The 55,921-nt window shown below is 63.3% G+C and carries 55 protein-coding genes and 1 riboswitch (1 of these 56 cut by a window edge); of the genes, 34 read left to right on the top strand and 21 right to left on the bottom strand.

Going from position 1 to position 55,921, the window contains the following annotated elements:
• Positions 1-796: glycine cleavage system aminomethyltransferase GcvT (locus AB7D48_RS11870; protein ID WP_427979309.1), on the bottom strand; the 796-nt coding region annotated here is incomplete at its 3' end.
• A gap of 161 nt (positions 797-957) precedes the next feature.
• Positions 958-1,053: riboswitch (glycine riboswitch) on the bottom strand.
• A gap of 86 nt (positions 1,054-1,139) precedes the next feature.
• Here AB7D48_RS11870 and AB7D48_RS11875 point away from each other — a divergent pair.
• The 5 genes from AB7D48_RS11875 (at position 1,140) to AB7D48_RS11895 (ending at position 4,879) form a co-directional block, all read left to right on the top strand.
• Positions 1,140-1,925, top strand: coding sequence for an ABC transporter ATP-binding protein (locus AB7D48_RS11875; RefSeq protein WP_427979312.1), 786 nt, complete (start codon positions 1,140-1,142; stop codon positions 1,923-1,925).
• A gap of 90 nt (positions 1,926-2,015) precedes the next feature.
• On the top strand, positions 2,016-2,411 hold the full coding sequence (locus AB7D48_RS11880; protein ID WP_427979316.1) for a response regulator: 396 nt from the start codon (positions 2,016-2,018) through the stop codon (positions 2,409-2,411).
• 108 nt (positions 2,412-2,519) lie between these two features.
• A complete protein-coding gene (locus AB7D48_RS11885) occupies positions 2,520-3,416 on the top strand; it encodes a DnaJ C-terminal domain-containing protein (RefSeq protein WP_427979319.1) in 897 nt (298 codons plus the stop codon).
• Entirely contained in the window at positions 3,413-3,730 is a 318-nt protein-coding gene (locus tag AB7D48_RS11890) for a chaperone modulator CbpM (protein WP_427979322.1), read from the top strand. The genes AB7D48_RS11885 and AB7D48_RS11890 overlap by 4 nt, the downstream gene beginning before the upstream one ends.
• Positions 3,731-3,904: 174 nt before the next feature.
• Positions 3,905-4,879, top strand: coding sequence for a GNAT family N-acetyltransferase (locus tag AB7D48_RS11895; RefSeq protein ID WP_427979325.1), 975 nt, complete (start codon positions 3,905-3,907; stop codon positions 4,877-4,879).
• Positions 4,880-5,010: 131 nt separating this feature from the next.
• Here AB7D48_RS11895 and metH read toward each other — a convergent pair whose 3' ends face one another.
• Positions 5,011-8,496 carry a methionine synthase gene (metH, locus tag AB7D48_RS11900; protein ID WP_427979328.1) on the bottom strand — a complete coding sequence of 1,162 codons (3,486 nt, stop codon included), beginning with the start codon at positions 8,494-8,496 and terminating at the stop codon, positions 5,011-5,013.
• 38 nt (positions 8,497-8,534) lie between these two features.
• Between metH and AB7D48_RS11905 the strand changes: the two genes are divergently transcribed.
• The 5 genes from AB7D48_RS11905 to AB7D48_RS11925 all read left to right on the top strand — a co-directional run bounded on the left by AB7D48_RS11905 (position 8,535) and on the right by AB7D48_RS11925 (position 13,039).
• Positions 8,535-8,864: a hypothetical protein gene (locus AB7D48_RS11905; protein WP_427979330.1), complete on the top strand. Its 330-nt coding sequence runs from the start codon at positions 8,535-8,537 to the stop codon at positions 8,862-8,864.
• Between the two features lie 103 nt (positions 8,865-8,967).
• Positions 8,968-10,359: a dihydrolipoyl dehydrogenase gene (gene lpdA / locus AB7D48_RS11910; protein WP_427979333.1), complete on the top strand. Its 1,392-nt coding sequence runs from the start codon at positions 8,968-8,970 to the stop codon at positions 10,357-10,359.
• Complete coding sequence (locus AB7D48_RS11915; protein WP_427979335.1) at positions 10,359-11,072, top strand: pyridoxine 5'-phosphate synthase; 714 nt, start codon at positions 10,359-10,361, stop codon at positions 11,070-11,072. Before lpdA ends, AB7D48_RS11915 begins: the two co-directional genes overlap by 1 nt.
• A 417-nt stretch (positions 11,073-11,489) precedes the next feature.
• Positions 11,490-11,987, top strand: coding sequence for a MarR family winged helix-turn-helix transcriptional regulator (locus AB7D48_RS11920; RefSeq protein ID WP_427979338.1), 498 nt, complete (start codon positions 11,490-11,492; stop codon positions 11,985-11,987).
• Positions 11,988-12,118: 131 nt separating this feature from the next.
• Entirely contained in the window at positions 12,119-13,039 is a 921-nt protein-coding gene (locus AB7D48_RS11925; protein WP_427979341.1) for a formate/nitrite transporter family protein, read from the top strand.
• Here the strand turns inward: AB7D48_RS11925 and AB7D48_RS11930 are convergent.
• The 6 genes from AB7D48_RS11930 to argC form a co-directional block, all read right to left on the bottom strand.
• Positions 12,987-13,814, bottom strand: coding sequence for an EipB family protein (locus AB7D48_RS11930; RefSeq protein WP_427979344.1), 828 nt, complete (start codon positions 13,812-13,814; stop codon positions 12,987-12,989). The two genes, AB7D48_RS11925 and AB7D48_RS11930, sit on opposite strands and share 53 nt — an antisense overlap.
• A gap of 31 nt (positions 13,815-13,845) precedes the next feature.
• Positions 13,846-16,026, bottom strand: a complete 2,181-nt coding sequence (gene uvrB / locus AB7D48_RS11935) for an excinuclease ABC subunit UvrB (protein WP_427979347.1) — start codon at positions 16,024-16,026, stop codon at positions 13,846-13,848.
• Positions 16,027-16,207: 181 nt separating this feature from the next.
• A complete protein-coding gene (locus AB7D48_RS11940; RefSeq protein ID WP_427979349.1) occupies positions 16,208-16,654 on the bottom strand; it encodes a phasin family protein in 447 nt (148 codons plus the stop codon).
• Positions 16,655-16,759: 105 nt separating this feature from the next.
• Positions 16,760-17,377 carry a TetR family transcriptional regulator gene (locus AB7D48_RS11945; protein WP_427979352.1) on the bottom strand — a complete coding sequence of 206 codons (618 nt, stop codon included), beginning with the start codon at positions 17,375-17,377 and terminating at the stop codon, positions 16,760-16,762.
• A 41-nt stretch (positions 17,378-17,418) separates the two neighbouring features.
• On the bottom strand, positions 17,419-17,973 hold the full coding sequence (locus AB7D48_RS11950; RefSeq protein ID WP_427979354.1) for a gamma carbonic anhydrase family protein: 555 nt from the start codon (positions 17,971-17,973) through the stop codon (positions 17,419-17,421).
• Entirely contained in the window at positions 17,970-18,878 is a 909-nt protein-coding gene (gene argC / locus AB7D48_RS11955; RefSeq protein ID WP_427979357.1) for an N-acetyl-gamma-glutamyl-phosphate reductase, read from the bottom strand. Before argC ends, AB7D48_RS11950 begins: the two co-directional genes overlap by 4 nt.
• A 67-nt stretch (positions 18,879-18,945) precedes the next feature.
• On the opposite strand from argC, the gene secB reads away from it, so the two are divergent.
• Positions 18,946-19,449 carry a protein-export chaperone SecB gene (gene secB, locus AB7D48_RS11960; protein WP_427979359.1) on the top strand — a complete coding sequence of 168 codons (504 nt, stop codon included), beginning with the start codon at positions 18,946-18,948 and terminating at the stop codon, positions 19,447-19,449.
• Between the two features lie 51 nt (positions 19,450-19,500).
• On the opposite strand, the gene AB7D48_RS11965 is transcribed toward secB, so the two are convergent.
• A complete protein-coding gene (locus AB7D48_RS11965) occupies positions 19,501-20,085 on the bottom strand; it encodes a TlpA family protein disulfide reductase (RefSeq protein WP_427979361.1) in 585 nt (194 codons plus the stop codon).
• Between the two features lie 13 nt (positions 20,086-20,098).
• On the opposite strand from AB7D48_RS11965, the gene argH reads away from it, so the two are divergent.
• From argH to lysA, 3 genes are read left to right on the top strand one after another with little or no spacing between them, the layout of a single operon-like run.
• A complete protein-coding gene (gene argH, locus AB7D48_RS11970) occupies positions 20,099-21,511 on the top strand; it encodes an argininosuccinate lyase (RefSeq protein WP_427979481.1) in 1,413 nt (470 codons plus the stop codon).
• Positions 21,508-21,633 (top strand): lipoprotein, encoded by a 126-nt coding sequence (locus tag AB7D48_RS11975; protein WP_427979363.1) that lies wholly within the window; start codon positions 21,508-21,510, stop codon positions 21,631-21,633. The genes argH and AB7D48_RS11975 overlap by 4 nt, the downstream gene beginning before the upstream one ends.
• Entirely contained in the window at positions 21,633-22,952 is a 1,320-nt protein-coding gene (lysA, locus tag AB7D48_RS11980; RefSeq protein WP_427979365.1) for a diaminopimelate decarboxylase, read from the top strand. The genes AB7D48_RS11975 and lysA overlap by 1 nt, the downstream gene beginning before the upstream one ends.
• Here the strand turns inward: lysA and AB7D48_RS11985 are convergent, their stop codons facing one another.
• The gene (locus AB7D48_RS11985) at positions 22,953-23,159 is read right to left on the bottom strand and encodes a hypothetical protein (protein WP_427979367.1); all 207 of its coding nucleotides are present in this window, start codon (positions 23,157-23,159) and stop codon (positions 22,953-22,955) included.
• A gap of 107 nt (positions 23,160-23,266) precedes the next feature.
• Between AB7D48_RS11985 and AB7D48_RS11990 the strand changes: the two genes are divergently transcribed.
• A complete protein-coding gene (locus tag AB7D48_RS11990) occupies positions 23,267-24,154 on the top strand; it encodes a LysR substrate-binding domain-containing protein (RefSeq protein ID WP_427979369.1) in 888 nt (295 codons plus the stop codon).
• 72 nt (positions 24,155-24,226) lie between these two features.
• On the opposite strand, the gene rnd is transcribed toward AB7D48_RS11990, so the two are convergent.
• Positions 24,227-25,390 carry a ribonuclease D gene (gene rnd, locus AB7D48_RS11995; RefSeq protein WP_427979371.1) on the bottom strand — a complete coding sequence of 388 codons (1,164 nt, stop codon included), beginning with the start codon at positions 25,388-25,390 and terminating at the stop codon, positions 24,227-24,229.
• 70 nt (positions 25,391-25,460) lie between these two features.
• Here rnd and aspS point away from each other — a divergent pair, with 70 nt between their 5' ends.
• The 4 genes from aspS to phoB all read left to right on the top strand — a co-directional run bounded on the left by aspS (position 25,461) and on the right by phoB (position 29,782).
• A complete protein-coding gene (gene aspS, locus AB7D48_RS12000; RefSeq protein WP_427979484.1) occupies positions 25,461-27,248 on the top strand; it encodes an aspartate--tRNA ligase in 1,788 nt (595 codons plus the stop codon).
• Between the two features lie 221 nt (positions 27,249-27,469).
• Positions 27,470-28,273: a phosphate ABC transporter ATP-binding protein PstB gene (gene pstB / locus AB7D48_RS12005; RefSeq protein ID WP_427979487.1), complete on the top strand. Its 804-nt coding sequence runs from the start codon at positions 27,470-27,472 to the stop codon at positions 28,271-28,273.
• A 79-nt stretch (positions 28,274-28,352) separates the two neighbouring features.
• A complete protein-coding gene (gene phoU, locus AB7D48_RS12010; protein ID WP_427979374.1) occupies positions 28,353-29,072 on the top strand; it encodes a phosphate signaling complex protein PhoU in 720 nt (239 codons plus the stop codon).
• A 2-nt stretch (positions 29,073-29,074) separates the two neighbouring features.
• A complete protein-coding gene (gene phoB, locus AB7D48_RS12015) occupies positions 29,075-29,782 on the top strand; it encodes a phosphate regulon transcriptional regulator PhoB (RefSeq protein WP_427979377.1) in 708 nt (235 codons plus the stop codon).
• 2 nt (positions 29,783-29,784) lie between these two features.
• Here phoB and AB7D48_RS12020 read toward each other — a convergent pair whose 3' ends face one another.
• Positions 29,785-30,159, bottom strand: a complete 375-nt coding sequence (locus AB7D48_RS12020; protein WP_427979379.1) for a response regulator transcription factor — start codon at positions 30,157-30,159, stop codon at positions 29,785-29,787.
• Positions 30,160-30,389: 230 nt separating this feature from the next.
• Here AB7D48_RS12020 and AB7D48_RS12025 point away from each other — a divergent pair, with 230 nt between their 5' ends.
• Positions 30,390-31,361, top strand: a complete 972-nt coding sequence (locus AB7D48_RS12025) for a sulfotransferase (RefSeq protein ID WP_427979382.1) — start codon at positions 30,390-30,392, stop codon at positions 31,359-31,361.
• 55 nt (positions 31,362-31,416) lie between these two features.
• Here the strand turns inward: AB7D48_RS12025 and AB7D48_RS12030 are convergent, their stop codons facing one another.
• On the bottom strand, positions 31,417-32,523 hold the full coding sequence (locus AB7D48_RS12030) for an NAD(P)/FAD-dependent oxidoreductase (protein WP_427979384.1): 1,107 nt from the start codon (positions 32,521-32,523) through the stop codon (positions 31,417-31,419).
• Positions 32,520-33,281: an alpha/beta fold hydrolase gene (locus AB7D48_RS12035; protein WP_427979386.1), complete on the bottom strand. Its 762-nt coding sequence runs from the start codon at positions 33,279-33,281 to the stop codon at positions 32,520-32,522. Before AB7D48_RS12035 ends, AB7D48_RS12030 begins: the two co-directional genes overlap by 4 nt.
• A 69-nt stretch (positions 33,282-33,350) precedes the next feature.
• Here AB7D48_RS12035 and AB7D48_RS12040 point away from each other — a divergent pair, with 69 nt between their 5' ends.
• From AB7D48_RS12040 to AB7D48_RS12055, 4 genes are all read left to right on the top strand, one after another.
• A complete protein-coding gene (locus AB7D48_RS12040; protein ID WP_427979388.1) occupies positions 33,351-34,652 on the top strand; it encodes an O-antigen ligase family protein in 1,302 nt (433 codons plus the stop codon).
• Entirely contained in the window at positions 34,559-35,542 is a 984-nt protein-coding gene (locus tag AB7D48_RS12045; RefSeq protein ID WP_427979391.1) for a YncE family protein, read from the top strand. The genes AB7D48_RS12040 and AB7D48_RS12045 overlap by 94 nt, the downstream gene beginning before the upstream one ends.
• Positions 35,543-35,658: 116 nt before the next feature.
• The gene (locus AB7D48_RS12050) at positions 35,659-36,621 is read left to right on the top strand and encodes a sterol desaturase family protein (protein ID WP_427979394.1); all 963 of its coding nucleotides are present in this window, start codon (positions 35,659-35,661) and stop codon (positions 36,619-36,621) included.
• Positions 36,622-36,633: 12 nt separating this feature from the next.
• Positions 36,634-37,860, top strand: a complete 1,227-nt coding sequence (locus AB7D48_RS12055; protein WP_427979396.1) for an argininosuccinate synthase — start codon at positions 36,634-36,636, stop codon at positions 37,858-37,860.
• A 32-nt stretch (positions 37,861-37,892) separates the two neighbouring features.
• Here the strand turns inward: AB7D48_RS12055 and AB7D48_RS12060 are convergent, their stop codons facing one another.
• The gene (locus tag AB7D48_RS12060) at positions 37,893-38,321 is read right to left on the bottom strand and encodes a GFA family protein (RefSeq protein WP_427979398.1); all 429 of its coding nucleotides are present in this window, start codon (positions 38,319-38,321) and stop codon (positions 37,893-37,895) included.
• 349 nt (positions 38,322-38,670) lie between these two features.
• Here AB7D48_RS12060 and recA point away from each other — a divergent pair, with 349 nt between their 5' ends.
• On the top strand, positions 38,671-39,720 hold the full coding sequence (gene recA / locus AB7D48_RS12065) for a recombinase RecA (RefSeq protein WP_427979490.1): 1,050 nt from the start codon (positions 38,671-38,673) through the stop codon (positions 39,718-39,720).
• A 151-nt stretch (positions 39,721-39,871) separates the two neighbouring features.
• A complete protein-coding gene (gene alaS, locus AB7D48_RS12070) occupies positions 39,872-42,502 on the top strand; it encodes an alanine--tRNA ligase (RefSeq protein ID WP_427979401.1) in 2,631 nt (876 codons plus the stop codon).
• Positions 42,503-42,541: 39 nt separating this feature from the next.
• Here the strand turns inward: alaS and AB7D48_RS12075 are convergent, their stop codons facing one another.
• The 4 genes from AB7D48_RS12075 to fusA form a co-directional block, all read right to left on the bottom strand.
• On the bottom strand, positions 42,542-43,486 hold the full coding sequence (locus tag AB7D48_RS12075) for a glycosyltransferase (protein ID WP_427979403.1): 945 nt from the start codon (positions 43,484-43,486) through the stop codon (positions 42,542-42,544).
• Between the two features lie 64 nt (positions 43,487-43,550).
• Positions 43,551-44,942: a DUF2142 domain-containing protein gene (locus AB7D48_RS12080; RefSeq protein ID WP_427979406.1), complete on the bottom strand. Its 1,392-nt coding sequence runs from the start codon at positions 44,940-44,942 to the stop codon at positions 43,551-43,553.
• 101 nt (positions 44,943-45,043) lie between these two features.
• Positions 45,044-46,312, bottom strand: coding sequence for a hypothetical protein (locus tag AB7D48_RS12085; RefSeq protein WP_427979408.1), 1,269 nt, complete (start codon positions 46,310-46,312; stop codon positions 45,044-45,046).
• Positions 46,313-46,484: 172 nt separating this feature from the next.
• The gene (fusA, locus tag AB7D48_RS12090; protein ID WP_427979410.1) at positions 46,485-48,566 is read right to left on the bottom strand and encodes an elongation factor G; all 2,082 of its coding nucleotides are present in this window, start codon (positions 48,564-48,566) and stop codon (positions 46,485-46,487) included.
• Between the two features lie 217 nt (positions 48,567-48,783).
• On the opposite strand from fusA, the gene AB7D48_RS12095 reads away from it, so the two are divergent.
• Together AB7D48_RS12095 and AB7D48_RS12100 are read left to right on the top strand one after the other, a co-directional pair.
• Positions 48,784-49,119, top strand: coding sequence for a cupin domain-containing protein (locus AB7D48_RS12095; RefSeq protein ID WP_427979413.1), 336 nt, complete (start codon positions 48,784-48,786; stop codon positions 49,117-49,119).
• 106 nt (positions 49,120-49,225) lie between these two features.
• Entirely contained in the window at positions 49,226-49,552 is a 327-nt protein-coding gene (locus tag AB7D48_RS12100) for a hypothetical protein (protein ID WP_427979415.1), read from the top strand.
• A 25-nt stretch (positions 49,553-49,577) separates the two neighbouring features.
• Here AB7D48_RS12100 and AB7D48_RS12105 read toward each other — a convergent pair whose 3' ends face one another.
• Complete coding sequence (locus tag AB7D48_RS12105) at positions 49,578-50,345, bottom strand: competence/damage-inducible protein A (protein WP_427979417.1); 768 nt, start codon at positions 50,343-50,345, stop codon at positions 49,578-49,580.
• Complete coding sequence (mutT, locus tag AB7D48_RS12110; RefSeq protein ID WP_427979419.1) at positions 50,342-51,361, bottom strand: 8-oxo-dGTP diphosphatase MutT; 1,020 nt, start codon at positions 51,359-51,361, stop codon at positions 50,342-50,344. The genes AB7D48_RS12105 and mutT overlap by 4 nt, the downstream gene beginning before the upstream one ends.
• A gap of 60 nt (positions 51,362-51,421) precedes the next feature.
• Between mutT and AB7D48_RS12115 the strand changes: the two genes are divergently transcribed.
• The 6 genes from AB7D48_RS12115 to AB7D48_RS12140 all read left to right on the top strand — a co-directional run.
• Positions 51,422-52,684: a glutamate-5-semialdehyde dehydrogenase gene (locus AB7D48_RS12115; RefSeq protein WP_427979421.1), complete on the top strand. Its 1,263-nt coding sequence runs from the start codon at positions 51,422-51,424 to the stop codon at positions 52,682-52,684.
• Positions 52,685-52,713: 29 nt separating this feature from the next.
• Positions 52,714-53,292 (top strand): nicotinate-nucleotide adenylyltransferase, encoded by a 579-nt coding sequence (locus tag AB7D48_RS12120; protein WP_427979493.1) that lies wholly within the window; start codon positions 52,714-52,716, stop codon positions 53,290-53,292.
• Between the two features lie 95 nt (positions 53,293-53,387).
• Positions 53,388-53,804 carry a ribosome silencing factor gene (rsfS, locus tag AB7D48_RS12125; protein ID WP_427979423.1) on the top strand — a complete coding sequence of 139 codons (417 nt, stop codon included), beginning with the start codon at positions 53,388-53,390 and terminating at the stop codon, positions 53,802-53,804.
• A 2-nt stretch (positions 53,805-53,806) separates the two neighbouring features.
• Complete coding sequence (locus AB7D48_RS12130; RefSeq protein WP_427979425.1) at positions 53,807-54,265, top strand: 23S rRNA (pseudouridine(1915)-N(3))-methyltransferase RlmH; 459 nt, start codon at positions 53,807-53,809, stop codon at positions 54,263-54,265.
• A gap of 75 nt (positions 54,266-54,340) precedes the next feature.
• Complete coding sequence (gpmI, locus tag AB7D48_RS12135) at positions 54,341-55,855, top strand: 2,3-bisphosphoglycerate-independent phosphoglycerate mutase (protein WP_427979427.1); 1,515 nt, start codon at positions 54,341-54,343, stop codon at positions 55,853-55,855.
• A 34-nt stretch (positions 55,856-55,889) separates the two neighbouring features.
• Positions 55,890-55,921: the beginning of a murein hydrolase activator EnvC family protein gene (locus tag AB7D48_RS12140; RefSeq protein ID WP_427979430.1), read on the top strand. The gene runs 1,105 nt beyond the window's last position; only the first 32 of its 1,137 coding nucleotides appear in the window; its start codon is at positions 55,890-55,892; the stop codon falls past the right edge of the window.

Consider the following 55,921-nt stretch of genomic DNA (forward strand, 5'->3'; position numbering starts at 1 on the left):
GGCCCACCCGCCGTTGCGCCGGACCCACCGCCAGCGCCACGGTCACCGCCTTGGCGCCCCGGAAATGCCCCCCGGCCAGGCGTTTCCTGGACAGCGCGAAACCCAGCCCGGCGGCGACGGGATTGGTGGTTTCGTCGATATCGTTGCCATAGAGGCAGAGGCCCGCTTCCAGCCGCAATGAATCACGCGCCCCCAGCCCCGCCGGAACAGCCCCCCGGGCCAACAGCGCCTCGGCCAGCGCGGTTCCATCGAACCCTTCGCAACCGATCTCGAATCCATCCTCTCCGGTATAGCCGGAGCGGGTGACGATGCAGCCGATCCCGCCGATCGTCACCGCCGCGGCATCCATGAATTTCAGGGCGGCGGCCTCGGGCAGGATATCCACGGCCCTCGGCCCCTGCAGGGCCAGCAGCGCCCTGTCGAAGCGCGTGGTGACGACCACGCCATGGCCGCGCATATGCGCCACATCGGCTTCCTTGCGGCTGGCATTCAGCACCAGTTGAATCTGTGGGCCGAGATTGGCCACCATGAGGTCATCCAGAATGCCGCCTGCCTCATTCAAGAGCAGCGTATAACGCTGGCGGCCGGGTTTCAGCCCGGCGATGTCGCCTGGCACCAGCCGGGAAAAAGCCTCGATTTCGGCGATTTCCGCCTGCCCCATATGCGATACGTCGAACAAGGCCGCGCCGTCGCGGCAGGCATGATGCTCGGCCATGATGCCCTGATATTGCAACGGCATCTCATAGCCCGCGAATTCCACCATCCGCGCGCCGAGCCGGCGGTGCAGAGCGTCCAAAGGTGACTTGGCCAAAATATCCCCCAATCGTCAGTCGGCCCGGCCGATTTTGCCGGAAAAGCTGACCCCCCTCTGTCCTGTGACCTGAGAGATTCGGGTTTTCGCAAACCCTTGACCCCGTCGGTGCGGCGGGCATGCCCGCCGGCTTTCCAGAGTGTCCCGGACGATCCGCAGCCCTTTTGCCTGAGCGGTTCCGGGGGCCGGTTGCGCCTTCGGCGGCGGGATCATGCGACCCCGCTCTCTCCTGCGTCCGAGTAAGGACATTTCCCTTTTGCCCGAGGGCACGTAATTTGCAAAGCTGATTCTCACGTTGATACAGAAAAACCGAACCGAGGCTTGTCTCATGTCTGAAAATGCCCAGCCATCCCCCGCTCTCGCGGTTGATAACATTCATAAATCCTTTGGATCGCTGGAAGTCCTCAAAGGGGTCTCTCTGTCCGCCCAGGACCAGGATGTGATCGCGATTCTCGGCTCCTCCGGGTCGGGCAAGAGCACGTTCCTGCGCTGCATCAACATGCTGGAAATGCCCGACCGGGGCACGGTCTCGATCAAGGGGGAAACGATCGAGATGAAGGAGGGCAAGCAGGGCCGCGCCTGCGCGAGTCCGAAACAGCTTGAGCGGCTGCGCGCGCGGCTCTCCATGGTGTTCCAGCAATTCAATCTCTGGGGTCACATGACCGTATTGCAGAACGTGATCGAAGCGCCCGTGCACGTGCTGAAGCTCGACAAAAAATCCGCCGTGGCCCGCGCCGAGGCGATGCTGGAGAAGGTCGGCCTGTCCAGCAAGCTGGATGCTTACCCCGCCCAGCTTTCCGGCGGGCAGCAGCAGCGCGTGGCCATCGCCCGGGCCTTGGCGATGGAGCCGGAAGTGCTGCTGTTCGACGAACCGACCTCCGCCCTGGACCCCGAGCTGGTGGGCGAGGTGCTGAAAGTGATGCGCGACTTAGCCAAGGAGGGCCGCACCATGCTGGTGGTGACCCATGAGATGGGGTTTGCCCGGGAGGTGGCGAGCCGGGTGATGTTTCTGCACAAGGGCCAGACCGAGGAAGAAGGCGCGCCTCACGAAATGTTTACCAACCCGCGAACGGCCAGATTTAAACAGTTTCTGTCCAGCACATTGAAACACTGACAGGAGCCATTGCGACGGATGAAACGGGTCCTTAATTGAACCAGAGACAGATCGTCTCATCCGAAACAACCAACTTTCAATTGACCGCCCATGTCCGTGGATACTTTTCTTCATCACCCTCCCGCCTTGGCGCATGTCCTCCTGGTTGAAGACGAGGAGAGTATCCGCGCCATGCTGGCCGAGGAATTCTCCAGCCACGGCCTGATCGTCACCGAAGCCGCCGATGCCGACGAAGCCTGGAACATTCTTGAGGCCGGCGCTGGGGTCGATCTGGTTTTCTCCGACATCAGAATGCCCGGTTCCATGAACGGCACGGAACTCATGCGCCGGGTGCGGCGCAATTTTCCGCATATCAAGCGCGTGCTGACCTCCGGCAATCCCGGCCCTGACAACATGCCGGAGCTGGGACGGTTCCTGCAAAAACCCTACCGGCTGGAGACCGCCGCGCGCATGGCGCTGGACGTGCTGGGCCTGCCCTGCGCCTGAACGGCGCACGGGATGGCTGACCCGCGCCAGACGCAAAACACGTTATGAAATCAACGCGGAACCGCCTATCTTGGTGCAAGATTAAAATGCGACGAATCAGGGACGAGCATGGCAGACGACCCGTATACGGTACTAGGCGTGAAAAAAGAGGCGAGCGCGGCTGACATCCGTTCCGCCTACCGCAAGCTGGCGAAGAAACATCACCCGGACCTCAACCCCGGCAACAAACAGGCGGAAGAGACGTTCAAGGCCGTCTCCGCCGCCTATGAGCTGCTGAACGACGAGGAAAAACGAGCGAAATACGACCGGGGCGAGATCGACGCCTCCGGTACCGAGCGCCCGCAAGCCCAAGGCTGGCGGCAATATGCCGAAGCCGGGCCGGGCGAGCGTTACGCTTATTCCAGCGGCGGCATGGGCGGGGCGGATTTCGAGGATCTGTTCACCAATATCTTCAACCAGCGCCCGCGCGGCCCGGCCAAGGGGCATGACCATCATTACAGCCTGGAGGTCGCATTCCTGGAAGCGGTGAGCGGTGTCACGCGCCGCATCACCCTGCCGGATGGCGGCACGCTGGATGTGAAAATTCCCCCCGGCACGGAGGAAGGGGATGTGCTGCGCCTGCGCGGCAAGGGAGAAGCCGGGGCCAATAAGGGCCCGGCCGGCGACGCGCTGATCGAGGTCCATATCGCGCCCCACAAATTCTACCATCGCATCGGCCGGAACATCCATATGGACGTTCCGGTGTCGTTGAAGGAAGCCATATTGGGGGCCAAGGTGACCATCCCCACCCCAGCCGGCGATGTGGCCATGACCGTGCGGCCAGGCACGGAATCCGGCACCGAGATGCGGCTGCGCGGGCGCGGCGTGCCAGCCCATGGCAAGCATGCCGCGGGGGACCTGCATGTGAAGCTGCATGTGGTGGTCGGCCCCACGGACGAACAGCTGAAGAATTTCCTGCAAGGCTGGGAGCAGCCGGGCTTCAACCCGCGAGAGGGGCTGAAATGATCACATTCGAATCCCTGCATATCGCCGGGCTGGACGAAACCGAGCTGGGAAGCTGGATCGAGGCATCCTGGGTGCGCGCGCGCGGCCCCAAGGGAGCCTGGCGGTTCGAAGAGGTGGACGTGGCGCGGATCAGGCTGATCCACACGCTGCGGCACGATCTGGACATTGGCGAGCCGGCCATGCCGGTGGTGCTGTCGCTGCTGGACCAGCTTTACGAGCTGCGCCGCAACGCCGCCCGCCTGAACGAGGCCATGGCCGCCCTGCCCCCCGCCGCGCGGGCGGCATTGCTGGAAAAACTAGACCAACAGGCTTGATTTTCATTTTCAAACCAAACAGAAGACAATCGGGCCTTTCCACATGCGTCATGGCGGCGGCCTGACGACCAAAGCGTTTTAAAAGAACCAAAAAACCCGGCATGACCTGGATTGATTCATGCCACCAGCAACACTCATGGGATTGGCCCGCAGGCTAATTTTCAGGACAGCTTCATGACCGCGATGACGATCACAGCCCCCGAGGAAGCGTCCTGCTCTTCCGGAACTGATTTTTCACCGACGATTTTTCACGAACCCTGGTGGCTGCGCCTTGCCTCCGGGGAGGCATACAGCGAAGTCACCGTGGAATCGGGCGGGCGGCTGGCGGGCCGGCTGCCGTTCATCTCGCGCCGCCGTTTTGGCCTCCTAAAAACCATTCATATGCCCAGCCTCACCCATTATCTGGGCCCCGCCCTGGCTCCTGAATATGAGCGTCCAGGGGCCGTGAAATCCTTCAAGAGCATCGAGATCCATATGCAATTGCTCACGCAATTGCCCAAGGCCATGCATATCTGGTTTCGCCTGCATCCCGCTATCGCCACCACCCTGGCCTTCGACCGGGCGGGGTTCTCCAACCTCGCTCAATGGACCGTGGAAATCCCGCCCGCCGCCCCCACGGAGTTGTGGAAACGGATGCGCGATAAAACCCGCAACGCGATCCGCCGCGCGAGCGAGGTGATGCAAGCCGAGACCCTGAACGATAGCGCCTTCTTTTTCGATTTTTACAATGATTGCCTGCGCGATACCGGGCGGCAAAACAGCTACGACAAGGAATGCCTCAAACGATTAATTCCAGAAGCATTGTCGCGCGGCCGGGGACGGGTTCTGGCGGCGAGGGAGGCTGACGGCACACCGCAAGCGGCGATCTTCACGGTATGGGACGCGCGGCGGGAATATTATTTCATGTCCGCCCGGCGGCCGAAGGCGCATTTTGGCGCGGTCAGCCTGCTGCTCTGGAGCGCCTTGCAGGAAGCCGCCGCGCAAGGGCGCGTCTTCGACATGGACGGCATCCATGTGGTCGATGGCCAATGCCCAAATCTGCTGCTGCTGTCTGGTTTCGGCGGCAACTTCTCCCCGCGCTACTGCGTCTCACGCACCAATGCCGCGCTAAGCCTTCTGCAAACGGCCCGCCATCTCGTCCGGCGCTGAGAACGCCCCAGCGCCGGGAGCGTCCCAGCCGTTAACCCGGTGTTATCAGTACCGCGCGTCCCGCCCCTGAAATCTCATGGGCGAGGCTCGGCCTTATCCGGTCCGGTGAAGCCCTCCGGCCGGGCACCGCCTTAGACCGAGAAATATTTCGCATGGCTGTTCAATACCACGATGGCGCTCGTGGATTGTTCAGGATGCAACTGATGCTCGTCGGATAGTGAAATCCCGATCCGTTCCGCGCCCAGGAGTTTCAGGATCTGGGCCTGATCTTCCAATTTCGGACAGGCCGGATAGCCAAAGGAATAACGGCTGCCGCGATAACCCTGCCCCAGCATCTTCTCCATGTCCCGGTCATCCTCGGCGGCAAAGCCGAGTTCGGCGCGGATGCGCTTATGGGTGTATTCCGCCAGCGCCTCGGCCATCTCCACCGACACACCGTGCAGATAGAGATAATCCTGGTAACGGTTGCCCTCGAACCATTCACGCGCCACCTCGGAGGCCTTCTGGCCCATGGTGACGACCTGCAGGCCGATCACGCCGCGCCCATCCTCCATATCGGGGAAGAAATCCGCGATGCATTCGCCATCCTGCCTGGGCTGGCGCGGCAAGGTGAAACGGGCAACCTCGCTGGTGCCGTCCTCCTCGAACAGGACCAGGTCATTCCCCTGCCCCGCCGCTTTCCAATACCCATAAACCGCCCGCGGATGCAGGATAGCCTCCGCCTCGCAGAGATCGAGAATCCGCTTCATCACCGGGCGCAGCTCCTGGCGTGCCCAGCCCATGAAATCCTCCAGGCTCTTGCCCTGCTTGCGAAACCCCCATTGGAACTGGAAGAGCGAACGTTCATTCAGGAAGGGCACCACCGCCTTCGGCGCGGCCTCGATCGTTTTCGCGCCCCAGAAGGGCGGCACGAACACGGGCTGGTCCGCGTTCAGGCGGCGGCGGCGGGCTTGCACTTCCTTCACATCCACGGGCGCGAAGGCCTTCTCATCGGCTTGCCCCAGCTTGCGCTTGGTATTGCGCGCCTTCCCCACGCGCTTGGCCTGGACAGCGGCAAGGTAATCGTCGAAATCATTGCCCGTTACCTTGTCCATCAGGTGCAGACCGTCGAACGCATCGCGCGCATAGGCGACGCGGCCGGAGGCATAGGAGGCGGTGCAATCCTCCTCCACATAATTGCGCGTCAGCGCCGCGCCACCGAGCAGCACGGGAATATCCACCCCCTGCCGGGACAGCTCTTCCAGATTTTCCCGCATCACCACGGTGGATTTCACCAGCAGGCCGGACATGCCGATGGCATGCGCCTTATGCTCCTTGGCCGCGTTCATCATTTCCGCCAACGGCACCTTGATGCCGAGATTGACGACCTTGTAGCCGTTATTGGTGAGAATGATGTCGACGAGATTCTTGCCGATGTCGTGCACATCGCCCTTCACGGTGGCGAGCACGATGATCCCGCGCTCCTCGCCTTCCACACGCTCCATCATCGGCTCCAGATAAGCCACGGCGGCCTTCATGGTCTCGGCGGATTGCAGCACGAAAGGAAGCTGCATCTTGCCCGCACCGAACAGCTCGCCGACCACCTTCATGCCATCCAGCAGAATATTGTTGATGATCGCAAGCGGCTCGTGGGTTTGCAGCGCCTCGTCCAGATCCACTTCCAGCCCCTTGCGGTCGCCATCCACGATACGGTCCTTCAGCCGCCCTTCCGGTGTTTCGGCGCGCTTCTTGGCGGTGGCGTCGGCCGCCTTGCGCCCGGCGAAAATCTCCAGCAGCTTCTGCAACGGATCGTAGCCTTCGGCGCGGCGGTCGAAGATCAGATCCTCGCACACCTTCACCTCCGCCGGGTCGATCATGTGCAGCGGCCGGATTTTCGACACATGCACGATGGCGCCGGTCATGCCCGCCTTCACCGCATGGTCCAGGAACACCGAGTTCAGCACCGCGCGCGCGGCGGGGTTGAGGCCAAAGGAAATGTTGGACAAGCCCAGGATGATCTGAATATCCGGGAATTTATCCCGGATCATCTTGATGCCCTCCAGCGTCCATAGACCGAGCTTGCGGTCATCCTCATTGCCGGTGGCGATGGTGAAGGTCAGCGGATCGATCAGCAGATCCGATTGCGGCAGACCGTATTTGGTGCAGGCGAACTCCACCAGCCGCTCGGCGATGCGCAGCTTGTCAGCCGGTTCCTTGGCCATGCCCACCTCGTCGATGGTGAGCGCGATGACGGCGGCGCCGAATTTTTTGGCCAGCTTCAGCCGGTCGTGGGCGTGGCCCTCGCCATCCTCGAAATTGATCGAGTTGATGATCGGCTTGCCGCCATGCAGCTTCAGCGCCGCCTCGATCACCGGCGTCTCGGTGGAATCGATCACCAAGGGCGCATTCACCGATGAAGTGAAACGGGCGACGACCTCGCTCATCTCGGCTATTTCATTGCGGCCGACGAAGGCGGTGCAGATATCGAGCGCGTTGGAGGCCTCGGCCACCTGCTCGCGCCCCATCGCCACGCAGCCATCCCAATCGCCCGTTTCCTGCAACACGCGCCATTTCTTGGAACCGTTGGCGTTGCAGCGCTCGCCGATGGAGAAATAGCTGTTCTCCTGGCGCAAGGGCGTGGCGCCATAGAGGCTGGCCACGGACGGCACCCAGAAGAAATTGCGGGCCACCGGGGCCGGGCGCGGATTGCCCAGCTTCTTCAGCATGCCATCCAACGCCTGGATATGCGGGATGGAGGTGCCGCAGCAACCGCCGATGAGGTTCACGCCATCCTCGACCACGAAACGTTCCACCCAGCTTGCCATCTCCGCCCCGCCCAGCGGGTAATGGGTGGCGCCGTCCACCAGCTCCGGCAGACCGGCATTGGGCTGCACGGAAATCTTGCCCGGCCAATTCTGGGAGAGATAGCGTATATGCTCGGCCATTTCCTGCGGGCCGGTGGCGCAGTTCAGCCCCATCAGCGGCACGTCCAGCGCGTTGATCACGGCGGCGGCGGCGGCGATGTCCGGCCCCACCAGCAGCGTGCCGGTGGTTTCCACCGTCACCTGCACGAAAATGGGCGTGTCCGTGCCCGCCTGGGCGATGGCGCGCTTGGCGCCGTTCACGGCGGCCTTGATCTGCAACGTGTCCTGGCAGGTTTCGATCAGGATGGCATCCACCCCGCCCGCCAGCAGCCCCTGGGATTGCAGGAACAGCGCCTCTTCCAGCGGATCATAGGCGATGTTGCCAAGGCTTGGCAGCTTGGTGCCCGGCCCGATGGAGCCGATCACCCAGCGCGGACGGCCATCGGCGAAGCTCTCCGCGGCCTCGCGCGCCAGTTCCCCGGCGATCTTATTGATCTCGAAGGCGCGCTCCGTGAGGTCGAACTCGCCCAGCGTGATGGGGGATCCGCCGAAGCTGTTGGTCTGTACCATGTCGGATCCAGCCTCGTAATAGCCACGATGGATCTCACGCACGAGGTCAGGCCGGGAAAGATTGAGCACTTCCGTGCAATTCTCCTTGTCCCAGAAATCTGTCTCGACATCGAGGGTCAAGGCCTGGACGCGCGAGCCCATGCCGCCATCGCAGAGCAGAACATTACGGGAAAGAGCCTCAAGCAGGTGCGGACGTTTTGACATACTTGCCAGATACACCTGACCTTCCCTATCTCCAATGCATGAAAGAAGACCGGCGTATTCCTGTTTATATTGGCATCGCGCCCGGCCCGGACGACGCGGTGCTGGTGGAGGAGGAGCAGGACATGCCCGCAACGGGCCATGCCGTGCGGTTTGCCGTGCCTAAGCGTGGGCACCAGCCCGGATGTTTCTGCTGCACGGCGCGCGGCCCGGCGGCCAATGCCTTTTCCTCTCTCTACCGGGACAGAGCCTTGGGGGCGGCACCTTATTTCACCCGGGTCATCGTGTTGGCCTCCCTGGCCGGTCAGGCGGACATAAAGGCCGCCTTGGACCAGGACGCGGTGACGAAAGCCCGCTTTCGCCTCGGCTAAACCCCCGAAAATGCTAGGCTGCCCCGCCCCAGGCGAATTGTCTGGCACGGCGAGTAGGTTTAAGAGCCAAGCGCAGTCTTTTATTACCCTTGGGAGAGGAAGTATGGCCGAAACTTTCGACGTTATCGTGATCGGGGCTGGGCCCGGCGGTTATGTCTGCGCCATTCGCGCGGCTCAGCTCGGCTTCAAGGTCGCCTGCGTCGAGAAACGTGCAACTCTGGGCGGCACCTGCCTGAATATTGGCTGCATCCCCTCCAAGGCATTGCTGCAATCCTCCGAGAATTTCGAGGAAGCCGCCCACGGCTTCAAGGAGCATGGCATCAATATCGGCGAGATCAAGCTGGATCTGGCAAAGATGCAGGCCCGCAAGGGCGAGGTGGTGGCCGCCAACACCAAGGGCATCGAGTTTCTGTTCAAGAAGAACAAGGTCACCTGGATCAAGGGTGCCGCCAAATTCACCGGCGCCCATGAGGTCGAGGTGGAGGGCAAGGCCTATACCGCCAAGCATATCGTCATCGCCACCGGCTCCGATTCCGTGCCGCTGAAGGGTGTCGAAGTGGATGAAAAGCGCATCGTCACCTCCACTGGCGCGCTGGAGCTGGACAAGGTGCCGGGCCACATGGTCGTGATTGGCGGCGGCGTGATCGGGCTGGAGCTGGGCTCCGTCTGGCGGCGGCTGGGAGCCGAGGTCACCGTGATCGAGTTCCTGGACAAAATCACCCCCACCATGGACGGCGAAATTTCCAAGAGCTTCCAGCAGATCCTCACCAAGCAGGGCTTCAAGTTCAAGCTGGGCCACAAGGTGACCTCCGCCAAGGCCGACAGCAAGGGCGTGACCTTGACCGTGGAGCCCGCCAAGGGCGGCGCGGCCGAAACCGTGAAGGCCGACGTGGTGCTGCTGGCCATCGGCCGCTACGCTTATACCGAGGGGCTGAGCTTGGCCGCCGCCGGGGTCGAGACCGATGAGCGCGGCCGCGTGAAGATCGACAATCACTTCCAGACCAACGTGCCGGGCGTTTATGCCATCGGCGATGTGGTGGCGGGCGCGATGCTGGCCCACAAGGCCGAGGAAGAGGGTGTCGCGCTGGCCGAGATCCTGGCCGGACAGGCGGGCCATGTGAATTACGGCGCCATTCCGAGCGTGGTTTACACCTGGCCGGAAGTGGCCGCCGTGGGGCAGACCGAGGAAGAGCTGAAAGCCGCCGGCGTGACCTATAAGGTCGGCAAATTTCCCTTCATGGCCAATGGCCGCGCCCGCGCCATGGGCGCCACGGATGGTTTCGTGAAGCTTCTCTCCGAGAAGGAGACGGACCGGCTTCTCGGCGCGCATATCATCGGGCCGGATGCGGGCGGGCTGATCGCCGAATGCACCATGGCGCTGGAGTTTGGCGCCTCCGCCGAGGATGTGGCGCGCACCTGCCATGCCCATCCGACGCTGAGCGAGGTGGTGAAGGAAGCCGCCCTGGCCGCGGACGGCCGGCCGATCCACATCTGATGATCCGCTTAGGGGTCAATATCGACCATGTCGCCACGCTCAGAAATGCGCGCGGCGGCAACCATCCGGATCCATTGACCGTGGCGAAGGCGCTGGTCGGCTCGGGCATGGATGGCATCACGATCCATCTGCGTGAGGACCGGCGCCATATCCGCGACGCCGACGCCGAGGCGGTCTGCGCCTGGGCGGGCAAGCCGGTGAATTTCGAAATGGCGGCGACGGCGGAAATGGTTGCCATCGCCGCGCGGTTGAAGCCGCGTGGTTGCTGCGTGGTGCCCGAGCGCCGCGCCGAGATCACCACCGAGGGCGGGCTGGATGTGGCGAACCACCGCGACCAATTGCGCCCCGCCGTGGCCCGGCTGAAGGATGCGGGCATCCGCGTCTCGCTGTTCGTGGACCCGGCACCCGAGCAGGTGGAAGCCGCGGCTGAAATCGGCGCGCAGGTGGTCGAGCTTCACACCGGCGCCTATGCGAATGGCCGCCTGGGCGAGATGGAACGCTTATGCGCCGCGGCGGAGCTAACCGCGCGGCTAGGGTTGGAATGCCATGCCGGGCATGGGCTGACCTTTGCCAATGTGTCCCCCGTCGCGGCGCTGCCGCAAGTGACGGAGCTGAATATTGGCCATTATCTGATCGGCGAGGCCATTCTCACCGGCTTGCCCGCCGCCATCGCCGAAATGAAACGGCTGATGATCGAAGCGCGGATGCGCTGAGACCAGAACACCGGCCCTGAAACCAGAACGTTGAAAAACCGCCCCGCCCCGCGCGCGGCGGTTTTTTCTTGGTGGTATTTTTCTTGGTGGTATTCTTGCTTGCAAGCGCCACGGCAAAAAACGCCATGCTCAAATAAGATCACCTTGCCCAAGGGAAGCTCTCCCCGGAAAGCCCCGCTTTATATTGTATAAATATTGTACCGGGGCTGGGAATTTCAGCCGGAATATCCTCCCCGCCGCACCGGTCGGTTCATCTCATTTGGAGCGGGAAGAATCTGTTTTGTTGTAACAGCCACAACAGGTTGATCAAAAACATGTTACACACCCCAGGTAGTTGTTTTTTTTATATGGATCATGCTAACTGACCTACCTTAACAAGATATTATATCTTTTTTTATACACAGGGATGGCGAAGCCATGGATATCGGTGTTGGCGGTAAGAGCCCAATATTGGCAGCCTCGGCGCACAGCCCCGGTTTCCTGATCCGCCGGATTAATCAGATTCATCTGGCCTTGTTTGCCGAGGAAGCCGCCGGGTTCGACATCACCCCCGTGCAATTGAGCGTGCTGGCCGCCATCTCGAAGCAAGGCGGGCGCGACCAATCCTCCATCGCGGAAGAAATCGGCGCGGACCGCGCGACATTGGCGAGCGTCGCGGCGCGGCTGGAGACTGCGGGATTGATCCGGCGCACCATCGGACGAGCGGACCAACGGCAAAAGCTGCTGCATCTGACCGCCAAGGGCAAAAACATGCTCGCCAGGATGCAGAAACCATTGGCCTGCGCCAATGAGCGCACCATGGCTCCCCTTGACGAGGCCGAGCGCGAACTCTTCCTGAAATTGCTTTCAGCCTTGGTCGATGGCGGCAACGGCCATGCGCGCGCCAAGCTGCGCCTGTTGCCCGGCAAGGACTGAGAAACACCCCGCCCCAAACATCCCGACCCAAACATCCCGACCCAGGCGCCCGTCGGGAATTTAATCTGCCTTTAAGCCTCCCGGAAGAGCCGCCTCCCCATCTCTGCGATTTGGAGTAAGCGGAGCGGCTCATGGCTGAAGAGACTGGTTTCCAACATCTGGACGACGACGACCAAAGACTGGCGGAACGCCATTCCGTGCCGCGGGCATTCGTCATTCATGAAATCATCCGGGAGGAAGGCGAGCAGGAGCTGGAGCGTACAAGCACCGCCCTGGCCCTGTCCGGCCTCGCCGCCGGGCTGTCGATGGGATTTTCCTTTCTGACCGAGGCCTTGCTGACCGCCGGGCTGCCCCATACGCCCTGGCAACACACATTGGCGAGCCTGGGTTATGCCGTGGGCTTCATCATCGTGGTTCTGGCCAGGCAGCAGCTTTTCACGGAAAGCACCCTCACCGCCATCCTGCCGCTGATCACGCGCAGGGACCGGAAAACCCTGCTCGGCACATTGCGGCTATGGGGGGTGGTTCTGGCGGCGAATATCGCGGGAACATGGATTTTCGCGGCCCTCATGCATGCGCCGGGCCTGTTTCCCCCCACGGTGGGACCGGCCTTGCAGGAAATCGCCGACAAGGCGATTCCCGTGAATTTCGGCGGCACCTTCGTGCGGGCTTTTTTCGCGGGCTGGCTGATCGCCCTGATGGTCTGGATTTTGCCGAGCGCGGCGAACTCCCGCCCCTTCATCGTGACCGTCATCACCTATGTCGTGGCGCTGGCGCAGCTTTCCCACATCATCGCCGGTTCGGCCGAGGCCGCCTATGCCGTGCTCTCGGGGTCGGCCACGGTCGCCGACTATGCGGGAGGGTTTTTCCTGCCCACCCTCCTGGGCAACATGGCTGGCGGAATCGTGATGGTCTCGGTGCTCAATCACGGCTCCATCGCACCGGAGATCCTGGAAAGGTTGAGCGGCGCCACCCGGGCGGGGCGGCGCGCCACGTTGCTCAGGGCGCCTTCGCAGCCGGGCAAGCCGAAGGCGGCACGTCCAGGGAAGTGAGCTTGCCCGTCATCACGAAATCCCCGAAATCCAACACGAGCCCGGTGGCCACGCCATTCTCGTAATAGCGCATCGAGGTTCTAAAATCCGGCGTCTCATCGTCATTCTTGCGTTCGAAAAAGGCGATATCCACATCCGTGCTGGCATATTTGTCGAGAGCGGGCCATTTCGTCTTTTCCGGACCATGATGGCCCAGCACGGTGACGAAAGTCGCCTGAGCGCCGTCGGCGGATGTACCGTCGAACAGCAAGGGCGCGATGAATTTATTCCCGGCCCGACCCGCGGCCAGCAGCGCCTCGGTATGCTGCATGGGGAAAAGCGTGCCCGGCGGCATCTTCAGTTCGGTATTTGCCGGTGTGGTGTATTTGATCACGCCCCGGTCATCCGGCCCCGTATGGGTTGCGATGCCCGCATCGTCGATCTTCTGCTTGCCGTCGTTATCGCGCTCACGCAGGGTGAAGCTCAGCGTCTTGCCGTCCTTGCTCTCCCAGGTGATGTAGTCGCTGACGGATTTGGTCAGCGACCCATCCACGTTGCGGATGATCAGGGTCATATGCTGTGTCGTGGCCCAGCCGGTGCAGCCATCCACCACGTTGAAGCTCATCTGCCCGGTGGCACCGGTGATGTCGTGCGTGCGCAGCTTGGACAGGGAAAGCGTATAGACCGCATGCTGGCCGGTAAGCTGGCTGGCGAGAGCGGGGGCGGAGCCATTGGCGGCCATGGCGGGCAAGGGGGCTAGCACCGCCAGCAAGGCGAATACGGAAACAAGCTTCATGACGCGCACTATGCCCGGCCCTGCCGCGCCGTCAAACCTTACGCCCGCGCCCCTTGCCCCGGCGCCGCGCGGGGTCGTAGCCTCCGCCTCCGGGGCCAAGCGGCACCGGGCCTTTCGGCTTGGCCTGGCTACGATTCGGCACGGGCGGCGGTTCCAACCCCAGTTCCAACGCTTCCAGCCGCTTGATCTCGTCGCGCAGCCGGGCGGCTTCCTCGAACTCCAGATCCGCCGCCGCCGCGCGCATGCGGGTTTCCAGCGTGGCGATGCTGGAGGCGAGATCCCTGCCAACGAACTCATCCACCTTCGCATCCTTCAGCGGCGCCACGGTGACATAATCCTGCTCGAACACGGAATGGATCACCTCACCGATATGCTTGCGCACGGATTGCGGGGTGATGCCATGCGCCTCATTCCAGGCCATCTGCTTGGCGCGGCGGCGCTCGGTTTCACCGATGGCCTGTTGCAGGCTTCTGGTCATGGTATCCGCATAGAGGACCACCCGGCCATCCACATTGCGCGCGGCGCGGCCAATGGTCTGAATGAGGGAGGTGACCGAGCGTAAAAACCCTTCCTTATCCGCATCCAGAATGGCGACGAGCATGCATTCGGGAATATCCAGCCCCTCGCGCAGCAGATTGATGCCAACGAGAACATCGTAAGCGCCAAGCCGCAGATCGCGGATGATTTCGATGCGCTCCAGCGTATCGATGTCCGAATGCAGATAGCGCACGCGCACACCTTGTTCGGTGAGATATTCCGTGAGGTCTTCGGCCATGCGCTTGGTGAGCGTCGTCACCAGCACGCGTCCGCCGCGCTTCGTCACCTGCTTAATTTCGCCCAGCAGATCGTCCACCTGATGCTCGACCGGGCGGATTTCCGTGACTGGATCGATCAGCCCGGTGGGACGGATCACCTGCTCGGCGAACACGCCCCCGGTGCGTTCCAGCTCCCACGGGCCAGGCGTGGCGGAGACAAAAATGCTTTGCGGGCGGAAGCTCTCCCATTCCTCGAACTTCAACGGCCGGTTATCCACGCAGCTTGGCAGGCGGAAACCATATTCGGAGAGGGTGGCCTTGCGCGCGTAGTCGCCTTTGAACATGCCGCCGATCTGCGGAACCGTGACATGGCTTTCATCCACGAAGAGCAGGGCGTTCTCAGGCAGATATTCAAACAAGGTCGGCGGCGGCTCGCCGGCGTTACGGCCAGAGAGATAACGGGAGTAATTTTCGATCCCCTTGCAGGCGCCGGTGGTCTCCATCATCTCGATGTCGAAGGTGGTGCGCTGTTGCAACCGCTCGGCCTCCAGCAGCTTGCCGTTGGCGGTGAAATCCGCGAGCTGGTCGCGCAACTCGACTTTGATCTTACCGATGGCTTGCGTCAGCGTCGGGCGTGGCGTGACGTAATGGGAATTGGCATAGACGGAAATATCGTTCAGCACCGCGCTCTGCTCGCCGGTCAACGGATCGAATTCTGAAATTTTCTCGATCTCATCGCCAAACAATGTCACGCGCCAGGCGCGGTCCTCGTACTGGGAGGGGAAAATATCCACCGTCTCGCCGCGCACGCGGAAGCTGCCACGGGCAAAGGCCATGTCATTGCGGCGATATTGCAGATCCACCAGCGCCTTCACCAACGCGTCACGCTCGATCCGCCCGCCGGTTTCCAGCCGCACCACCATCTTGGAATAGGTCTCGACCGAACCGATACCGTAAATGCAGGAAACGGAGGCGACGATGATCACATCGCCCCGCTCCAGCAGCGCCTGGGTGGCGGCATGGCGCATGCGGTCGATGGTCTCGTTGATCGCGCTGTCTTTCTCGATATAGGTGTCCGAGCGCGGCACATAGGCTTCGGGCTGGTAGTAATCATAGTAGGAAACGAAATATTCCACCGCATTGTCGGGAAAGAAGCTCTTCATCTCCGCATAAAGCTGAGCCGCCAGCGTCTTGTTGGGGGCGAGTACCAGCGCCGGGCGCTGCGCGGCCTCGATCACCTTGGCCATGGTGAAGGTCTTGCCCGAACCGGTGACACCCAGCAGCACCTGGTCGCGCTCCTGCGCGCCCAAACCATCCACAAGCTGGGCAATGGCGGTGGGCTGGTCTCCGTTTGGCTGATAGTCGGAAACCACGCGCAAGGGTTTGAGCAACGGGCGCGGGGCCTGTTTCTCGGGAATGAAGGTAAGCGGCATCGGGCGGAGCGTGGCGCTGGACATGTCCGCAATATGGCCCCGCCGGGGACCGGCGAAAAGACTTTGGAGGCAAGACGGGCCCTGCCGGGCCCGTTATTTATAACAGTTCGACTGCGCCAAAAATCTTGCGAGGCTCAAAACGGCTTTCGTGAAAAATTTCCGCCGGCCCCGCCCTTTCTGGCCAAAGGAGGCTCCAAGACGGCCCTTATTTCTTGTCGAGCAGCCCCTTCATCTCGGTCATCGCTTCCGAGAAGCGGGTATTCAGCTTGCTCATCGCCTCGGCATTGGATTTCTGGATCAAATCGCCCAGTTCCTTGGTGTTGGCCACGGCGTTTTCATAGGCTTTCCTCAACAGCTCGGCCTGTTTGGCGGCGCGGCTGGAAGGGGTCTGGTTAGTGGAGAAATCCTTCAACGTTTCCGTCAGGCCGGACATGGTTTCCTGCAGAATTTCCATATGCCGCCGCGCGACGGCCTGCGCGCCTTCCAGCGCCACGCGGTTGGCCTCGGTCAAGGCCTCCAGATTGCGCTTATGCGCGGCCAGCACGGCTTCCACATCCGGCATGGCGGGCAGTTTCATGTCACCCAGCAATTTCTTCATGTCGAAGTCGGGAATGAAGGATTGCGGCCCGGTCTTTTCCGTTTTCTCAACCATGGTTCGTCTCCTGTTAGGACAAAGCGAAATTCAAAATATCCGCGAACGGAGAATTCTTTCTGTTTTTATTCCGGCCAGCAATGAGTTTTATCAAGCCGGGGCGAATTATGCCGGCGGCGCCTCCTCCTGCAGCGGGGGTTCCGGCTCGGCCGGCGCCGGGCCGGCCCGGCCAAAACGGGATACAAGGCGCTCCGCCCTCGCCAAGGCGCCATCCACCGCGGCCATGGTGGCGGTAAGGTCCGCGCTTTCATCCTCGGCCCAGGCGCGCAGCCCATAGAGCCAGACCGCGAGCAGGCCGCGCTTCTTCACGGCCCCGGCCAAGCCGGTGGCATCCACCCCCGCCCCTTCCAGCAACCAGCCCATGGAAGCGATGTTCATTTCCGCCAGCGCCACGGCCAAGGGCGGGCAAGCCGGCAAATGCCGCATCAGGGCCAGCACCCCCGCCCGGCGGGACTGTAGATAATCAAACCGGCGGAGCAATATGTCGAACATCCTGTCCCGCGTGGGACCATCCTGCGCGGCGCCGGTCAGGGCGAAATAATCCGCCTGCCGGCCAAATTGTTTCAGTATCGTCCCCGTACATGGGAACAGCTTGCGCGCCATCGTCAGATCCAGCCCGGCATGACGGGCCGCTGCCGCCGGAGAGACCCGGGACCATCCGCTCTGTGCCCCCAGGGCAAAGGCGGCATCGACAAGGGCGGTGGTGAATTCCTGCTCGGTCATTCGAGAAACTTAGTCTTGCCCCACCGGCTTTTCCAGAAAAATTAAGTAATTGGACGCAACGTTTTCACATATCGCGCGGTGAGGCCCAGATAATGCGGCACGGTTTCGTCCCACCTCGCGCGCTCGCCATCGCTCATCACCCGCACCAGCCGCGCTGGGGATCCAGCCCATAATTCCTGGCGGCCGATGCGCTTGCCCGGCCCCAGCAGACCACGCGCGCCAAGCAGCCCGCCCTCTTCCACCACCGCGCCATCCATCACCGTGGCGCCCATGCCGATGAAGGCCCGGTTTTCCAGCTTGCAGGCATGGACGATGGCGCAATGGCCAATGGTCACATCCTCGCCGATAATGGCCGGGTGATCGTCATGATCCACATGCACGACCGTGCCATCCTGCACGTTGGAACGCGCGCCGACGATCACCGGGTTGGTATCGCCGCGCAACACGCAATTGAACCAGATATTGGCGCCGGGGCCAATCCGCACATCGCCGATCAGCACCGCCGTGGGAGCCACCCAGGCGGAGGGATCGATCCGCGGTTGCAGGTTGCCCAGCGCGTAAAGCAGCCCGCCGGGGCGTTGCGCCTCGCCGTTCATGCCGCCAGCCCCAGCATCAGATTGATGTTCTGCACGGCGGCCCCGGAAGCCCCCTTGCCGAGATTATCCAACCGCGAGATCAGCACAACCTGCCCCGCCGCCTCATTGGCGCAGACGAAGATTTCAAGACGGTCGGTGTTGTTCAGCGCCCGCGGATCCAGATTGGCGCCCCAGATGCCACGCTGCACGGAGATCGTCTCCGCCCCGGCATAATAATCCGCATAGGCCTCGGCCAGATGCGCGGCGCTGCCCGCCTTGGCGAGCTGCTCTAGATGCAGCGGAACGCATACGAGCATGCCTTGCGCGAAATGCCCGACGGAGGGCACGAAGATAGGCGCGCGATCCAGCCCGGCATAACGCACGACCTCCGGCAGATGCTTGTGCTTCAACCCCAGCGCGTACAGTTCGAAGGCCGGGCCGCCGCTCGCCTCATGCGCCGCGATCATGGATTTGCCACCGCCGGAATAGCCGGAAATGGCATTGACGGAGAGCGGCGTTTCCGCCGCCAGCAGCCCCAGCGCGGTGAGCGGGCGCAAAAGCGCGATGGCGCCGGTGGCATAGCAGCCAGGATTGGCGACGCGGGCGGCGGCGGCGATCTTTTCCGCCTGGCCGGGCAGCGCCTCGGCGAAGCCATAAACCCAGCCTTCCGCCACGCGATGAGCGGTGCTGGCGTCCAGAATCCGGGCACCTTGCGGAGCGATGCTCACGGCCTCGCGCGCCGCGTCGTCAGGCAGGCAGAGCACGGTGAGATCCGCGCGGCTCATCGCCTCGGCACGGGCCTCCCGGTCCTTTCGGTGGGACTCGGGCAAGGTGACAAGGGTGAAGGCCCCCGCGGCTTCCAGCCTCTGGGCAATGCCAAGTCCGGTGGTTCCGGCCTGACCGTCGATGAAGATGCGCGAACTCATGAGCCCACTCTTATCATGCCGGAACCATCATGCTAGGCCACCCGCAGCCTAAACAGGGAAACCAGACATGTCCGAACAAGCCGGCCTGCCGCCGCAACCGCTGATCCTGAACATCCAATACACCAAGGATCTTTCCTTCGAGGTGCCGGGCGCGCCGGCGATCTTCACGCAGCTTCGCGCGCAGCCGCATGTCAATCTGAATCTCGACGTGCAGGTGCAACGCCTGCAGGAAAACGAAACCGTGTTCGAAGTGACGCTGGCCATCCGCGCCGAGGGCACCACCGAGCCCCCGAAATCCGCCGGCGGCACGCAGGAGAAGCCACCCGTGGTGTTCATCGCCGATCTCGCTTATTCGGGCGTGTTCACGCTGAACGGTATCCCCGACAATCAGCAGGAGCCGATTTTGCTCGTGGAATGCCCGCGCCTGCTCTTCCCCTTCGCCCGCAACATTCTGGCGGATGTCACCCGCGATGGCGGCTTTCCTCCCGTGCTGCTGGGGCCGATCGATTTCGTGGGCCTCTGGCAGCAGCGCCGCGCCGCCGCCGCCAATACCCCTGTCGCCAATGCCTGAGCCCCAGCCGGGCCGGATACATGAAAGGGGCCTTGCGGCCCCTTTCGCATTTCAGGTCTGGGTGAAGCCATCCGGGTTGGGCGCGCCACCCTTGGCCAGGTTTTCCAGATAGCCGAGCACGGATTTCGTGTTCCAGTCCGCCGCACCATCCAGCCGCGCCACCACCTTGCCCGCCGGGTTCACCACCAAGGTCACGGGAATTCCATCCGTGTGCAGCATGTCGAGATCATCCCCGTCCGGATCGACGAGGACGGGCAAATTCTTGATCCCCTGCAACGTGAAATAGGCCCGCACCGCCTTGACGCCGTCCACATCGACGGAAACAGGCAGAACCAGCCCTCCGAATTTGGCCAGCTTGGGCACCATGGCGGAAAATGTCGGTAATTCCTCCTTGCAGGGGCCACACCAAGTGGCCCAGAAATTCACCAGCAGCACATGACCCTTGAAGTGACCAAGGGTGAGAGCCTTGCCGTTTGCATCCTGGAAGCGGAAAGGCGGCGGCTCGCTGGGCGAAAAGCTGTTCCAGCCGGTGGAGGCATCCGGCAGGTTGCTGAACTGGGTTTGCGCCTCGGCGCGATTGCTCATGGCGGCGCCCAAGGCTAAGGCAGGGGCGGCGGCGATGAGCGACCGCCGCATGAGCGAAGGGCGTATGGGTTTGACGGACAAAGACAACACTCCGGTAAAGAGCCAATTACAATGGGGCGGACGGTTTGGCGCCGGTCCCGCCGAGGTGATGCAGGCCATTAATGCCTCGATCAGCTTCGATGCCAAGCTTTGGCGGCAAGACATCGCGGGCAGCCAGGCGCATGCGGCCATGCTGGCCAGGCAAGGCATCATCACCCATGAGGACCAGGCCGCCATCAAGGCGGGCCTGGAGGCGATCGCGGCCGAGATCGAGGCCGGGAATTTTCATTTTTCCGAGGCCCTGGAAGACATCCATACCAATATCGAGGTCCGCCTGACAGAGCGCATCGGCGAGGCGGCCCGCCGGTTGCACACGGCGCGCAGCCGCAACGACCAAGTGGCGACGGATTTCCGGCTCTGGGTTCGCGATGCCATGGACGGCATTCTGGCGCAGATCCGTGGCTTAATGAAGGCGTTGGCCGAACGCGCCGCCGAGCACGAAAACACGGTGATGCCTGGCTTTACCCATCTCCAGACCGCCCAGCCTGTTACCTTTGGTCACCATTTACTGGCTTATGTCGAAATGCTCTCGCGCGATGCCAGCCGCCTGCGCGATGCCCGGGCACGGCTGAATGAATGCCCGCTGGGCGCGGCGGCGCTGGCTGGAACCTCCTTTCCCATCGACCGCTTCGCCACCGCCGCCGCCCTGGGCTTCGACCGGCCAACCGCCAACTCGCTGGATTCGGTCTCCGACCGCGATTTCGCGCTGGAATTCCTTTCGGCCCTGTCGATCTGCGCGATGCATCTCTCCCGCTTCTCGGAAGAAATCATCATCTGGTGCTCCTCGCCCTACAAGCTCATCGAATTGTCGGATGCCTTCACCACCGGCTCCTCCATCATGCCGCAAAAGCGCAACCCGGATGCCGCCGAACTGGCCAAGGCCAAGACCGGGCGCGTTTTCGGCGCGCTGACCAGCCTGCTGACCGTGATGAAGGGCCTGCCCATGGCCTATGCGAAAGACATGCAGGAAGACAAGGAACCGGTGTTCGACGCCGTGGCCGCGATCTCGCTCAGCCTCGCCGCCATGGAGGGCATGGTACGCGACATGAAGGCCAGCAAGACCCGCATGGAAACCTTGGCCGGTTCCGGCTTTTCCACCGCGACCGATCTGGCGGACTGGCTGGTGCGGGTGCTGAAAATGCCCTTCCGCGATGCTCATCACACCACCGGACAATTGGTGCGCCTGGCCGAGGACAAGGCTTGCGACCTTCCGGCCCTCACGCTGGCGGACATGCGGAGCGTGGAGCCGCGCATCACCGCCGATATTTTCGACGTGCTGACGGTGCGGGCCTCCGTTGCCTCCCGCACCTCCTATGGCGGCACCGCGCCCAGCAATGTGGCGCGGCAGGCCGCGCTCTGGCTGGAGAAACTGGCATGAGGATCGTTCTCGCCCTGCTGTGCCTCGCCGCCTTGGCCGGTTGTGGCCGGCGCGGCGCGCCCGTGCCCCCCGGCCCGGCGCAGGACATCACCTACCCTCACACCTATCCGAGTCCGCAATAATGGCCGATATGAACTTCACCGGCCCCGAGCCGGACCTGAATGAATTGCTGGCCGCGCGCCCGCAACTGGGGCTGCATGCCCAGGACGGGCTGTGCCTGGAAAACGTGCCGCTGAACGCGATCGCGGATCAATACGGCACCCCGGTCTGGGTTTATGGCGCGCAGACGATGCGTGCCCGCTTCGCCGCGCTGCGAGACGCCTTCGCGGCCGAGACCGTGCCCATGCATATTCATTATGCGGTCAAGGCCAACGACCATCTGGCCATCCTGAATCTGTTCCATGAACAAGGGGCCGGGGCGGATGTGGTTTCCATCGGCGAGTTCCTGCGGGCCACCAAGGCGGGCATCGCGGCGCGGGACATCGTCTATTCCGGCGTTGGCAAATCCGAAGCCGAGCTGGAAACCGCGCTGAGCGCCGGTATCGGGCAGATCAACGCCGAAAGCGCCGAGGAGGTGGACATGATCTCCGCCATCGCCGCGCGCCTGGGCGTGGTGGCGAATATCGCGCTGCGGATGAACCCGGATGTGGATGCCGGCACACACGCCAAGATCACCACCGGCCTGGCGGAAAACAAGTTCGGCATCGCCGCGGCGGATATTCCAGCCCTTTATGCCCGCGCGTCCGGGCTGCCGGGCGTGCGGGTGGCGGGCATCGCCATGCATATCGGCAGCCAGATTCTCTCCACCGAACCTTACCGTCACGCTTACGGCAAAGGGGCGGAGATGGTCCGCGCCCTGCGCGAGGCCGGGCAGAGCGTCGAGGTGCTGGATCTCGGTGGCGGACTTGGCATCGGTTACCAGGATGGACCCGGCCTCTCCCCCGCCGCCTTCGCCGCCATGGTGCGGCAGGCGACGAACGGGCTGGGCGTCAAGCTGATGATGGAACCGGGGCGCTATCTGGTCGGCCCGGCGGGGCTGTTGCTGGCCTCGGTGATTTTACGCAAGCAGACCGGCAAGCGCTTCCTGGTGCTGGACGCGGCGATGAACGACCTGATGCGCCCAGCCATGTACGAGGCCTGGCACGGCATCCTGCCGGTGGACGCCGCCGCCTTCCAGGGCATGGCGACACCGGCCGATGTCGTCGGCCCAATCTGCGAAAGCGCCGATCAATTCGCCAAGGATCGCATCCTGCCGGATCTGAGGCCGGGGGCGCGCGTGGCGCTGCTGGATGCCGGCGCTTACGGCGCGGTGATGAGCAGCGCTTATAATGCCCGCCCGCGCGCCGCCGCCGTGCTGGTGGACCATGGCGGGTTCGAGCTGATCACCCGGCGCCAGGAGCCCGAGGCGCTATGGGACGGAGAAATCGTGCCGGGCGCCTGATCACGCCCCCTCATGGCACGGTTGCATGAGCAAGGAGCCGTTCAGGCGCGACGGCAAGGGCTTGGGTTTGGCCTTGCGCGCGGCCTGGGCGGGGCTTTCCTCCACCCGTAGTTCTTCTTGTTGCGGCCGCTCACGCAGATCCTGCTCCGGTGAGCCGCCATGACCGCCGAACATCCTCAGCAGCACACTGCCCAACGCCCTCGACATTTTAAAATCTCCTCTTCAATGCTTGGTTGATGGGGTGTAGGTAGCGCCGGATAGGCATGCGCCTCAAACGAGTATATTGTCCGCCTCAGATGACTTGAGGTTATGTGATGAAGCGCGGACGCCTGCCCCTCACCGCCTTGCGCAGTTTCGAAGCCGCGGGCCGCCACCAGAGCTTTACCCTGGCGGCGCAGGAGCTCTTCGTCTCCCAGGCCGCGATCTCCCGGCAGATCAGGGAGTTGGAGGAAATGCTGGGGCATGATCTCTTCCTGCGCCGCCACCGCCAGGTGGTTCTGACGGAGCGCGGCCAGGCCCTGCTGGGCCTGCTGACGGATAGTTTCGACAATATGTCCCGTGTTCTGGAGGAGATCCGCGCCGCGCCGCCGGACAAGCCGGTGCAGATCAGCGTCGAACCCTCCTTCGCCGCCTGCTGGCTGGTGCCCCGGCTGAACCGCTTCCGCGAAACCTACCCGGACATCGAGGTCATGATCGTCTCCGAGGCACGGATGATCGAATTCCGCGCGGGGGAAGCGGAGATCGGCATACGCTGGAGCGGCACCGCGCGTTCCTGGCCACGCATGCAGGCGAGGCTGCTGACGAAGGCGGTGATGTCTCCGGTGCTGTCGCCTGAGCTGCTGGCGCCCGACGCGGCGGCGCTCACCCCGGAGGGGCTATTGGAACATACGCTGCTGCACGAGGAAAAACGCAGCTACTGGCAGCAATGGTTCGTGGCGGCGGGGCTGCCGGATGTGCCGCCGCAGCCGGGGCCGCTCTTTGCCGGCACATCCCTGGCGCTGGATGCCGCCGCGCGCGGGCACGGCGTGGCGCTGGGTGACAATGTGCTGGTGGAGGACATGCTGCGCACGGGCGAACTGGTGCAGCCTTTTGAGACCGCCATTTCCTGCGGCGCCTATTGGCTGGTGGCGCCGCATTTCGAACGCCTGAGCCCCGCCGCCCTTGTGTTCTCGAACTGGTTGCAGGCGGAGTTCGCTTGCTAAATCATTCTCCGGCTCAATAACAGGCCGGGGCGGGCCGCGCGGCGCAGAATTCACCGAAGGCGGCGCGCCGGCTCACAATTCGACAATCTTGATCCGCTTGCCCTGGGTGGACAGCGCGATCTGCCCGCGAATCAACCGCAAGGCCGTTTCTCCGAACATTTCCCGCCGCCAGCCTTCCAGCACGGGGTTGGGCGCGGTTTCATCCAGGGCCAGGGCTTCGATATCGTCTCCACCCGCCACCAGCCGGGGAGCGACATTGTTTTTCTCCGCCGCCGCCGCCAGCAGCACCTTCAGCAGCGAGACCAGCGCCGGGGAGGCTTTCGGCGCGTCGCGCTGGCGTTCGGGCCGGGGCAGGCTGGCCTCGGGCAGGGCCTTGGCCTCGGCGATGGCGGCCAGCAGGGAGCTCCCCGATTTGCCGTTGGCGAACCCGGCGGAAACGCCCCGCGCCTTGGCCAGCGCCTCGGCATTGTCCGGCGCCAAGGACGCGATTTCCGGGATCTGCTCATCCTTCAAGAGCCGCCCGCGCGGAATGTTGACGCGCTGCGCCTCACGCTCCCGCCAGGCGGCGATGGCCTTGGCCAGGCCAAGCTGGCGGCGGTTGTTGGAACGGATCTTCAACCGCTCCCAGGCGCGCTCGGGGTCGACCCGGTAGGTCTCGGGTCGGGTGAGCAGGGCCATTTCCTCCTTCACCCATTCCAGCCGCCCGTCCTTCGCCAGCTTGGCCTGCAATTTTTCGTACACAACACGCAGATGCGTGACATCGGCGGCGGCATAATTGATCTGGGATTTGGAAAGCGGCCTGGCCGACCAGTCCGAAAAACGGTGCGCCTTGTCGATATGCCCGCCGGTGAGGGCCGCCACCAGGGAATCATACCCCACCTGGTCGCCGAACCCGGCCACCATGGCGGCCACCTGGGTGTCGAATAGCGGGGTGGGCACGGCATCGAACAAAAGCAGGAAGATTTCCACATCCTGGCGGCAGGCATGGAATACCTTCACCACCTCCGGCTTGGCGAGCAGCCTGCCCAGCGGGGCGAGATCCATGCCCGGGGCCAGCGCATCCACCACCGCCACATCCCTCGCACCGGCGATCTGCACCAGGCAGAGCTCGGGATAATAGGTCTTCTCACGCATGAACTCAGTGTCCACCGTGACAAAGGCCTCCCCCTCCAGACGGGTGCAAAGAGCGGCCAGGGCCTCGCTGGTGGCGATGAATTCAATCTTGTCTTCGTTCATGCCTCACCCATAGCCCCGGCCCCGCTTGACAGGAAGCAGGGCAAGGGCTCTTTCGCGCCCCATGGAACAGATTCACGCCTACCGCACCCATCATTGCGCCGCGCTTCGGGCGGCGAATATCGGCCAAACGGCCCGGCTTTCCGGCTGGGTGCACGCCAAGCGCGACCATGGCGGGCTGCTGTTCATCGATCTGCGGGACCATTACGGGCTGACGCAGTGCGTGTTTCCCTCCGGCTCCGCCGCCTTCGCCACCGCCGAGGCCATTCGCGTCGAGTCGGTGATCACCGTCACGGGTGAGGTCGTGGCCCGGGCCGAGGGCACCACCAACCCCAAACTGCCCACCGGAGACATCGAGCTGCGCGTGGCCGGGCTGACCCTGGAAGGCCCCGCCGACGTGCTGCCCATGCAGGTGGCCGGCAACGAGAATTATCCCGACGAATTGCGGCTGAAATACCGCTTCCTCGATCTGCGCCGCGAGCAGGTGCACAAGAACATCGTGCTGCGTTCGGGCGTGATCTCCAGCTTCCGCCGCCGGATGATCGAAGCGGGCTTCACCGAATTCCAGACCCCGATCCTCACCGCCTCCAGCCCTGAAGGGGCGCGGGACTTCCTGGTGCCCGCCCGCAACCATCCGGGCAAGTTCTACGCCCTGCCCCAGGCCCCGCAGCAATTCAAGCAATTGCTGATGGTGGCGGGCTTCGACCGTTATTTCCAGATCGCCCCCTGCTTTCGCGACGAAGCCTCCCGCGCCGACCGCTCCCCGGGCGAGTTCTACCAGCTCGATTTCGAGATGAGCTTCGTCACGCAGGAGGACGTGTTCAACACCATCGAGCCGATCCTGCATGGTGTGTTCGAGGAATTCGCCAATGGCCGCGATGTCGGCAAACCGCCCTTCGAGCGGATCGCCTATGATGAATCGATGCTGAAATATGGCTCCGACAAACCGGACCTGCGCAACCCGATCGTCATCTCGGACGTGACGGAAGCCTTCCGTGGCTCGTCCTTCGGGCTGTTCGCCAAGATCGTCGAGGCGGGCGGCATCGTGCGCGCCATTCCGGCACCCGGCGCGGGGGGCCATCCGCGCTCCTTCTTCGACAAGCTGAATGAATGGGCCCGCGCCGAGGGGGCTGGCGGGCTCGGCTACATCACCTTCAACGAGGCCGGCCCGCAGGGGCCGATCGCCAAGAACCTGGCCGCGGACCGCGCCGAAGCCATCCGCGAGGCTTGCGGCCTCAAAGCGGGCGATGCCGTGTTCTTCGCCGCGGGCAAGCCCGAGGCGGCCGCCAAGTTCGCGGGCGCGGTGCGCGCCAAGCTCGGCAACGATCTCAACCTCGTCAAGGACGGCGAATTCAAATTCTGCTGGATCGTCGATTTCCCGATGTTCGAGTATGACGAGGAGCTGAAGCAGGTCGTGTTCTCCCACAACCCGTTCTCCATGCCCCAAGGCGGGATGGAGGCGCTGGAGACACAGGACCCGCTGACCATCAAGGCCTTCCAGTACGATATCGTGTGCAACGGCATCGAATTATCCTCCGGCGCCATCCGCAACCACCGGCCGGACATCATGCTGAAGGCCTTCGAGATCGCGGGCTATGGCCCGGAAGAGGTGGAAGCCCGCTTTGGCGGCATGCTGAACGCCTTCCGCTACGGCGCCCCGCCGCATGGCGGCTCGGCTCCTGGCATCGACCGGATCGTGATGATGCTGGCCGACGAGCCGAATATCCGCGAGGTCATCGCCTTCCCGCTCAACCAGCAGGGCGAGGATCTGATGATGGGCGCGCCCGCCCCGGTGCCCGCCAACCGATTGAAGGAGCTTTCCATCGCCCTGGCCCTGCCGCCGAAGGTGGTGAAGAGCTGACCCGGTCGCAGCTTTCCTGTTCCCATGCCAGCTTCCCATGCCAGCCGGCGTGTCCGGGCGGCATGGCGAGGGGTTGAACGATCCTGGCGCGGCATGGCAGATAAACCCGACGGGCGGTTAGGTGGCGATTAAGCTTTCCGTCACGGAAGCTTCACGCTACCGTCATCGTACTGTCACGGAACGCGCCTATGGAAGCGCATATGGAAATAGCGAGTCACGATATGTCCCCGGAAGCCGCCCTGCCCGCCGCCCTGCAACAGGACCAGGGGGCCGAGCCGCGTGTTTCCATCCGCAATCTGAATTTCTATTACGGCGAGACGCACGCGCTGAAAAACGTCTCGATCGACTTTCCAGACCGGCAAACAACCGCGATGATCGGCCCGTCCGGCTGCGGCAAATCCACCTTGCTGCGCGTGCTCAACCGCATGTACGACCTTTACCCAGGCCAGCGGGCCGAGGGTGAGGTGATGATGGGCGGGGAAAACCTGGTCGCCCCGCATATGGACCTCAACAAGCTGCGCCGGCGCGTGGGCATGGTATTCCAGAAACCCACCCCCTTCCCCAAATCCATCTACGATAACGTGCTCTTCGGCGTGCGCCTGCATGAAAGACTCTCCAAGGCGGACGCCAATGAGCGGGTGGAATGGGCGCTGACCCGCGCCGCCCTCTGGGGAGAGGTGAAGGACCGTCTGCATAGTTCCGCCATCGGCCTGTCGGGCGGCCAGCAGCAACGGCTGTGCATCGCCCGGTCCATCGCCGTGCGCCCGGAGGTGCTGCTGCTGGACGAGCCCACCTCCGCGCTCGACCCGATCAGCACGCTGAAGATCGAGGAGCTGGTCGATGAGCTGAAGCGCGATTTCTGCATCGTCATCGTGACCCACAACATGCAACAGGCTGGGCGCTGCGCCGATCAGGTGGCGTTTTTCTATCTGGGCGAGCTGGTGGAAGTCGGCCCGTCCAGCCAGATCTTCACCGCCCCGCGCGAACGCAAGACGCAGGAATACATCACCGGCCGGTTCGGCTAGCGCGCGCGCTCGGAACGGATCCTCCGATTTGATCCGAGCCTTAAACCGCCCGCTAAGCTTTAACTGAAAGACAGAGACCATGCCTGACGAACCGAAACATATCGTCTCCAGCTTCGAAGCCGAGCTCACGAAGCTCCGCGACATGATCGCCAATATGGGCGGGCTGGTTGAACGCGCCGTGGCCGACGCAACCTCCGCCCTGCTGAACCACGACCCGGAACTGGCCGCCAGGGTGATCGAGAACGACTCCCGGATCAACGCCGAGCAGCATAATGTCGAGCAATTCGCGGTCCGGCTGCTCGCCCTGCGCCAGCCCGTGGCGGATGATCTGCGGCAGGTCATCCAGGCCCTGAAGGTGGTCAACGACCTGGAACGCGTCGGCGATTACGCCGCCAACATCGCCAAGCGCAGCATCGTCATCAACCAGGTGGCGGGCAATTTCCCGCTCGCCGGGCTGGGGCAGATGGCCATGCTGGTGCAGCAGAATCTGAAGGCGAGCATCGATACGGTTGGTGAATCCGACCCGCAAAAGGCGATTTCCGTCTGGCGCGCCGACCAGATGGTGGACGATCTGTACAACACCATCTTCCGCGAGCTGATCACCTATATGATGGAAGATGCCCGCAACATCTCAGCCTGCACGCATCTGATGTTCATCGCCAAGAACCTGGAGCGCATCGGCGACCATACGACCAACATGGCCGAACTGACCTATTACGCCATCACGGGCGAGAACCTGCCGGATTTCCGTCCGAAGGGAGATGTCACCGCCAATTACGTCCACGCGCCCTCCCCCTGACCATGTCCGAATCAAACAAGCCCTATATCCTCATCGTCGAGGATGAAGCGCCGCTGGTCACCCTGCTGCGTTATAATTTGGAAAAACAAGGTTTCCGTGTCGAGGATGCGGGCGATGGCGGCGAGGCGCTGACCCGCATCACCGAAGCGCCACCCGACCTGCTGCTGCTGGATTGGATGCTGCCGACCATGTCCGGCATCGAGCTTTGCCGCCAGTTGCGGCGCCGTCCGGCCACGCGCGCCCTGCCCATCATCATGCTGACCGCCCGCGCGGAAGAGCAGGATGCCGTGCGGGGGCTGGATACCGGTGCCGATGACTATATCACCAAGCCCTTCTCGACCGAGGCGCTGATCGCGCGCATCCGCGCGCTCCTGCGCCGCACGGGCTCGATGCCGCAAAAGAACAAGCTCGTCTTTCACGACATCTCGCTCGACCCCGCCTCGCACCGCGTGCTGCGCAACGGGCGCACCCTGCATCTGGGACCAACCGAATTCCGGCTGCTGGAATTCTTCCTGCGCCATCCCAAGCGGGTCTTCTCGCGCGAGGATGTGCTGAATGCCGTTTGGGGGCGCGATATTCACGTCGAGCCACGCACGGTGGATGTGCATATCCGCCGCTTGCGCAAGGCGATCAACGGACCTGGTGAAATCGACATCGTGCGCACGGTGCGCGCGGCGGGCTATGCGCTGGACCTGGAAGACGTCGCCTGACCTCAGGCCGTGAGGCGGCCGCGCCGCGCCAACCCCTCGACCCTGGCCAGAAGCTCTGAAAACGCGAAGGGCTTGGCCAGGTAATCGTCTCCACCCGCGCGCAACCCCATGACCTTGCTGGCCGGTTCGGCGAGACCGGAGAGAATCAGCACCGGCGTATCGATCTTTTGCGCCCGCAAGCTGGCCAGCAAGGCCAGGCCGTCTTCATTGTCCGGCAACATGCGATCAAGAATGATGACATCGAAATGCTCCGCACCGGCCCGCTGACCAGCCGTTGGCGCGCAACCGGCATGGATGACATTATGCCCCGCCTCGCGAAGCCCCTTGGTGATGAAGGCGATGGCATGTTTATCATCCTCGATCAGCAAAATCCGCAATCTTTCCTCCCGCGCCCCATGGCGGCCAGCATGCTTATAAACGTAATCCGCAAGAGTATTTCTTCCACATCTGCACGAGGTCAATGGGCGAAACCGGCCCCGGCGCGGCCATGGGCCAAAAACCGGGGCTGGGCGCGCCTGTCCGGCTCTTGTCACAAAAGCTCCACGCTCTCTATACCTTGACCAAGGCGGTCTAATCGCCGCCTCATTCCGGCCAAAAGGACCATGGCGTGCAAAATCTCTTCATCGTGGGCTCGCCATTTTGCGGCTCCACGATCATCGGCAATACGCTAAACGCCCATCCGCACATTTTCCACGCGGGGGAAGTCGACCGGCTGCGCTTGTTTTCACGTTATCACGGAGCCGATGCCTGCCTGAGCCTGGATAGCTGCGCCCTTTGCGGGCTGAATGAACACGCCCATTGCCCTGTCTGGGACGATCTGCCCGCCCCACCCACCACCGGCGGGGAAACGGTTTCGGTCTACCGCCAGCTCATGGCGCGCGGCGGCAAACCCGTCGTGCTGGACAGCTCCAAAAATGCCGACTGGCTGGCCTATCTGCACGATAACGGGCTGCGCGGCGCCAGCGCCATCCTGCTCTCGCGCAACCCCCTGGCCTTCGCCCGCAGCCATCAAGCCGCTACCGATGCGCCGATCTGGGCGGGGGTGGAGGCATGGCGCAACATCTATAATCACGCGCTGCGCGTGCTCATCCACCGGCAAATCCCCTTCATCGCCCTGCGCCATGCCGACCTGATCGAAGCGCCTGATGATTTTTACGCGAAAATCCTGCGTTTCGCGGGGCTTGAGGGCCAGGTGGACCGGGACAATTATTTTAAATTCGAAACCCACGCCCTTGGCGGCAATGTCGGCGCCTTCGTGCGGTACCGTCAATTCGACGGCAAACGCTATGAGGAACGGGAGATGCGGGACAATCGCACCATGGTGCCGCATGAGATCGAATATAAACGCAGCCGGCAGAAAAAAAGCGGCCCCTGGCGGGATAGCGCCTGGATGAGCGAAATTCCCGACGCGGAAATGGCCGCCGCCTTTTCCATCCCCGGCGTGAGCGAGGTTATGTCGCTTTTAGGATACTCCGCCCACGACATGATCACCGCCAAGCAGAAATGGCAATTGGCGCACAACCCAGCTTCGGCGCTGCGCAGCGGCCTGAAATGGCTGCGCGGCAATCAGGCGGATTAAGCGGGGAACGGCATGAGACGAATCCGCGGGGCAACCCGTCTCATGCCATCCAGTGTTACCGGAAGCGCATCGGGTCAATATCGGCCACGATGCCAGCGGCCGGGCCAGGATCCTCGTGCCTGACCATGGCGGCGATCAGGGCCGCCGCCGCCGGCGCGGTCTGGATCCCATAACCGCCCTGCCCCACGGCCCAGAAGAACCCTTCCACCGCCTTGTCATATCCAAACGCCAGCGAACGGTCCGGCGCGAAGGTCCGCAACCCGGCCCAGCTATGCTCGACGCGCTTCACCTCGATGTCGAGCGCATGCTGCATCCGGTCTATGCCGATGGCGATGTCCAGCTCGTCCGGCTGCACGTCGTGCGGCACGTCCGGCGTTTCGTCGCAAGGCGTGACCATCAGCTTGGTGCGGGCTTCGGCGCGCACATACCAATCATGACAAGCAGATTGAACCATCGGCCAATGCTCGACATCAAACGGCGCCGGGTCGATGATCGCGGCGGTGCGCCGGCACGGCACCAGGCCGATCGGCGCCAGCCCGGCATGCCGTGCCACCTCATCGCCCCAGGCGCCGGCGGCATTGACGATAATCGGCGCGGTAACGATAGCGCCTGTCGAGGTTTCAATCTCCCAAGCGCCATTCCGGCGCTCGATGCGCCCGGCCCGGTTGCGTAGCATGAGCTCTCCGCCGCCCTGGCGCGTCTTGCGCAGATAATATTGATGCAATCCGGCCACATCCATGTCGAACCCGTCCGATTCCAGACCGGCGCGAGTGGCGTAGCCATCGATGAGGGCGGGGCAAAGCGCCTTGGCCTTGGCCACGGAAATTTCCTCAATCCCCAGCCCCTGGCCGATCAGCTCGTCCAGATGGTGGCCCTGATCCTCCGGCGCCAGATACAGAATGCTCCGGTCGATCGCCAGATGGTCCGTGCCGATATCGCCCGGCGGCGACTTGAAAAACTCCCGGGACAGCCCGGTCAGCAGCCTCACCGCCGGCGGGCCGTAATTATGGATCCAGATGGCGGCGGAGCGGCCCGTGGTATGATAACCGGCCTGCTCCTCCGCCTCCAGCAGCGCCACACGATGGGTCGGAGACAGCTCCGCCGCGACCGAGGCGCCGACAATCCCCGCGCCGATAACGACAACATCGAAACTCTGGCTCATGAGGTAAAAAACTCCTGCAGGGCTGTAATCACTTGCTCTGGTTTGTCGGCGTGCAGCCAATGCGCCGCACCGGCCACACGTTGAATTTCAGCATTTGGAAAACGCCGCATGATCGCGGGCTCCACCGCGGGCGGCACATAGTCGGACGCGGCACCGCATAAAAACAGGGCACGCCCCTCATAAGGCCGGCCCCCGGGCGGGTCCTCCCAGCTCAGAATCGCGGGCATGCTGGCGGCGATCTCCTCAAGCCCCACGCGCCAGCGCGGCACGGCGCCAAGTACCAGATTATTCAACAGGAAGGCCCGCATGGGGGCCTCCTTTACCGTCGCGGCCAAGGCCTGATCCGCCTCGCCGCGCGTCAGGCCAGCGGACAAGGGCAAATTGCGCATGGCCTCGACGATACCGGCATAATCATGATCATACGCGACGGGCGCGACATCCATCACGGCCAGGCGCTCGACCAAATCGGGGCGACTCAGCGCCAGCATCATCGCCGTCTTGCCGCCCATGGAATGGCCGCAAAGCCTGATCTGGCCAATCCCCTCGCGCGCCAGCGTCTCGGCCACGTCGGCGGCCATCGACTCGTAATCCATGGCGCCGTGCGGGCTGTCGCCATGATTGCGCAGATCCATCGCCAGCACATGGAACGTCCCTGAGAATGCGCGAGAGAGCACGCCCAGATTACGCGCCGCGCCGAACAGCCCGTGCAACAACACAAGCGGCGGACCGTCTCCCGACTCAAAAATGTTTAATATCATAGACAATATCTTTGCCGTATTGCGCAAAAACCTCAAGCACCCCGAGATGAAACCGTTTAAGAAAACCACATGGCACAATTTCTGGTTGCCTTGATCGCGGTCAGTCTCCTTACCCTGGCGCTGGCCATGCCGCGCGCCGCCCTTTGGCTATGGGTTCTGGCGCTGGCCACCAGCCCCGATTATTGGCTGAACGGCCTGACCGGCGACCCGGAAGCCACGGCCGGCTTCATCAAAGCCTATGGTCTGGTGGTGCTGGCCAGCGCGGCGCTGCGCGGCGGGCTGCGAACGGACCGGTGGAATCCATCCTTCGCATTCCTGTTCATGTTCTGCATGGGCGTGCTTCACGGGCTGCATCCCGGGTTGAGCCTGAGCGCCTCGCTGCGCTCCCTGCTCGGCTCCACGGCCCCTTTCCTGTTCGGATTTCTACGCCAGGGTCCTCACTGGCGGCGCGACGTGGTCAACGCCATCATGCTGGCCCCCTTCTTTGCCGTGGCGCTGGCCGCGCTGCTGGCCTTGTCCGGGATCGACCAATTCTACACGCTGCAACAAGGCGCGCTGCGGCTGGGCGGCAACAGCCAGCCGCCTTTTCTGGGTGGCTTCGCGCTGACCGGGCTCTATGCCGCGCTGCTGGAACTGGCTGAGCGCCCAAGCCCGCGCGTGACCGGGCTGGCCGCCGGAAACTTCCTCATCATTCTGCTGACCGGCGCGCGCTCCCCCCTGGTGCTGGGCGGCCTTGCAATTTTCGCGCTGCTGGTCATGCAAAAACGCCTGCTTCCCCTGGCCGCGGCCGGGGCCATGGTGGCCTTGGCCGTGCTGGCCTCCGGTCCTCTCGGCTTTCTACGGGCCGTGGACCTGACCAAGCTGGGCGAGGCGGTCAATCTCTCTCACCGTCTGCTCGTCTGGCCGCATTTCATCGAGGCCATCCGGCAATCCCCCTGGGTTGGCTGGGGCGTGGGGGCGGGCAAGGTCATCATTCCCGTTTCCTCCCAACTCAACCAATTGCTCGGCACCAATGCCGCGCATGACGAATATCTGCGCATCGGCAGCGAGGGCGGCTTTCTGGGGCTGGCGCTACTGGTCTGTCTGATGGCTTTATGGGCAACGCATGGTTCGCGCCTCATGCCGCGCCGCCAACGTTGGCTGACGCGGCTTATTTTCCTCGCGTTTGCCATCCAATCCATCACCGACAACACCTTGATCGCCACCACCGGATCGGCATTCTTCCTGTGGGCAAGCGCCATCTTCGCAAACGCCAAAAACGGGTCTACACCGGCTACATGCTCACCCGCCGCACCAGTCTCGCCCTTCCCCTCGCCCTCGCCGCCGCCCCGCCCGCCTTGGCCGGCACACCACCCCTGGCGTTCGTCCTGAACTCCGCGGCCGGGTCGCTCAGCATCATCGACATGGACACCCGGCGGGTCATCCGCACGGAAGCCGCCTACCGCGAGCCCAGCCATTGGGCGCTGACCCCCGACCGCAAGACCCTTCTCGTGGCCGATGCCTCGGGCAACGCCTTGTTCATGTACGACCCGGTGACGGCCGCCCCGCAAGGGCACCGGCGCATCGCCGACCCCTATCAAATCGGCTACACACCCGATCAGCGTTATTTCCTCGTCAATTCATTGCGGTTGAATTTCGTGGATGTGTATGACGGGCCAAGCTTCAAGCTGGTCAAGCGCTTCAAGCCCGGCCAATGGCCCAGCCATCTGGATTTCTCTCCGGACTCACGCTGGTCCTTCAACTCCATGCAGAATTCGAACACGCTTTGCTCCTTCGATCTGACGAACATGACCGAACGCTGGAGCGTGCCCGTTGGCACCACCCCCGCGGGCGTGCTCTGGCTGAACGGGCGCGTGCTGGTCTGCATCATGGGCGAAGGCGGCATCGTGGAGGTGGACCCCATCACGGGCGGCGTCACCCGTTTCCAAAAAACCGGCGACGGCGCGCACAACATCTTCCTGGATAAGCAAAAGCATATCCTATACGTCTCCAATCGCGGGCCGGGTCAAACCTCTCTCACCGCCCTGGATCCGGTGACGCTGAAACCCATCCGCGTCTACCCGATGCCCGGCGGCCCAGACGACATCGCCATCGACCCTCAGGGGCATATCTGGATCGCCCTGCGCTTCGCCGAAGCCGTGGCGGTTCTGGACCCGCACACGGGCGATTACACCACCATCCCGGTCGGACGCTCGCCGCACGGCATCTTTCTCAGCACGCTGCTGGCGCAGAAGGGGCAGATCACCGCCGAAAGAATGTAACAGCCCTCGTAAAGCACACGGAAGCCTCTTATACTAAGGCTCAGCCTCATCGCCTCAAGAGTCGGCCACCCGTCTTCCAAAGCGTTGATTTCGATTGAAACAGGCCGTTCCTGATGATGTCCCTCGACCGTCTCTTTTCCAATATCGCCGGCTATATGGACCAGTATCTGGTGGTGCCCGTCCTTTATCATTTCCACTGGATGGCCTGGGACGATCTGGCGTTCGACTGGTGCCTGATCTGCGTCTACGGATTGTTCGCGGTGCTTGTCACCTACGCGGTCTGCCTGCCGCTGGAAGCCTGGAAGCCGGTTGAAACATGGCCTGACAGAAAGGCCGTGCTGGTGGATATGTTCTACACCTTCCTCAACCGCGTCGGTGTCGTGCCGATCGTGACCTTCGTGCTGTTCTATCAGGTTCAGACCTGGTCCACCGGGTTTCTGGTGGAGCGCGGCTTCATCCCTCCCACGCTGGACAGCCTGATCCCCGGCCTGCTCGGCCACCCGCTGGTGACGTTCCTGATCTATGCGCTGATCCTGGATTGCGCGGATTACTGGCGCCACCGCCTCTCCCACTCCTTCCGCTGGTGGTATGCGCTCCATGCGCTACACCACGCGCAAAGACAGATGAGCTTCTGGTCCGACGACCGGAACCATCTGGTCGACGACATCATCAGCTTCCTTTGGTTCTTCGCCATCGGGCTGATCATCGGCATCCCGCCGCTGCAATTTCCGCTGCTGCTGATGGGGCTGAAATTCATCGAAAGCCTGAGCCACGCGAATATCCGCCTCTCCTTCGGGCCGCTGGAATGGCTGTTCGTCTCGCCGCGCTTCCATCGTTTCCATCATGGCCTGCGCGCGGCCGGGCGGAATAGCTGCAATTACGCTTCCGTGTTCCCGATCTGGGACATCCTCTTCCGCACCGCCGATTTCCGGGACGAATATCTGCCCACCGGCGATGCAAGGGCGCCCGAGGCGCTGGTGAGCGGCTCTTATCTGGCCCAGCAAATGACCGGGCTGAAATTATTCTGGCAGGCTTTGGGAAAAAGCTGGGCCTCCCTTGGCATCGGGCGCGCGGCGTAATAAGCCGCGCTCATGGAACAGAAAGTCAAAAAGGTCGTCCTGGCTTACTCCGGCGGGCTGGACACTTCGGTCATTCTCCGCTGGTTGCAGAACACCTATCACTGCGAGGTGGTGACCTTCACCGCCGATCTCGGCCAAGGGGAGGAGCTGGAGCCCGCCCGCAAGAAGGCCGAGATGTTCGGCATCAAGGAAATCTTCATCGAGGATCTGCGCGAGACCTTCGTGAAGGATTTCGTGTTCCCGATGTTCCGCGCCAATGCGCTGTATGAGGGTCAGTATCTGCTGGGCACTTCCATCGCCCGCCCGCTGATTGCCCAGCGCCAGATCGAAATCGCCGAGATGGTCGGCGCCGACGCCGTGGCCCATGGCGCCACCGGCAAGGGCAATGATCAGGTCCGCTTCGAGTTGGGCTATTACGCGCTCAACCCGAATATCCGCGTCATCGCCCCCTGGCGCGAATGGGAGCTCACCTCCCGCACCAGGCTGCTCGAATATGCCGAAGCGAACCAGATCCCCATCACCAAGGATAAACGCGGCGAGGCTCCCTTCTCCGTGGACGCCAATCTTCTGCACTCCTCCTCCGAGGGGAAGATTCTGGAAGACCCCGCCATCGCGCCGGACGAGATCGTGTATCAGCGCACCATCTCGCCGGAGGCCGCGCCGGATGTGGCAACCGAAATCACCATCGCGTTCAAGAACGGCGATGCCGTCGGACTCAATGGCGAGGCGCTGAGCCCGGCCACGCTTCTCACCCGCCTGAACGAATACGGCAAGGCCAACGGCATCGGCCGGCTGGATCTGGTGGAAAACCGCTTCGTGGGCATGAAGTCCCGCGGCGTGTATGAAACGCCGGGCGGCACCATCCTGCTCGCCGCGCATCGCGGCATCGAGAGCATCACACTGGACCGCGAAGCCGGGCATCTGAAGGATTCGCTCATGCCCCGCTATGCCGAGCTGATCTATAACGGCTTCTGGTTCTCCCCCGAACGCCGGATGCTGCAAGCCGCCATCGATGCCTCCCAGGCCTCGGTCACCGGCACGGTGCGGCTCAAGCTTTACAAGGGCAATGTCATCGTGACCGGGCGCGAGAGCCCGAACTCACTCTACAATACCCGCATGGTGACATTCGAAGACGATGCCGGCGCCTATAACCAGCAGGATGCGGCTGGCTTCATCAAACTAAATGCGCTGCGCCTGCGGCTCGGCGCCGCCATCGGGCGGCGCGGCGGCGACCTCTGAAAAACCAAAGGGCGCCTCGGCGCCCTTTTTTGTCACTCGGCCATCATCTCACCGGATCCGCCAAGCTCGGCGGGGAAATCCTTGAGCTTCGGCAAGCCATCCTTCATCGGCAACACGGTCTCGGCATAATTCACATGCACGCCCGGCTTGAATTCAAGATCCGGCAAGGTCGCGGCATAAACATCCATCAGCCCGAATCCGGGATGCATCGTCATCAGATGCCCGCCGCATTTGCGGCAATATTGCCGCTCACTGGCCGGTGTTTTGGCATAGGTGGCAATCTCGCCCTCACCTTTCGTCACCTTCACCGCGCCTGGCTTCCAGAGCGTGAAGGCGTTGACCGGCCCCGCCGACCAGGACCGGCAGGAACGGCAATGGCAATACCCCATTGCCTCGGGCTCACCAGTGGCTTCCAGCGTCACCGCACCGCAAAAACAAGCACCTTTATAAGTCTGGGACATGAGCTTCCTCTCTCGTTGTTATGGCGGAGACATCAAGGATGGTGGGGGCGGCGCGGCGTGTCAAATACTGTACCGGAATGGACCAAACCCCCGGAAAACATATGGTATCTCCTTCGAATAAAGATCAGAAGGCCCGGAATGGGCCGTTAAGAACAAACAAGGAACAATTTATTAATATATCTGTTGCTATTTTGTTCTTCGCGTGTCAGGTTCCAGGCGAGAAATCACTCTGGCATCCGAAAGAAAACACGCTATGGTTGCATCCACCGCAAGCAAGAAGCCGCGTTTGACAGAAATCGAGTCGATGTTGGACGCTCAGGAGGCACCTTTAATGGCGACTGTGACACCCATGGCAAAACCCGACCTCGAAAAAAACAAGGCGCTCGATGCCGCGATGGCGCAGATTGAGCGCGCCTTCGGCAAGGGCTCGATCATGCGCATGGGGGCCAAGGGCGGCAATGAGGCGATCGAGGTCATTCCCTCCGGCTCTCTGGGGCTGGACCTTGCCCTGGGCATAGGCGGATTGCCGCGCGGCCGCGTGGTGGAGGTTTACGGCCCGGAAAGCTCGGGCAAGACCACGCTCGCCCTGCATGCCGTGGCCGAAGCGCAAAAGCGCGGCGGCGTATGCGCCTTCATCGACGCCGAACACGCGCTGGACCCGGTCTATGCCCGCAAGCTCGGCGTGGATGTCGACAATCTGCTGATCTCTCAGCCCGATACTGGCGAGCAGGGCTTGGAGATCGCCGACACGCTGGTGCGCTCCGGCTCCATCGACGTGCTGGTGATCGACTCCGTGGCGGCCCTGGTGCCCCGTGCCGAGTTGGAAGGCGAAATGGGGGATTCCCATGTGGGCCTTCACGCCAGGCTGATGAGCCAGGCCTTGCGCAAGATCACCGGCTCGGTCGCGCGGTCCAACACCATGCTGATTTTCCTGAACCAGATCCGTTTGAAAATCGGTGTGATGTTCGGCAATCCGGAAACCACCACGGGTGGCAACGCGCTGAAATTCTACTCCTCTGTCCGCATGGAAATCCGCCGCACCGGCTCCATCAAGGAGCGCGACGAGGTCACGGGCAACCATGTCCGCGTGAAGGTTGTAAAGAACAAGCTGGCGCCGCCATTCAGGCAGGTTGAATTCGACATCATGTTTGGAGAGGGCATCTCCAAATCCGGTGAGCTGATCGATCTCGGGGTGAAGGCCGGGGTGGTGGAAAAATCCGGCGCTTGGTTCTCTTACGACAGCCAGCGCATCGGCCAGGGACGCGAAAACGCCAAGCAATTCCTGCGCGACAATCCGAAGATGGCGGACAGCATCGAAAAGAAGATCCGCGACCAGTCCTCCGCCCTGGGCGAGGCGTTGATGGCCGCCGATGGCGGCGAGGATAGCGGCGAGGATTAAAGGCCGAAGCTTTTGGAACCAGAGGGGTGTTTTCAAAAACACCCCCACTTCCTTGAAAAACGCGGAGGCGGAAAACTTTTGCTCCTTTTGACCCATGGCAGGAGCTGGGCTGGGCTTGGCGAAAACCCGTCCGCCTTGTAATCCAGCGCACATGGTCACCAGCAACGATATCCGCGCCACCTTCCTGAATTATTTCGGCCGCAATGGCCACCAGATCGTGCCTTCGGCCCCTCTGGTGCCCCGGAACGACCCCACCTTGCTCTTCACCAATGCTGGCATGGTGCCGTTCAAGAATGTTTTTACCGGCCAGGAAAAGCGCCCTTATAACCGCGCCACCTCCTCCCAGAAATGCGTGCGCGCCGGCGGCAAGCATAACGACCTGGACAATGTGGGCTATACCGCCCGCCATCATACTTTCTTCGAGATGCTGGGAAATTTCTCCTTCGGAGATTATTTCAAGGAACAGGCGATTTTCCATGCCTGGACGCTGCTGACCAAGGATTTCGGGCTCGACAAGACCAAGCTGTTGGTCACCGTCTACCACACGGATGACGAGGCGGCCGGGCTCTGGGCCAAAATCGCCGGCTTGCCGGAACAGAAAATCATCCGCATTCCCACCGACGATAATTTCTGGCGCATGGGCGATACCGGCCCTTGCGGCCCTTGCTCTGAAATCTTCTACGATCACGGCCCCTCTATCCCCGGCGGCCCTCCCGGCAGCCCGGATGAGGATGGCGACCGCTTCATCGAGATCTGGAATCTCGTCTTCATGCAGTACGAGGAAGGCCCGCCAGGCACGCGCGCCCCGCTGCCCCGCCCGTCCATTGACACCGGCATGGGGCTGGAGCGCTTCGCCGCCATCCTGCAAGGCAAACACGATAATTACGACACCGACACGCTGCGCGCCCTCATTCTCGCTTCCGCCGAGGCCACCGGCCAGGATCCGGACGGCGCCTTCCGGGTCAGCCATCGCGTGGTGGCCGATCATTTGCGCTCCTCTTCCTTCCTGATCGCCGATGGCGTGCTGCCCTCCAATGAGGGGCGCGGCTATGTGCTCCGTCGCATCATGCGCCGCGCCATGCGCCATGCGCACATGATGGGGGCGAAGGAGCCGCTGATGTACCGGCTCGTCCCCGCCCTCACCCGCCAGATGGGCCAGGCATTTCCGGAATTGAATCAGGCCGAGGCGTTGATCGCCGAAACCTTGCAGCTTGAGGAAAACCGCTTCCGCGCCATGCTGGATCGCGGCATGTCCCTGCTACGCGACGAATCCGCGGCGATTCCCGCCGGCGGGGCATTACCCGGCGGCGTGGCCTTCAAGCTCTACGACACTTACGGCTTTCCGTTGGATCTGACACAGGACGCGCTGCGCGAGGCGGGCAAGAGCGTGGACGTGGCGGGCTTCAACGACGCCATGGCCGAGCAGAAGGCCCGCGCCCGCGCCGCCTGGGCCGGCTCCGGCGAGGCCGCGACCGAAACGGTCTGGTTCGAGTTGAACGAGACACTCGGCGCCACCGAATTCCTTGGCTACTCCACCGAAAACGCCGAAGGCAGCATCACCGGCCTGGTGGTGGACGGGCGGCCCGTGGACGAGGCGCTGACCGACCAGAGCGTTCACGTCATTCTGAACCAGACCCCTTTTTATGCCGAAAGCGGCGGCCAGGTGGGGGATACTGGTTTCATCACCGGACCGGATCATTTGCGCATCCGCATCACCGACACACAAAAGAAGCTGGGCGGCTTGTTCGTGCATGTCGGCGTGGTGGAAGCCGGCACGGCGCGCGTCGGCCTGCCGGTCTCGGCCATGGTCGACCATGAACGCCGGAGCAAGATCCGCGCGCATCATTCCGCCACCCATCTGCTGCATGAAGCGTTGCGCCGCGCCTTGGGCGCGCATGTGACCCAAAAAGGCTCGCTCAATGCGCCCGACCGGCTACGCTTCGACATTTCCCAGCCCCGACCGGTCACGGCCGAGGAGCTAGCGGCGGTGGAACGCGACGTAAACGCCCATATACGCGAGAACAGCGAAGTCACCACGCGCCTGATGACGCCCGAAGAGGCCGTGAAGCTCGGCGCCATGGCCTTGTTCGGCGAAAAATACGGCGACGAGGTACGGGTCGTCTCCATGGGGGGCGGGTCGGCGGACAAATCCGCCTGGTCCATCGAGCTATGCGGCGGCACCCATGTCGCCCGCACCGGCGATATCGGGCTGTTCCGCATCGTCTCCGAAGGGGCTGTCTCGGCCGGCATCCGCCGTATCGAAGCCGTGGCTGGCGAGGCTGCCGTGAGCGAGGTCGAGAGCGAGGCGAAATTGCTGGCCGAGGCCGCCGCCACCATCAAGGCTCCCGCCGCCGAACTGCCGGGCCGCATCACCCAGCTTCAGGACGATAAAAAGCGGCTGGAACGCCAGGTCGCCGAGCTGCAAAAGAAATTGGTCATGGCCACCGCGACGGAATTCGAGGATGTGGCGGGAACCCGCGCCATTCTGCGCAATGTCGGCGATGTGGCGGCGAAGGAACTGCGCCCCATCGCCACCGAGCTGTTGAAGGGGCTGGGCACGGGCATCGTGGCACTGGTTTCCACGGCCGAGCGGAAAACCGCCATCGTGGTGGCCGTGACGGAAGATCTGCCGCAAAGCGCGGTGGATCTGGTGCGCGCCGCCGCGCAGGCGGCGGGCGGCCAGGGCGGCGGGGGCAATAAATCCGTGGCGCAAGCCGGCGCGCCAGATGCCGCTCGGGCCAATGTCGCTCTAGGCGCCATCAGAAGCGCCATCGCCGGCTGACAAAAAAGGCCAGAGCCTTTGGCTCTGGCCTTTTCACGATCAACCTTCGCCAGTCCAGCGCGGCACGGCCAGATAAGCCAGGCGCTTGACCTCTCGCCGTCCACGCGCGACCGAATCCAGAATCAGCCCACATGTGAAGGCGAGCATCGCCACCACCTCGAACCCCATGGCGAGCACGGCCGTGGGCAGCCGGGGCACCAGCCCGATGCGAAAATAGGTGATCAGCACCGGCAGGGCGATCAACAAGCCCAGCACCAGCAACACCAGCCCGGCAATGGAGAAAAATTGCAGCGGCCTCTCCTCTTTCACCAGCTTGACGATGGTGTTGAGGATGCGAAAACCATCCGAGTAGGTACGCAGCTTGGAAACCGAGCCGGGTGGGCGCTCACGATACTGGGTCGGCATCTCGGCCAAGGGCATCAGCATATCCAGCGCATGGATGGTAAATTCCGTCTCTGTCTCGAAACCGGACGCCAGGGCCGGAAAACTTTTCACAAAGCGGCGGGAAAAGACGCGATAACCGGAAAGCATGTCCTGGATTCTGTCGCCGAACACATAACGCACCAAACCGGTCAGCAGCAGATTGCCGGTCCGGTGCCCCCGGCGGTAGGCGCCGACCGGCCCCTCCCCCTCCACCTCAACGCGCTGGCCATTCACCATGTCGAGTTGCTCCGCCAGCAAGCAATCGACCATCCGCGGCGACGCGCTGGCCTCGTAAGTGCCATCGCCATCCACCAGCACATAGGCGTCGGCCTCGATGTCGGAGAACATGCGGCGCACGACATGGCCCTTGCCCTGGAGCGTTTCCATGCGGACAATCGCCCCCGCCTCCGCCGCGACCTCGCGGGTGCGATCCGTGGAATTATTGTCATAGACATAGATCCGCGCCCGCGGCAGCGCCGCCGCGAAATCCCTCACCACCTGGCCGATGGCGACTTCCTCGTTATAGCAGGGGATCAAAACCGCGATCCGGGCGTTATCCATGTAATATGTCCACGATCAATTTAGCTCCACAAACTTTAGCGCATGGGTTTTAGCAAGCCTCGCCTCACGCGGGCCACCAGAAGCGCAGAAACAAAACACAAAGATAAACAATCCCGCAGCCAGGCAGAACGCTCCAGAGCAACACACGTTCAAAAATGGGAAATACGCGCTCCCTGATCCAGCCCTGCCCCGCCCAGGCCGCGCCTGCCGTCAGGCAGACAAGCAATGGTGTGAAATAGCGCCCCAACACCCCCCAGGCGGAATTCCGCCCGACCTCGTCCCAGGTCAGATAGGTGGAAAGCGTCGCCCCGGCTCCTGCCATGACGATCAGAAGCCCCAGCAGCAAGAGCCGGAATGCCCTCTGCGCGCGCCATTGCCGTAAGAACAAAAATCCATAAAGCCCCGTCAGCACGGCCGCCAACACGAAGATAACCGTATAGAACCAACGCGGCATGCCCGCATCCACCCACCCGATGGTGGCAATGCTGGTCGCGGCGAGCCACCAGCCACCCCGGATGAAGGTGTTATAAAGCACGGTTGGAACGATGCCTGGGTGAACCAGCATATTGTGAAGCTGCCTGGCCGGTGAAATATCCCCCGGCCGCGTCTGCGTTTGCAGCGGGTGCATGCCAAGGAAACACCAGGCCAAAACAGCCGCCAAGGCCACCAGCAGCATAAAAGCCGTGATTTTGAAATGCTCCCGCCCCACCAGAACCAAGGGCAGAAACAGCACGGACAGATAAGGCGGTTTCGAACTGGCGAACAATGCCAGCAGCAGGACAGCCCCCCCCATTTCCAGCGCCCGCCATGTTCCATACGGCCCCGTACATCTTGTCAGCAACGCGCAAGCCAGCACCGCCGCCGCGATAAAGGGACCATCCTGGGAAAAGGAAGCATAAAGGCCCATGACCTCCGGCAGGCATAAGCAGAACAATAGCCAAGGCCGCGCCTGAGGGGCGCAGAGTCGCAGGGCCATGGCCGAGGCCGCGACACAGCTCACCCCCGAAAAGATCCTGCCAATGTAGAAACACTGCACCAGATGCAGGTGCAAATGCCGCGTCGCATAAAGCGCGACCGCACCAGGGAAATAAAATTGCGGCGGGTAGATCACCGTGTTGGGAAAGGAAGCCGGTTTGAGAACGCCATGCCAGCCATCCTGAAAAACCGAGGCGATCCGCGCGACATCGATCCGCGCCGCCGGATGGAAGGGTAAATTTCCAAAAGCCCAGCCGAAATGCAGAACAGGTTGCGGCAACCAGCCCCCCGCCCAGCCATTCGGGAATTTGATGCCGATCAGCCCGCCATGGGAAATCTGCACGGCCCGGAAAAAATGATTCGGCTCATCCGCGACCAAAAAAGGCGGGTTGACCAACGCCACGGCCACGACGACCAGCCCGGCGATCCAGAAATAAGTCCTGGCAAGGCCAGCAGCCGTGCTATCTTGCGGTTTTATCATCGCGGTCCCTGCCGCATTCACGCCTCCTGCGGATCAAGCCTGGCCTGGACAAACCGCCCATCCATGCGCTTATCAAATGATGCCCTCAAACCGCGCGCGAATCACCGACGGGGCGGCAACTGCATATACCATGAGTCCGGCCAGACGCTGAGCACCATGCGTGGATTTTGCCGCCATTGGCGTATCTGCGGCGCCCAGGCCGGACCATCGGCGAAAGGCGCGCTCCCGGCACGGTAATTCCAGATGCCGACGGCCAGCACATACCCGGCCAGGGCGGCGCGGAGAAATTTCCCTCCCCCCTCCGACGCGCAAGCGCTCCCGGTGAGGAGGAGGCCGGTCAGCACCATCGAGGCAAACGCATAACGCTGATCGCCAATGACGCGCATCACACCACTGAAATCTCCGAACAGGGCATGGTCGAACGAGACGAACGCAAACAGGATCTGCGCGCCGAGCAGCAGGGCCAGCCCCCCCTTATGGCGCTTGCTGCCCAGAACCGCCCAGCCCAGCAAGGCATAGAACAGCAGGACCAGCACGGTACCCGGCCAGAGAAATGCGTGTTGGCGATGCAAGGCCAGGCTATAGGCGGCGAATTTTTGCGCGGCCCCGAACCCCGCCAAGCCGAGCGTGACGACATGCAGGGCGATTGCCGAGAGCAATTCCTGAAAGCTGAGATGCCCATCCCGCGCGGGCTCCAGATGGGTCAGATAAACGCCGATCTGTAGGCACAGCCCCGTCAGAATGACCGCGCATAACAGCAGATCCGCCCGGCGCCGTGTCACCGCCGCCCGCAGCATGAACAGGGGCGTCAAGAAGCTCGTCGCCGGCCCCGAGAGCACCGCAACCGCGATGACCAGCATATCGAAGCCCAGCAACGCGCCCCGCGCGGCCGGTGCCGCGAGAATCAAGGACGCGGCGAGCGCGAAATGAAACTGGCTGGTGATGGTATTCAGCCAGACTTCTCCCGTCACCGGCGGCACGGCGCACAATGCCACCGCCACCAGGCTGCCCAGGCGCGACCCACGCCAGGGAAAGGCATGGGTCAGAATGATGAAGGGCGGCAGCATCTGAACCAGCAGGGCGAGCAGGACCGTGACCAGCGGCGCATGCGCCAGCCCGCCAAGCTCCAGCCCCAGCCAGGCGCCGAACCCGGCTATGAAATTAATATAGCCCGTATGGATGGTGAACCAAGCCTGCCACCAGGGATGCGACCAGGCATGGCTGAAATAGACCACTCCCTCCTCGGCCCAGAACCGCCCGCCTTGCAGCAGGATATTCGGCAGGCGGGCCAGCACCAAAACCGCGAATCCGGCCAGAAGCAGAAAAACATGGCCCCGACCGAGCGTTTTTTCGTCTCCGTGGAGCGGCATGCCAATCTCTCCTTGGTCTGCCAGACTTGTCTGGATAAATACCAGCCCTGTCAAACCCCCCGGCAAGGCAAAACCGCGCCCCCGGAAACCGGGGACGCGGCCTTGATAACAACCAGATTCCCGCCCCGCCCCTGAAACCCGGTGGATTTCAGGTTTGGGCCCCTAGAGGGCCTTAGGCGCTCTTGGCCATGATCTCGTCGGCGACATTGCGCGGCACCGGATCATAGTGATGGAACTGCATGGTGAAGGACGCGCGGCCCTTGGTCATGGAGCGCAGGTTGGAGATGTAGCCGAACATTTCCTTCAGCGGCACATGCGCGCGCACGATGACGGTGGAACCGGAAGCTTCCTGGTTCTGGATCATGCCGCGGCGGCGGTTGAGGTCGCCCACCACGTCGCCCACATGGTCGTTCGGGGTGGTGACTTCCACATCCATGATCGGCTCCAGAATCACCGGGCCGGCCTTCTTCATGCCTTCGCGGAAGCAGGCCTTGGCGGCGATTTCGAAGGCCAGGGCGGAGGAGTCGACGTCATGGTACTTGCCGTCGATCAGCGCGTAGGAGAAGTCGACGGTCGGGAAGCCGGCCAGAACGCCGGTATCGGCCTGGTTCTTGATGCCCTTTTCGACAGCCGGGATATATTCCTTCGGCACCGCGCCGCCGACGATCTTGTTCTCGAACTCGATGCCCTCGTTACGCTCGCGCGGGGTGAAGGTGATCTTGACCTCGGCGTACTGGCCCGACCCACCGGACTGCTTCTTGTGGGTGTAGGTTTCGGTATGTTCCTTGGTGATGGTCTCGCGGAAAGCCACCTGCGGCGCGCCGATATTCGCATCCACGCCATATTCGCGCTTCAGACGGTCGACGATGATTTCCAGATGCAGCTCGCCCATGCCCGAAAGGATGGTCTGGCCGGTTTCCTGGTCGGTCTTCAGACGCAGGGACGGATCTTCCGACGCCAGCTTCTGCAGGCCGATGGTCATCTTCTCAATGCCTTCCTTGGTCTTCGGCTCGACCGAGATGTCGATCACCGGCACCGGGAACGCCATACGCTCCAGCACCACCGGATCCTCGGCGGCGGCCAGCGTGTCGCCCGTGCCGGAATCCTTCAGGCCCACGAAGGCGGCGATGTCGCCGGCGGAAACCTCGGTGATCTCCTGGCGCTTATCGGCATGCATCTTGTACATGCGCCCGATACGCTCCTTGTGACCCTTGGTGGTGTTCAGCACCGAGTCGCCGCTCTTCAGCGTGCCGGCATAGACGCGCACGAAGGTGAGCGAGCCGTATTTGTCGTTGATGATCTTGAAGGCCAGGCCAGCGAACGGGGCGTTCGGGTCGGCCTTGATGCGCCGCGCGTTGGGATCTTCCTCCTCGCCCTCTTCCGGCGCAACCTTGATGCCCGGAACGTCGACGGGGGACGGCAGGTAATCCAGAACGCCGTCCAGCAGCGGCTGCACGCCCTTGTTCTTGAAGGCGGTGCCGCACATGACCGGGCGGAAAGCACCGGAAATCGCGCCGGTCTTGATCGCGCGCTTCAGGGTCTCGACGGAGACGTCGCCCTTCTCGAAATATTCTTCCATGCCGGCATCGTCGACCGCCAGCGCGGTGTCGAGCAGAACCTGGCGGGCTTCCTTGGCCTTCTCCAGCATGTCGGCCGGGATTTCCTCGTCGTGGAATTTCGCGCCCAGCTCGCCGCCTTCCCAGATGATCGCCTTCATCTCGACCAGATCGACCACACCGAGGAAATTCTCCTCAATGCCGATGGGCAGTTGCAGCGGCAGCGCCACGATGTCCAGCTTCTCCTTCAGCGTGTCGAAGGCCCGGTAGAAATCGGCGCCGGTACGATCCAGCTTGTTGATGAAGATCAGGCGCGGCACGTTGTAACGGTCGGCCAGGCGCCAGTTGGTCTCGGATTGCGGCTGCACGCCGGCCACGCCCTCGATGATGAAGATCGCGCCATCGAGCACACGCAGGGAACGGTTCACCTCGATGTTGAAATCGATATGGCCTGGGGTGTCGATGATGTTGATGTTGTGGTCTTTCCACTCGCAGGTCACGGCGGCGGAGGTGATGGTGATACCGCGCTCGCGCTCCTGGGCCATGTAGTCGGTGGTGGTGTTGCCATCGTGCACCTCACCGATCTTGTGAGACACGCCGGTGTAATAAAGGATACGCTCCGTGGTGGTGGTCTTGCCCGCGTCGATATGCGCGGTGATCCCGATATTCCGGATCTTGCTCAGGTCAGTTTCAGCCATCAGTGCCTCCACGGGCGGGAAAAAGGTCAAACGGGTACGGCGCCGCCTGGACCAGGCCGCGCTATTCGCCCGGCTTTTGAGGCAGCGCGCGGCATTTGGCAACCCCGGCTTGGGCGCAAAGATGACAGATTTGCGCCCAAGCCCCCTTCCCTTCCTGGATTTTCAAGCGCTTGATGCGTGTATCGCCAACCGTATCATACGCTCATGAGGTAATTTCATGGCCTTTGCCTGCACCATTCCCGCCCGGCCGACCGTGCAACAGGACGATGAAGACGTGCGGATCACCCGTTGGGATTTCGCCCCCGGCGCCGTCACCGGCTGGCACTCCCATGGCTGGCCTTATTATGTGGTGATGCTGACCGACGCGGTGCAGGAAGTTCATGACGGCGAGAAGGTCAGCACCTTCACGCGCAAGGCCGGGGACTCCTATGTGCGCGAGGCCGGCGCCCAGCACGATGTGCGCAATGGCGGCACCGCGCCGATGGCTTTCGTGGAAATCGAGGTCAAACGGCTCTCCCCCGCCTTGGCGGCGTTGAGCAAGGCGGCTCAATAAGCCGGCATCTTACGCAAAACACCCCTGACAGAAACCCGCCGGCAACGGCATGCCGGCTTCATGGGCCGCCGTTTCACAAAAACCCCGCTTTCGGCAGGTCAGCCTCATGAAACAACTTTTCGGCTGGGTGCTTCTCGCCCTTGGCGTCGCCCTGACCGTTCTGCTGTTTATCTCTCTCGCCTTTATTTTCGGGCTGCCCCTGATTTGCTTTGCCTGGCTCCATCCGACAGCGGCGCGCATCCAGCCCCTCATCGTACCCATGGGGCGCCATGGCACATTGCACATCTACGTCACGCCGCTGGTCGCAAAATTATACGATTGGAGTTGGATTTTCCTCCTGGCGTGCCTCGTTTCGCTGTTGCTGGCGGTAGCGGCCGCGACTTTCCTGGCATGGGTGCGAAAACGGCGTCACCGCTACCGGCGAGGCTGGTGACGAAAACGGCGCCAGAAACGCCGCCCTACCCCGCCGGCTCGCCCTGCACCGGTTCCACCCCCTGGGCGCGGATCAGGTCGGTGGCCTCGACAATCGCCGCGTCGATGGCGGGCAGGTCCGTCCCCTTGGCGACCAGGGCCACGCCCCAGGCGCCATCTCGCTTGAACGGATAGCTGCCGAGATCGAGCTGCGGGAATTTATCCTGAATGACGGAGAGCCCCGCGGCAATGCCGCCTTCCAACACGCCCATGCCGTGCACGGCACGCATCTGGATCCGCTCGCCGCGCGGCAGGCTGGCTTCCAGCGTCTTCATCATGGCCTGCATGATGCGCGGCACCCCGGCCATCACGTGCACATTGCCCATGGTGAAACCGGGCGCGATGCTCGCCTCGTTCTTGATCGGCACGGCGCCGCGCGGCATCGTCGCCATGCGCTGGCGGGCTTCGTTATAGCGCTCGCCCATCACCGCCTTCATTTCACGGTCTGTTTCCTCGTCCAGCTCCCAGGGCACCCCAAAAGCGGCGGCGATGCATTCGCTGGTGATGTCGTCATGGGTCGGGCCGATGCCGCCCGTGGTGAACAGCATGTCATAGGCGGCACGCAATTCATTCACCGCGCCGATGATACGGTCTGGCACGTCCGGCACCACCCGCACCTCCTGCAACCGGATGCCCAGCCCCGCCAGGCTCCGGGCGATGAACTGCACGTTCACATCCTGCGTGCGGCCGGAGAGAATTTCATTGCCGATGATCAGAATGGCGGCGGTGGGGTTGCTGGCCTTGGATACGGTCATAGAAAATCCCTTAGCATCGGAATCAAGGGGCGGTCAGCGGCGGGCATCGGATATTCGGCCAGATCTTCCGGCGACACCCAGGCCAGTTTCTGCCCTTCGCGCCCACGCGGCTCACCCCGCCAGCGCCGGCAGAGAAACACCGGCATCAGCAGATGAAAACTGTCATAAGCATGGGAGGCGAACACAAAAGGCGCGAAATCCTTAGGGTCCGTCTCCAGCCCCAGCTCCTCGCGCAGTTCCCGCGCCAGGGCCGCCTCCGGCGTTTCGCCGGGTTCCAGCTTGCCGCCGGGAAACTCCCATAGCCCCGCCATCTTCTTGCCCTCCGGCCGGCGAGCCAGCAGCACGCGCCCTTGCCCATCGATCAACGCCGCCGCCACCACCAGCAACGTGCTGGATGCCCGCTCCGCCGCCGGGAGGGGCGCCGGGGCGGATTCGGGCTCGGCCTCACGCGTCAAGGTGAAATGCTTCACCGCCAGCTTCTGGCCCGGACGGCATGAAAAAACCCGGTGCCCCTTGCCTGTCTGCGCGAAGCGCAAATGGCGCAGCACCGCCAGAGAGGCATCGTTATCCGCCGCCACCACGGCGGTGAGTTGGGCGATGGGCAAAGCGGCGAAGGCCCATTCGGCGACGCGGCGCACCGCCTCCAGCGCATAGCCCCGGCGCCAATGCGGCCGGCCGATCCAGTAGCCCAGCTCGGCGGATTTGCGGTCCTTGGAGAATTTCAGCCCGACACAGCCGACCAGCATGCCGCCGATCGCCTCGGCGACGGCGAACTGCTCCGCGCGGCGGGCCTCACGGTCGGCGGCGGCGGCCTCGATCCAGTCCCGCGCCTGCGTTTCGGGATAGGGGAACGGCGCGTCGGGCACACGGCGGCAAATGTCCCAATCATTGATCAGGCGATGAAAGGACACGACATCGCCCCCGTGCAACGGCCGCAGGGCAAGACGCGAGGTGCGCAGCACCGGACCGGGCGGCAGCGTGATCCCGGGCATTGGCGAATCGAAGAGGTCAGGCATGCTGGAGACAGTTTAACCCGCAGTTGATTTGACCGCCAGGACCGGGCAAGCATGCGGCGCATGAACGCCGAGACCGACACACACGAGCAAACCATGGCGCAAATGGGCCAAAAGGCCCGTGCCGCCGCCACCGCCCTGGCGAAGCTGCCGGCCACGGCGCGCGACACGGCCCTGCGCGCCGCCGCTTCATGCCTGCGCGCGGATGCGCCGGAGATCTTGGCCGCGAACATGCGGGACATGGCGCATTTCAAGGGCAGCACCGCTTTCGGCGACCGCTTGCTGCTGAACGAAACCCGGCTGGACGCCATGGCGAACAGCCTGGAGGAAGTCGCCGCCTTGCCCGACCCCCTGGCGCGCACGCTGGCGGAATGGACCCGTCCGAACGGCCTGCGGATCTCCCGCGTGGCGCAGCCCATCGGCGTGCTGGGCATGATCTATGAAAGCCGGCCGAATGTCGGCGCGGACGCCTCGGCCATCGCCATCAAATCCGGCAACGCCATCGTCCTGCGCGGCGGCTCGGAGAGTTTCCACTCCGCCCAGGCCATCCATAAGGCCATCGCCGCCGGGTTGCGGGCGGCCGGGCTGCCGGAGGATCTGGTGCAGGTTGCGCCCACGACCGACCGCCGCTTCGTCGCCGCCATGCTGGGCGCGGTCGGACGGATCGACCTCATCATTCCCCGTGGCGGCAAGGCCCTGGTGGAGCTGGTGCAGCGCGAGGCGCGCGTGCCTGTTCTGGCCCATGCCGAGGGGTTGAACCATACCTATATCCACGAAGCCGCCGATCACGAGATGGCGCGCCGTGTCCTGGCCAACGCCAAGATGCGCCGCACCGGTGTTTGCGGCTCCACCGAGACCTTGCTGATCGATGCCAGCCTGGCTCCCGCCTTGCTGCCCGTGCTGGTACAGGATCTCGCCGCATTGGGCTGCGCCTTCAAGGCGGATGAACGCGCGCGCGCCATCTGTGCCGGCCTCCCCGCCGCCCAGCCCCAGGATTTCGAGACGGAATGGCTGGATGCGGTGCTGAACATCGCGGTGGTGGACGGGCCCGACGCGGCGCTGGCCCATGTCGCGGCGCATGGCAGCGAGCATACCGAGGCCATCATTACCCAGGACGAGCGGGTGGCGGAATATTACCTCGCCCGCAGCCAGGCCGCGGTCACGCTCTGGAACGCCTCCTCCCAGTTCTGCGATGGCGGGGAATTCGGTTTCGGCGCCGAGATCGGCATCGCCACCGGACATATCCATGCGCGCGGGCCGGTCGGGCCGGAACAACTCACCACCTTCCGTTATGTGGTGCGCGGCAACGGCCAGGTGCGTCCCTGAGAATACCCCGCCATGGCCACCGGTACCGGCTGAAGATCGGGCTACTCGGCGGTTCGTTCAATCCGGCGCATGCGGGGCACCTCCATGTCGCGCAGCAGGCGATGCGGCATCTGGGGCTGGACCAGCTCTGGCTGATGGTCTCTCCCGGCAATCCGCTGAAACCCACGGCGGGCATGGCCCCGCTGGCCGCGCGCCTGGCCAGCGCGGCGCGAATCGCCGATGGCAGGCGCATCATCGCCACGGACATCGAGTCGCGGCTTGGCACGCGCTTCACACGCGACACGATGCGCGAACTCAAGCGCCGCTTCCCCCGCGCGCGCTTCGTTTGGCTGATGGGCGCCGACAATCTCATCCAGATGCCGCGCTGGGGCCGCTGGCGCGACATCGTCCACGCCATGCCCATGCTGGTGGTGCCGCGCCCTGGCGCCACACGGCCCGCCTTGGCCGGGCAGGTGGCGAAACGGCACCAAAACATTCGCCTTCCCGCGCGGGCTGGGTTATGTCTTGCGGCGAAGCAGGCGCCAGCCTGGATTCTCCTGCCCGTGCGGGAGCATGCAGCATCCGCCACTGAATTGCGCCGCAGGATTTTGGAAGGAACGCAGCCATAACGCGCACGCCCACCCGCACCCCGGCAAGCCGGGGCGCCAAGCCCGCCCTCCCCCGCAAGCGCGCGGCAAAACCCGCCGCCGAGGCCGTTGCCGCCATGCCCGGCACACCGCGCAAGAAGGCCGCCATCGCCGGGCCGAAACGCAAGGCCAGCGAGGCGGCCCCGCAACCCGAGTTCCTGGACAGGCTGCAAGCCGTGATCGTCACCGCGCTGGAAGACGACAAGGCCGAGGACATCGTGGCGCTGGACCTGGCCGGACGCGCCAGTTTCGCGGACCGCATGATCATCGCCACCGGCATCGCCGACCGGCAGATCGCCGCCATGGCCACGCATCTTTACGAGAAGCTGGCCGAGGCGGGCTTCAGGAAGCCCTTGACCGAGGGCGCCACCGGCACGGATTGGGTGCTGATCGACGCTGGCGACATCATCGTGCATCTGTTCAAGCCGGAAGCGCGCACGCTTTACGGGCTTGAAAAAATGTGGAGCGCCGAGCTGGACGAGGCGGGCGCGTAATATTGCGGCTGCTAGCCATCGGCAAGGCGCCGGCCAAGGCGCCGGAGATGGAGATTTTCGCCCGCTACGCCAAGCGCATCCGCCCGGCCCTGACCCTCGTGGAGTTCAGCGACGGCCAGGGCAGCCCCGGTGAAATCAAACGCCGCGAGGGTGAAGCGCTGCTGGCCGCGCTGAAACCGGATGAATTTCTCATCGCGCTCGACATGGACGGCGCCACCCCGGATTCGCCCGGGCTGGCGGGGCGGCTGGCTGGATGGCTGGAGCGGAGCAAAAAACTCGCTTTCGTGATTGGCGGGGCGGAAGGGCTGGACGCGCCCGTGCTGGCCCGCGCCGGAGCCCGGCTTTCTCTGGGCAGCCTCACCTGGCCGCATATGCTGGTGCGCCCGATGCTGGCGGAACAGATTTACCGGGCACAAACGATATTGGCCGGACACCCCTATCACCGGGCGGGGCGGCCTTGAACGCCGCCGCCATGGCCAAGCCAGCGCTTTTTGCCTAAAATCGCGCCGAGAAATGCTGCTGAGTTAAGGACCGCAATGCCCAAAAAACCCGTGATGCTGGTGATCCTCGATGGTTTCGGCTGGAATGAGTCGCACGAGGACAACGCCGTGGCGCAGGCAAAGACCCCGAATTTCGACCGGCTTTGGGCGTCCTGCCCGCGCGCCTTTCTGACCACTTCGGGCCGCGTGGTGGGGCTGCCGGCCGGGCAGATGGGCAATTCCGAGGTCGGACATCTGAATATTGGCGCCGGGCGGACCGTGATGCAGGACCTGCCGCGGATCGACAGCGCGATCGAGGATGACTCGCTGGCGAAGAACGAGACGGTGCAAGGCTTCATCGCCGCGTTGCGTCAGTCCGGCGGCACCGCGCATCTGCTGGGGCTGGTTTCACCGGGCGGCGTGCATTCCCACCAGACCCATGCGGCGGCGCTGGCCAGAATCCTGCACGAGGCGGGCATTCCCGTGGTGGCCCATGGCTGGATGGATGGGCGCGACACCCCGCCCCAGGCCGGGCTTGGCTACATGCGGACATATCTGGCCGATCTGGGCGGCAATGCCAGGCTCGGCACGCTGGTCGGGCGCTATTACGCCATGGACCGCGACAAGCGCTGGGAGCGTGTGCGGCAAGCCTATGAGCTGCTGGTGGACGCCAAGGGCGAGCATTTCCCGGACGCGCAGGCCGCCATCCAGGCCAGCTACGATTCGGGTGTGACCGATGAGTTCATCAAACCCGCCCGCATCGGCGATTATGCGGGCATGAAGGATGGCGACGGCGTGATCTGCGCCAATTTCCGCGCCGACCGCGTGCGCGAGATCCTGACGGCCTTGGTGGACCCCGCGTTTGACGGGTTTGAGGCCAGGCAGCCGAAACTGGTGGGGGTGGTGGGCATGACCGCCTATTCCGACGCCCTGGCGCCCTTCATGCAAACCATCTTCCAGCCGCAGCGCATGGACGACCTGCTGGGCGGCGTGGTCTCGGCCCAGGGGCTGAAGCAGCTTCGCATGGCGGAGACCGAAAAATATCCCCACGTCACGTATTTCTTCAATGGCGGCATCGAAACACCGTTCGAGGGCGAGGAACGGATCATGGTGCCCTCCCCGAAAGTCGCCACCTACGACCTGCAACCGGAAATGTCCGCGCCGGAACTCACCGAGAAGGCCGTCGCGGCGATCGATACCGGTAAGTTCGACATGATTATCCTGAATTTCGCCAATCCGGACATGGTCGGCCATACCGGCTCGCTGCCCGCCGCCATCAAGGCGGTGGAGACGGTGGATGCGGGGCTGGGCAAAATCTGGGAGGCCGTGCGGGCCCAGGGCGGCGCCATTCTCGTCACCGCCGATCATGGCAATTGCGAGACGATGAAGGACCCCGAGACCGGGGGGCCGCACACCGCCCACACCACCAATCCAGTGCCGGTTTTCGTGGCGGGCGGGCCGGAGGGCATCCGCCTGCATGACGGCGTGCTGGCGGATCTCGCCCCCACATTGCTGAAGCTGATGGGCGTGGCGCAACCCGCCGCGATGACCGGCAAGCCGCTGTTCGGCTGAGGTGAGGCTGGCCCGGCGCCTTCCCTGGGCGGCCATGGCCGCCTTGTGGCTCGGCCTGGCGGGGGG

It is taken from the genome of Acidocella sp. (assembly GCF_050253495.1).
Classification (GTDB): Bacteria; Pseudomonadota; Alphaproteobacteria; order Acetobacterales; family Acetobacteraceae; genus Acidocella.

Bases quoted from the DNA above. Each gene is read 5' to 3' on its own strand.
- AB7D48_RS11875 (WP_427979312.1), top strand. From the start codon at position 1,140: ATGTCTGAAAATGCCCAGCCATCCCCCGCTCTCGCGGTTGATAACATT.
- AB7D48_RS11880 (WP_427979316.1), top strand. From the start codon at position 2,016: ATGTCCGTGGATACTTTTCTTCATCACCCTCCCGCCTTGGCGCATGTC.
- AB7D48_RS11885 (WP_427979319.1), top strand. From the start codon at position 2,520: ATGGCAGACGACCCGTATACGGTACTAGGCGTGAAAAAAGAGGCGAGC.
- AB7D48_RS11890 (WP_427979322.1), top strand. From the start codon at position 3,413: ATGATCACATTCGAATCCCTGCATATCGCCGGGCTGGACGAAACCGAG.
- AB7D48_RS11895 (WP_427979325.1), top strand. From the start codon at position 3,905: ATGACCGCGATGACGATCACAGCCCCCGAGGAAGCGTCCTGCTCTTCC.
- metH (WP_427979328.1), bottom strand. From the start codon at position 8,496: ATGTCAAAACGTCCGCACCTGCTTGAGGCTCTTTCCCGTAATGTTCTG.
- AB7D48_RS11905 (WP_427979330.1), top strand. From the start codon at position 8,535: ATGAAAGAAGACCGGCGTATTCCTGTTTATATTGGCATCGCGCCCGGC.
- lpdA (WP_427979333.1), top strand. From the start codon at position 8,968: ATGGCCGAAACTTTCGACGTTATCGTGATCGGGGCTGGGCCCGGCGGT.
- AB7D48_RS11915 (WP_427979335.1), top strand. From the start codon at position 10,359: ATGATCCGCTTAGGGGTCAATATCGACCATGTCGCCACGCTCAGAAAT.
- AB7D48_RS11920 (WP_427979338.1), top strand. From the start codon at position 11,490: ATGGATATCGGTGTTGGCGGTAAGAGCCCAATATTGGCAGCCTCGGCG.
- AB7D48_RS11925 (WP_427979341.1), top strand. From the start codon at position 12,119: ATGGCTGAAGAGACTGGTTTCCAACATCTGGACGACGACGACCAAAGA.
- AB7D48_RS11930 (WP_427979344.1), bottom strand. From the start codon at position 13,814: ATGAAGCTTGTTTCCGTATTCGCCTTGCTGGCGGTGCTAGCCCCCTTG.
- uvrB (WP_427979347.1), bottom strand. From the start codon at position 16,026: ATGTCCAGCGCCACGCTCCGCCCGATGCCGCTTACCTTCATTCCCGAG.
- AB7D48_RS11940 (WP_427979349.1), bottom strand. From the start codon at position 16,654: ATGGTTGAGAAAACGGAAAAGACCGGGCCGCAATCCTTCATTCCCGAC.
- AB7D48_RS11945 (WP_427979352.1), bottom strand. From the start codon at position 17,377: ATGACCGAGCAGGAATTCACCACCGCCCTTGTCGATGCCGCCTTTGCC.
- AB7D48_RS11950 (WP_427979354.1), bottom strand. From the start codon at position 17,973: ATGAACGGCGAGGCGCAACGCCCCGGCGGGCTGCTTTACGCGCTGGGC.
- argC (WP_427979357.1), bottom strand. From the start codon at position 18,878: ATGAGTTCGCGCATCTTCATCGACGGTCAGGCCGGAACCACCGGACTT.
- secB (WP_427979359.1), top strand. From the start codon at position 18,946: ATGTCCGAACAAGCCGGCCTGCCGCCGCAACCGCTGATCCTGAACATC.
- AB7D48_RS11965 (WP_427979361.1), bottom strand. From the start codon at position 20,085: ATGCGGCGGTCGCTCATCGCCGCCGCCCCTGCCTTAGCCTTGGGCGCC.
- argH (WP_427979481.1), top strand. From the start codon at position 20,099: ATGGGTTTGACGGACAAAGACAACACTCCGGTAAAGAGCCAATTACAA.
- AB7D48_RS11975 (WP_427979363.1), top strand. From the start codon at position 21,508: ATGAGGATCGTTCTCGCCCTGCTGTGCCTCGCCGCCTTGGCCGGTTGT.
- lysA (WP_427979365.1), top strand. From the start codon at position 21,633: ATGGCCGATATGAACTTCACCGGCCCCGAGCCGGACCTGAATGAATTG.
- AB7D48_RS11985 (WP_427979367.1), bottom strand. From the start codon at position 23,159: ATGTCGAGGGCGTTGGGCAGTGTGCTGCTGAGGATGTTCGGCGGTCAT.
- AB7D48_RS11990 (WP_427979369.1), top strand. From the start codon at position 23,267: ATGAAGCGCGGACGCCTGCCCCTCACCGCCTTGCGCAGTTTCGAAGCC.
- rnd (WP_427979371.1), bottom strand. From the start codon at position 25,390: ATGAACGAAGACAAGATTGAATTCATCGCCACCAGCGAGGCCCTGGCC.
- pstB (WP_427979487.1), top strand. From the start codon at position 27,470: ATGTCCCCGGAAGCCGCCCTGCCCGCCGCCCTGCAACAGGACCAGGGG.
- phoU (WP_427979374.1), top strand. From the start codon at position 28,353: ATGCCTGACGAACCGAAACATATCGTCTCCAGCTTCGAAGCCGAGCTC.
- phoB (WP_427979377.1), top strand. From the start codon at position 29,075: ATGTCCGAATCAAACAAGCCCTATATCCTCATCGTCGAGGATGAAGCG.
- AB7D48_RS12030 (WP_427979384.1), bottom strand. From the start codon at position 32,523: ATGAGCCAGAGTTTCGATGTTGTCGTTATCGGCGCGGGGATTGTCGGC.
- AB7D48_RS12035 (WP_427979386.1), bottom strand. From the start codon at position 33,281: ATGATATTAAACATTTTTGAGTCGGGAGACGGTCCGCCGCTTGTGTTG.
- AB7D48_RS12040 (WP_427979388.1), top strand. From the start codon at position 33,351: ATGGCACAATTTCTGGTTGCCTTGATCGCGGTCAGTCTCCTTACCCTG.
- AB7D48_RS12045 (WP_427979391.1), top strand. From the start codon at position 34,559: ATGCTCACCCGCCGCACCAGTCTCGCCCTTCCCCTCGCCCTCGCCGCC.
- AB7D48_RS12050 (WP_427979394.1), top strand. From the start codon at position 35,659: ATGTCCCTCGACCGTCTCTTTTCCAATATCGCCGGCTATATGGACCAG.
- AB7D48_RS12055 (WP_427979396.1), top strand. From the start codon at position 36,634: ATGGAACAGAAAGTCAAAAAGGTCGTCCTGGCTTACTCCGGCGGGCTG.
- AB7D48_RS12060 (WP_427979398.1), bottom strand. From the start codon at position 38,321: ATGTCCCAGACTTATAAAGGTGCTTGTTTTTGCGGTGCGGTGACGCTG.
- recA (WP_427979490.1), top strand. From the start codon at position 38,671: ATGGCAAAACCCGACCTCGAAAAAAACAAGGCGCTCGATGCCGCGATG.
- alaS (WP_427979401.1), top strand. From the start codon at position 39,872: ATGGTCACCAGCAACGATATCCGCGCCACCTTCCTGAATTATTTCGGC.
- AB7D48_RS12075 (WP_427979403.1), bottom strand. From the start codon at position 43,486: ATGGATAACGCCCGGATCGCGGTTTTGATCCCCTGCTATAACGAGGAA.
- AB7D48_RS12080 (WP_427979406.1), bottom strand. From the start codon at position 44,942: ATGATAAAACCGCAAGATAGCACGGCTGCTGGCCTTGCCAGGACTTAT.
- AB7D48_RS12085 (WP_427979408.1), bottom strand. From the start codon at position 46,312: ATGCCGCTCCACGGAGACGAAAAAACGCTCGGTCGGGGCCATGTTTTT.
- fusA (WP_427979410.1), bottom strand. From the start codon at position 48,566: ATGGCTGAAACTGACCTGAGCAAGATCCGGAATATCGGGATCACCGCG.
- AB7D48_RS12095 (WP_427979413.1), top strand. From the start codon at position 48,784: ATGGCCTTTGCCTGCACCATTCCCGCCCGGCCGACCGTGCAACAGGAC.
- AB7D48_RS12100 (WP_427979415.1), top strand. From the start codon at position 49,226: ATGAAACAACTTTTCGGCTGGGTGCTTCTCGCCCTTGGCGTCGCCCTG.
- AB7D48_RS12105 (WP_427979417.1), bottom strand. From the start codon at position 50,345: ATGACCGTATCCAAGGCCAGCAACCCCACCGCCGCCATTCTGATCATC.
- mutT (WP_427979419.1), bottom strand. From the start codon at position 51,361: ATGCCTGACCTCTTCGATTCGCCAATGCCCGGGATCACGCTGCCGCCC.
- AB7D48_RS12115 (WP_427979421.1), top strand. From the start codon at position 51,422: ATGAACGCCGAGACCGACACACACGAGCAAACCATGGCGCAAATGGGC.
- rsfS (WP_427979423.1), top strand. From the start codon at position 53,388: ATGCCCGGCACACCGCGCAAGAAGGCCGCCATCGCCGGGCCGAAACGC.
- gpmI (WP_427979427.1), top strand. From the start codon at position 54,341: ATGCCCAAAAAACCCGTGATGCTGGTGATCCTCGATGGTTTCGGCTGG.